Here is a 57,671-nt window from a genome sequence, read left to right on the forward strand (position 1 = left end):
CTGCTGGTTCTGCTAATCGGGGGTACCTCCCTCTATCAAATGTACAATATGCAGAAAAACACAGGGAATATTGTTGAAAAAGCAATACCGGCGCTTAATCAGGTGCATGATATCAATTATTATACAGAGCACATTATGGCGCTCAGTATGCAGCATATTCTCAATACAGACAGTGCTGAAAAGGCTAAGCTTGAAGAACAAAGGGCTCAGGCGATCCGCAAGGTTGCCGATTTGATGAAGCTTTACAGAGAATCGCTTGACAGTGACACAGGACTGGAGCAGCTGTCAGCCCTCAGTGACAAATGGAATGAATACATGACGATCAATAGTCAGGCTATCAAGCTTAGTGACGAGGGGAATGAGCAGCTCGCGCTGGAGGTCTCGCAAAAAGGGATTGATGCCTTTAATGCGATGCAGATTGATCTGGAGGCGCTGGTCAAGCACAGCCAGGAGGATGCCGAGCAGGATGGGAGACACTCGGAGGATGCATTTCACGCCTCGCTTACTATTATCAGTATAATCATACTGCTTGTACTGCTGATTATCGGCCTGATCAATATGGTAATCCGTAAGACGATTATTAACCCGATCAAAGCGGTAACCGCTCATCTGCAGCGGATTGCGGAGGGGGATCTGACCTCGGAGGATACCCTGATCCGCAATGAGGATGAGATAGGGCGGCTTGCCAAAACGGCCAATGACACGAACCGGACGCTGCTTGCGATCGTCAGCCAGATTCGTAACGTCTCGGGAATCATCGCCCGGCAGGGCGATGAGCTGGTCCGCACGGTGTCAGGGACCAAAGAGGGAAGCAGCCAGATTGCCGTTACAATGGAGGAGCTGGCCAATGCGGCAGGCAGCCAGGCGGAATCCGCTGTGGAAGCCTCGAAGGCGGTTGAGGATTTGAACAAGCTGATAAGCGACTTTGCCGGCAAGGGGGAAGAGCTGCGGCTGCATTCGGATCAGGTGCGCACCAAAGGCGAGCGGGGCAGAGCACTGATGGAAAGCTCGGTGGCACAGATGGGCCAGATTGCCGAAGTTGTATCCCAGTCGATGGATACAGTGGAGGAGCTTAACCGTAAGAATGAAGGGATCTTCCGGCTGGTCGGCTCCATCCGCAGCATCTCTGAACAGACTCATCTGCTGGCCATCAACGCGGCGATAGAGGCTGCCAGAGCCGGGGACAGCGGGCGCGGATTCGCGGTCGTTGCCCAGGAAGTGCGCAAGCTGTCAGAGGATGTGCAGCAGACCGTATCCGAAATCACCAGCATCACTCAAGGGATTCAGGCGGATTCCAGAGAGATGGTGGAGCAGCTGCGGGAAGGTGTACTGAAGACGGAGGAGGGCGGCAGGCAGATTCTGGAGACCGGCAGCGCCCTGGCGGATATTAACCGCTCGGTAGATGTAATGGCAGGCACCATTGATAATATGGGCGGAGATATCCGGAAAATGGCCGGTGCAAGTGAGACGATGAATGAATTCAGCCAGCATATCTCGGCACTTGCCCAGCAGTCGGCAGCAGGAGTGGAGGAGACGTCAGCCTCTGCCAATGAGCAGGTGCAGGCGACCAGTGAGGTGGCAGCCGGCATCGGCCAGCTGCGCAGCCGTCTGGTGGAGCTTGAGGAGTCGGTAACGCGTTTCCGGATTTAACCGCGAACAGCAAAAGACAAAGGGGGATTCCCGGCAGGAAAAGCTGCCGGGAATCCCCCTTTTTAAAACGAACCGGGATGTTAAACGATATTAGTATTGCCGGCTATAATCCACCAGGTTACGGGAAGGCTGGCCGTCCTTCAGGTAAGCTTGTACATTCTCGGTAAAGAGCTCTACGATCCGGTCGGCATAACGGTCCGTCGTACCGGCGCAGTGCGGTGTAATAATGACCTGCTCCATGCCCCAAAGCGGATGTTCAGAAGGGAGCGGTTCGGGGTCAAAGACATCGAGACCCGCTCGGCCAGCTGCCCGCTGTTCAGCGCGGTCATAAGGGCTTCAGTATCCGTGGTCGCCCCGCGTCCGATGTTGATATAATAAGCCCCCTGCGGGCAGGCATTAAACACATCGGCATTAAAGAGTCCCTTCGTTTCGTCGGTAAGCGGCAGGGTGTTGATCAGGAAGTCGGCAGATTCGGCTGCTTCATGCAGCCGTGCAGTGGTGTAGACCTTGTCAAACCCGTCAACCTCTGAGCCTGAGCGGCTGATTCCGATGGTTTTCATCCGGAAAGCCTTGGCGATTCTGGCGGTCTCGCTTCCGATGGAGCCCGTTCCGGCAATGACGGCGGTTTTACCGGTCAGCTCGCTTTCCTTGCCGTCCGAATGCCACTTGCGTTCCAGCTGATTGCGGATCGCTGTGTGAAAGTTTCGGGTAAACATCAGCATGAATCCGATAATAACGGCCGTGATCGGCTCGGCATGGACACCGCTGGCATTTGTCAGAAGGATGCCCCGCTCCTCCAGCCTCCGAAGCGGCAGCTTCTCCACGCCGGCAGACCAGGTCTGGACCCAGCGGAGCGGTGAACCCGGCTGCAGCACGGTATCTGCTATGCCTTTGCCCCAGCCGATTATAATTTCCGCGCGGGCAAGCTGATCAAGATCCGGGCTTTTGGCATTTCCCAGTGTAAGGGTATAACCCGGAGCGGCGGCGAGAATGGTCTCCTGCTGCTGAGAAGTAAGTGGCTGCAAACAAACAATGGATTTAGTGATGATGGTTCCCTCCCGTTATACAATTTTCGTAAAATTGGCTGATCTTGTATACAATAAGGATATCAAATCTGTCCCGAAAGGTGAAATACACATGGAAAACCGTACGTTTGGCCGTGATCCTGAGCGTCTGTTTGTTGCCGTGAAGCTGCCTGAGGAGCAGGGAAGGCTGCTGGGACAGGAAGCGGCCGCACTGTCTTCAAGGCTGAAGTTCGCCAAATGGACATATCCCGATGATTATCATATTACCCTCCAGTTTCTGGGTGACACCCCGGCTGCCCAAATTCCCGCACTGCTTGCTGCCCTGAAGGTAATTTCTGCCGGACAGAAACCGTTCAGGCTCCGTCTCGGGGAATGGGGAACCTTCGGTGCTCCGGAGTCGCCAAGAGTGCTGTGGGCCGGGATTTCCGGTGAGCTGGAGCGGCTGCAGGAGCTCCAGCGCGACGTCGTTTCGGCAACTTCGGCGCTGGGGTTTAAGGCGGAAAAAAGATCCTATTCTCCGCACCTGACTTTAGCCCGCAAATACCGGGATGAACGCGTTTTCAGTTCGGGGCTGCTGGGCGATATGCGGGACCGGACAGACAAAATAGAGAACAATTGTTCGGTAAAAGACTGGACGGTTGATGCTTTTGTGGTGTATGCTACTAGAATGCATGCCATTCCTATGTATGAAATGATCGGAAAAATGTCATTTTTCTAAGCTTAAATCGACAAGAAAGTTTTCAAAGCTTCCATTTTCGGTTACATACAATAGGAATGTGCCGTAAACTAGGAGGTAAGTGATGGAGATTTTTAAACAAAACCGCTGTATTGCGCTGCTGGTCGGCGTAATTCTAGTGTGTTTCTCAGCGATAAGCCTGTTTAGCCCCGGCGTTGTTACCGAAGGCCAGAATACACAGCAATTGGATAAATTAGCCGGAGCCGGCCATGCCGCAGCCGCAGCGCTGCAGGTACAGCAATCGTCAGCTCAGGAGAGGTCAGGCAGGATAAGCACCCCTGTCTTTTATACATCAGCAACAAGTCTTGGCCAGGTCTGGCAGGACAAGCAGCCCAAGGCGGAATGGTTCGATCCTGGTAAGCTGAAGCCCAAGCAGGCAGCCGTTAAACCAGCCGTTCAGCCCAAAGCCACTCTGATGAAGGCCCCGCCGGCAGTGCAGACAGCACTCAAACAGGCGGCAGCCAAGGGGAATCAGACTGTAAACAAAGTCAAAACGGCATCTCAGCAAAATCCCCCCCTTAAATTGTTCTTCTCCCGGACAAAGCTACTAAACCAGGAACAGCAAGCGGAAGCAACCTGGAGCTACGCCGTATCCGAAGAAGACCTGCTACTGCTGCAAAAGATTGTAATGGCAGAAGCGGAGGGTGAACCGTACCAGGGCAAGGTGGCAGTCGCCAACGTTGTTCTGAACAGGCTACGGTCAGCCAATTTTCCCGACACTATATATGAGGTTATTTATCAGAAAAGCCAGTTTAGCCCGGTAGCTAACGGGCGTCTTAAACGTGTGAAACCGAATGAAGACAGTATAAAAGCGGTCAATGCCGCTCTTTCCGGAGTGAAAGAGGTTACGGACGATACGTATTTTTTCCTGTCACTGCAGCTGGCCCAGGATCTGACCGTACATCATTCACGCACCTATGCCAAGACCATCGGCAATCATACCTTTTATAAATAAGGGTCCTGCCTGCAGACAACTAAAAAACCTCCAAATCTGCATCAGGCAGAATTGGAGGTTTTTGATCGTTCAGGGCGTAACATAAACAGCCTCTTCTGTCCGCGCCTGCGCCCGTGTGCTCCGGAGCTCGGCAGGTCCGTCTGCGGTCTTGCCCAGAAGCTGCAGCACCGTGGAGGCGCAGTTGTGGGGCTGCTGGCGTTCCAGGGCGAGCCGCCGTCTGCGCTGCTCTTCGATCCCCGCGTATTCGCGGAGCAGGAGGGAGAACCATTTGTCCACCACCTGGGAGTCGAGCACCTCGGCCAGCCCGAGCTCTACGAAATACTGGCAGTTCTTCTCTTCCTGGCCGGGGATGGCGCTGTAGAACAGCATTGGAATCCCTTTGGCCTGCCCTTCCGTGCAGGTCATCCCGCCCGGTTTCGTTATCAGCAGGTCTGAAGCGTCCATCAGCTTGTTGATTTCGCTGCTGTAGCCCAGGATTTTTACATTGGGATGATTCAGCAGCGGAGTGGAGCGCATCCGCGCTACCAGCTTGTCGTTGCTCCCCATACAAAAGATCAGCTGAATCTGATCCATTCTGGCGGTAAGGGAATCCATGACATCCTGGCCGAACATTAGGCCCCAGCCTCCGCCCATAATTAGAACAGTTGGGATATCAGCCAGTCCGAGCTCTTTACGAAGCAATGTCTTGTTGGAACGCTCCCAGAACTTCGGGTGCACCGGAATCCCGGTGACTGTGACCCGCTCAGGCGGCACTCCCCGCCCGGTAAGGATGGATTTGACCCGTGAGGTAGAGACCAGGTAGCGGTCAGCCTCAGGGTTCACCCAGCTGCCGTGCGCGTCATAATCTGTTATCAAAGTATAAAGCGGTATATCCAGCCCCTGCTGCTTCAGCCTGGAGATGACAGCGGCAGGAATCGGATGGGAGCAGATAATAAGATCGGGCTTCAGCTGCTCGACCACCTTTTTGGCATGAGTATAAAAAACCCGGTGCAGCGCTGCACGGGTCAGCCGGTTAAGTGATTTATGATATTGGGTTTTATACATCATGCCGACCAGCTTAGGCTGGCTGCTGACTGTCTTGCGGTAAGCGGAAAGGATCCAAGGCGCAACCGTAGGATTCAGGAATTTGCCCAGCTCAATGACCCGGCACTGGACGTCCGGGTTAAGCAGTCTGATTCCTTCGGCCAGAGCATAGGCTGCCCCTGTATGGCCCGTGCCGAAGCCTTCCGAAAACAGCAGTACTCTTTTCTTTCGCATAAGTTCACCTGCTACTTTCCTTTATGGGTAGAATTGCGGGTCCTCTTCTTAGATCGAATACGAGATACCTCTCTGTAATAGTTCTATTACATTATACAAGGGAATGAACCCCTTATCTCACATTATACAAATAAGACGTAATTGGAAAGTTAAAACACTGCAATAAATTAAAAATAAAGAGCGCAGCCGGGTATTGCCAAGTGAAAGGGAAAGTGATAAAGTGGGTAATGACCAAATGACCGGATTAGTAAAGTGGTCAAGATAATGCGGCAGCGATTTTTTGCAGGAAAGGGAGTGGATACAGGTGGCTGTGGTAGATCGAAGGCAGCTGGTGCTTCAGGCCGCGACGAAATGTTTTTCATTATTCGGCTATAAGGCAACGACAATGGATCAGGTCGCCAAGATTGCGAATGTCGGAAAAGGCACGATTTATACCTTTTTTACGAATAAGGAGCAGCTGTTTGATGAGATTCTGCGTGATGTCATTACTGAGATGAAGCATATCGCCGAGCGGGAGATCAGGCGGGATAAGCCGTTTTTTGATAACCTGCACAGGGTGCTGGATGCACTGCTTGAATTTCGAAGCGAACATGAGCTGTTTATCAAGCTTTCCCAGGAAAGTCGCGATTTCGGAACGCCGCAGGCCGGTGACGGGCTCGACAAGCTCGAGAACGTTGTGCTGGAATATCTGGAACGGGAGGTGGAGCAGGCCATACAGCAAGGGGAAATCAAGCCGTGTGACCCCAAGATCGTGTCCATAGTAATGTTCAGGCTGTACATTGTACTGACCGCCGAGCTGAACAAGGTGCATGTACCTTTGAGCAAGGAGCAGATCAAGGATTATTTTCACTTGTTTCTGTCAGATGGCCTGGCACAGTAAGCCATGGGCTGCCGGAGGGAACGGCGCACAGTTTGTCCGCTGTCCCTTAGTACGGTGCTGCATGTGGAGAGTGCAGCAGAAAGGCTGAACAAATTTTTTTTGCTCTTAATTGACCGAATGGGGAAAATGGTCATCTGGTGTTACTGCAACTTTCATCCAGCTAGCAAATAGCAGCCCCGCCTAAACAGAGAGAGATTTATAGCTTTGTATAAAGAGCATATGATTATAAGGAGAGAACCAGAATGAAATCTTTATCTGTCTTTTTCAAGGACCTGGGTGCGGCACTGAAGAATCCGAAGGTGCTGATTCCCATGTTTGTCGTCCTGTTCATTCCCGTGCTGTACAGCGGATTATTCCTCAAGGCTTTCTGGGACCCGTACGGTAAGATGAACGAGCTGCCGGTGGCTGTTGTCAATGAGGATAAGGGCGCCGAGTACGAGGGCTCCCAGCTTACCGCCGGCAGTGATCTGGTGGAGGAGCTTAAAAAGACCGACGGGTTCAAATGGCATTTCGTAACCCGTGCCGAGGCGGAAGCGGGTCTGGACGATAATACGTACTATATGGCTATTATCGTTCCTGAGGATTTTTCCGCGAACGCGACGACGCTGCTGGAAGCAGATCCGCAGCCGGCCAAAATTATCTATGAGCCGAATGAAGGCTATAACTTCCTTGCCGGCCAGATCGGCGGGACTGCAGTAAAGGATATCAAGACCAAGGTATCCGCCAAAATTACTGAAGCTTATACGACTTCCGTGTTCGATAAAATTACGGAAATCGCCGATGGGCTCGGCGATGCCGGAGACGGTGCAACGAAAATTGCCGACGGCGCAGCCAAACTGGATGACGGTGCGCTCAAGCTGAAGGATAATCTGCTTGTGCTGACTGAAGGCACGGGCAAGCTGGTAGAAGGTGTAGCTCCGCTGACAGAAGGCGTAACCGCCTTGAATACAGGGGCCGCAGCGCTGGAGAGCGGCAGCAGCACCCTGGCAGGCGGACTTGAGCAATTGTCCGCTGCACACAAGAAGCTGCAGGCCGGCGTTGCCCAGACTGCAGACGGCAGCAAGCAGCTCAGCGCCGGACTGAAGAAGTCAGAAGCCGGAGCCAAGGCATTACAGGCCGGCACACAGTCGGCCGTGGACGGGACAGCGAAGCTTGCGGCCGGCACGCAGTCCGTAGTGGACGGCAGCGCGAAGCTTGCGGCCGGACTGACGGACGCAAATGAAGGCAGTGCGAAGCTGGAAGCCGGTCTTCAGGCTTCCAAGGAGGGCAGCGCGAAGGTTAGCGCCGCTGCCAAGGCTGTATCAGACGGCCTGCAGCAGCTGGCCAAGTCGAACCCGCAGCTTGCTGCAAGTGCAGATGTGCAGAAGCTGCTGGCCGCAAGCGCCGCTGTAGCCGAAGGCACAGCGCAGCTCGATCAGAGCCAGCAGCAGCTGCTGGCTGGCGCAACTTCGCTGCACAGCGGCCACGGGCAGCTGGTGCAGGGCGCGAACCAGCTGCAGGCGGGAACGCAGCAGCTGGACGCGGGGGTTGCCCAGCTGCATGAAGGTGCGCAGCAGCTGAATGCAGGCAGCACGCAGCTGCTGGCCGGGCAGCAGCAGCTCGTGGCCGGCGCAGCGAAGCTGGAAACCGGCGGCGGCACATTGTCCGCCGGGATGCAGCAGTTCGGCGCGAAGCTGGACGAAGCAGCCGCAGGCGGAGCGAAGCTGGCTGACGGCGGCAAGGCGCTGGAAGCCGGCACCTCCAAGCTGCTTGCAGGCGCAGGCCAGCTGAGCAGCGGCCTGAACTCCGTAGCGGACGGCTCGAAGAAGCTCAGCGACGGTGCGGGCCAGTTGAAGGACGGCCTCGACGAGCTGAAGTCCGGTTCCGGTGAGCTCGCCTCCAAGCTTGGAGATGCCGCTTCCCAGACCAGCACAGTGAACAAGACGGACGCTCTGGTGTCCATGTTCGCACAGCCTGTGCAGATTGAAGAAGTGAAGGTCAGCGCAGTACCGAATTACGGCACAGGCTTTGCCCCTTACTTCCTGTCACTCGGATTGTTTGTAGGCGCGCTGATCTGCACACTGGTCATTCCGATGAGCAGCTCCGAAGTTCCAGGTGCCAGCCGGTTCAACCGGTTCATCAGCCGTACGCTGACCTTCTCGATGATGAGTGTGCTCCAGTCGCTGATGGCGGCAATGATTGTACTGTACGGCCTTGGCCTTGAGGTACAGAATGTGGCCTTGTTCTACGCGTTCACCTTTATTACCAGTATTTCGTTCATGTGGATGATCCAGGCGATTGTAACCTGGCTGGATCAGCCTGGACGTTTTGTAGTGATTGTGATTCTGATCTTCCAGCTGACAACCAGCGCAGGAACCTTCCCGCTGGAGCTGATTCCGGGCTGGATGAAATTCTTTAATCCGCTGCTTCCGATGACCTACAGTGTCCGCGGGTTCAAGGCAGCCATTTCCACCGGCAATTACGGTGTGATGTGGAGTGATGCGGGAGTGCTGGCCATTTATGGGATTGTATTCCTGGCCCTTACGTTTACGTACTTCATGACCCGTGAGCAGGAGAATGAAATTTCTGTAAAAGGTGAACAAGTTTTGACTGTATAATCACATTATCTGAAAATGGCTGATATGAACAAAGGGCGTCCTTGCGGGGGCGCCCTTGTGTTTTTTATATGCGGAAAAGTCCATAAAAAAGAGTACATAGTGAAAAAGAAAACCCTCTGAAGCGTTTTCATTGGATAAGGACTTATACATCGGTTATGCATAAATATGCATGATAAAGTTTTTTTACACTTTCGCTCAGTAAAGCTGTACCGTAAAAACAAATGTTAATCAAACTCATAAAAAACTTTAAATTGCGCTCATGTCAGGTCGATGATAAACTTATATAACCAATCTGGCTTGAATAAATATTAAGTATTTCTTTGTAACATTTTCCTGAGAATCAAGGTACTACTTTAGAATAGAAAGGTTGCGTATGATGAGACACACTGAACTGCCCAACAAACAAGGTCTTTATGATCCCCAGTTCGAAAAAGATGCATGCGGCATGGGCTTTGTTGCCCATATTAAAGGTAAACCTTCCCATGATATCGTAAGCAACGCTTTGACCATGCTCTTTAATATGGAGCATCGCGGCGGACAGGGAAGCGAGCCGAACTCCGGTGACGGAGCCGGCATTATGCTGCAAATTCCGCACCGTTTCTTTGCCGGTGAAGCCAGAAAGCTTGGCTTTGAGCTGCCGGAACAGGGCCAATATGGCGTGGGCATGATCTTTTTGTCTCATAACGAGGAGATCCGCACCCGTCATGAAGCTCTGTTAAGCGAGATTATTGCTGAAGAAGGCCAGACAGTGCTGGGATACCGTGATGTTCCCACCTATGATGAAATGCTGGGCAAAACCGCTAAGGCTGCCAAGCCTTATGTACGCCAGGTGTTTATCGGCCGTTCCGAAGGCCTTGCTGATGAGCTGGCCTTTGAACGCAAGCTGTTTGTAATCCGCAAGCGTGCAGAGCTCGCTATCCGCTACGGCGGTGTTGAAGAGGCTGAATCCTTTTATATGCCAAGCATGTCCTGCCGCAAGATCGTATACAAAGGCATGCTGACAACCGAGCAGGTAGGCCAGTTCTACCTGGATCTGCAGAATGAAGAGCTGGAGTCGGCAATTGCCCTCGTTCACTCCCGTTTCAGCACGAATACGTTCCCGAGCTGGGAGCGTGCCCACCCGTACCGCTTCATGATCCACAACGGTGAGATTAATACGCTGCGGGGGAATGTGAACTGGATGCATGCCCGCCAGTCCTTGTTCAAGAGTGAAGTATTCGGGGAATCCCTCGGCAAAATCAAGCCGATTGTCAATCCTGACGGTTCGGATACCGCTATGTTCGATAACACCTTTGAATTCCTCTATCTCAGCGGACGCTCCCTGCCGCATGTAGCCATGATGATGGTTCCTGAGCCTTGGAGCAACCATGAGACTATGAGCGAAGAGAAGAAGGCATTCTACGAGTATCACAGCACGCTGATGGAGCCGTGGGACGGGCCGGCCGCAATGGGCTTTACCGACGGTGTGCAAATAGGTGCGATGCTTGACCGCAACGGTCTGCGTCCTGCGCGTTATTATGTAACCAAAGACGATATGATTATTCTGTCCTCGGAAGCGGGAGTGCTTGATATTCCGGCAGAGGATGTATTATACAAAGACCGGCTGAGACCGGGACGTATGCTGCTGGTTGACACGAAGCAGGGCCGGATTATCTCGGATGAGGAAGTAAAAGCCCAAATCGCCTCCGAGCAGCCTTACCGCCAGTGGCTCGATGAGCACCTGATCGGTCTGGATCAGCTTCCTGAAGCGCCTGAGCTGCCGAATCCTAAGCATGACAATGTGCAGCAGCTGCAGCAGTCGTTCGGCTATACCTTTGAAGATCTGCGCAAGGTGCTTGAGCCTATGGCCTCCACCGGCGCCGAAGCCGTCGGCTCGATGGGCTATGATGCCCCGCTGGCTGTGCTCTCGGACCGTCCGCAGCGTCTCTACAACTACTTTAAACAAATGTTCGCTCAGGTAACCAATCCGCCGATTGATGCCATCCGTGAGGAGCTGGTTACGTCTACAGCTACCACAATCGGTCCGGAACGCAACCTGCTGAAGCCTGAACCGGAGAGCTGCCGGCAGATCTCCCTGGAGTCGCCGATCCTCTCAAATGAGGATTTCGCCAAGATCCGCCACGTCCGCCGTGCCGGCTTCAAGTCGATGTCGATTCCGATTCTGTTCCCGGCTGAGCTTGGAGCGGAAGGCATGCGCATCGCGCTTGAGCGCATGAATGAAGCGGCTGACCGTGTAATGGCCAAAGGCCACAATATCCTTATCCTGTCTGACCGCGGCGTAGACCGTGAGAATGCAGCCATTCCGGCGCTGCTGGCTGTATCCAGCCTGCATCACCATCTGATCCGCTCCGGATCGCGGACCAAAGTCAGCATTCTGCTGGAGTCCGGCGAACCGCGTGAAGTGCATCATTACGCGCTGCTGCTCGGTTACGGCGTGAGTGCAGTCAATCCTTATCTTGCTTTTGAGAGTCTGGACGATATGATCGGCCAGGGTCTGCTGCGCGGCATCTCGCATGAGAAGGCTGTTAAGAACTACATTAAGGCTGCGACTAAGAGCGTAGTTAAAATATTGTCCAAAATGGGGATCTCCACGATTCAGTCGTACCGCGGCGCACAGATTTTTGAAGCGGTCGGCCTGAGCACAGAGTTCGTGGACCGTTACTTCACCTGGACACCTTCCCGCATCGGCGGTATCGGCCTTGCGGAAGTGGCGGCTGAAGCCCTGATGCACCACAACCGCGCATTCACTGATAAGGACGGCAACGACAAGGTGCTCGATTCCGGCGGTGATTATCAATGGCGCAGTGACGGGGAAGATCATTTGTTCAACCCGCAGACCATTCATCTGCTGCAGCATTCTGTACGAAGCGGTGACTACGCGCTGTATAAGAAATATGCCGCGCTTGTTCAAGGGGAGAGCAAGAAGCACCAGACGATCCGCTCCATGCTGGAATTCAAATCCGTGAACCAGCCGGTTCCGCTGGATGAGGTTGAACCGGCAGAATCGATCATGAAACGCTTTAAGACCGGAGCAATGTCATTCGGCTCCATCAGTAAGGAAGCCCATGAGACGCTGGCGATTGCAATGAACCGCATCGGCGGAAAGAGCAACACCGGTGAGGGCGGGGAAGATCCGGCCCGCTTCATTCCTGACGCTAACGGCGATTCCCGCCGCAGTGCAATCAAACAAGTGGCATCGGGACGTTTCGGGGTAACCTCGAACTATCTGGTGAACGCCGATGAGATCCAGATCAAGATGGCACAGGGAGCGAAGCCTGGTGAAGGCGGACAGCTTCCGGGCCGCAAGGTTTATCCTTGGGTAGCGGAAGTGCGCGGCTCTACAGCAGGCGTAGGCCTGATCTCGCCGCCGCCGCATCATGACATCTACTCAATCGAGGATCTGGCAGAGCTGATCTATGATCTGAAGAACGCTAATCCGCGGGCCAGCATTAACGTGAAGCTGGTGTCTGAGGTTGGTGTCGGAACGATTGCTGCCGGCGTAGCCAAAGGCCGTGCCGACATTATCCTGATCAGCGGTTATGACGGCGGTACCGGGGCTTCCCCGATGAACTCGATCCGCCATGCCGGTCTGCCGTGGGAGCTCGGCCTTGCCGAGACTCACCAGACGCTTATGCTGAACAATCTGCGTGACCGTGTTGTACTTGAAACTGACGGCAAAATGCTCAGCGGGCGCGACCTTGCGGTAGCTGTACTGCTGGGAGCCGAAGAATACGGATTTGCAACCGCGCCGCTCGTAGCGGTAGGCTGTATCATGATGCGCGTCTGCCAGATGGACACCTGTCCGGTCGGCGTTGCTACCCAGAATCCGGATCTGCGCAAAAACTTTACCGGCGATCCGCAGCATGTCGTTAACTTCATGACCTTTGTGGCTCAGGATCTGCGCGAGATTATGGCAGAGCTTGGATTCCGGACCATTGAAGAGATGGTTGGACGTACGGATTGCCTGGATGCTGTCCATGCTGATTACCACTGGAAGAAGAAGGGTGTCGATCTGAGCGGCCTGCTGCATACGCCGGAACTGCCGGAAGGAAGCACCCGCTTCCGCAGCAAGTTCCAGAACCACGGCCTGGAAGAAACGATTGATGTATCGAAGCTGCTCGATCTGGCGGCTCCGGCACTGGAATCCGGCCAGCCGGTGGAGGTATCCCTGCCGATTACCAACGTCAACCGTGCTGTCGGCACCATCCTGGGCAGTGAGCTGACCCGTAAATACGGGGCTGCCGGGCTGCCGGATGATACGATCCGCCTGAACTTCACCGGCTCTGCCGGACAAAGTCTTGGTGCTTTCGTACCTAAGGGGATCACGATTACGGTCGAAGGCGACTCCAATGACTATGTGGGTAAGGGGCTGTCCGGCGGCAAGCTGATCATCAAGCCGTCGCCTAAGGCTACCTTTGCCGCCGAAGATAACATCATTATCGGAAACACGGCGCTCTACGGGGCAACCGGCGGAGAAGCGTACATCAACGGTATTGCCGGCGAACGTTTCGCGGTCCGCAACTCCGGTGCGAATGTAGTCGTAGAAGGCGTGGGTGACCACGGCTGTGAGTATATGACCGGCGGCCGCGTAGCCGTGCTGGGTGCAACCGGCCGCAACTTCGCGGCAGGGATGTCCGGCGGTATCGCCTATGTCTACGATCCGGAGAACAGCTTCATCAAACGCTGTAATCTGGAAATGGTCCTGCTGGAGCGGGTTGAAGAAGCTGAGGAAGCAGCTGAGCTGCACAAGCTGATCAGCCGTCATGCCGAGCTTACAGGCAGTGCTGCCGCAGGCCGGATTCTGGACTCCTGGGAAGCGTCGCTGCCTAAGTTCGTCCGCGTCATTCCGAAGGATTACAAACGGATGCTGGAGCAGATCCGCAAGGTTGAGCAGACCGGCCTGACCGGCGAAGCTGCCCTAATGGCTGCTTTTGAAGCCAATATGCGTGAGCTTGCGCGTGTTGGAGGCTAAATCATCATAGCCGTGTCTTTTTGACCGGCTTAATGGAATAATGAGAAAAGGGCTGTATTCTTCCGCTTGGCGAAGGATACGGCCCTTTCTCATATGTACCGGAATAGTTGTTGCCATCCCACTATCCTAAGCATGATAGATTGCTAATAATGGATTACCTACAATAAAGCAGGCTTGTCTGCTCAGTCCCAAATGCAGGAACATCCTCAAAGTAACCAGAGTGAGCCGCAATAGAGGGGAAAATCCCATTATTTCTGTTGAACATTGTCCTATTTAAAGATTGGCGGCGGTTAATTCGGGCTTATAGGTAGAGGGGGGCGCATGGAGCGACATTCTTCTTATAATTTTCTATATATGCAGGGTTACCGTCCTATTAAACCGTCTATTAGTTAGTTAACTCTTCCTTTTTCCCTGGTTTTCAGGAAAAAGGCAGGATGTGGTAAAATGGAAAATATATAAAATGAAATGGCTATATAGATTTAACTGGGAATTTTATGTTAAAGGAAGAGTGACGGAGGGGAATTTTGGAACTGGAGGAGCGTAGCGACCGCCTGAAAGCTTTTCGCAGAAAAGCTCGCTACGGAAGCATAGGCAGTCTGCGGATTTCAACCGTTAAGAACGGTATAAATAAAGAAATCTGCAGAAGGGCAGCGGCCGGAAGTCCAAATATTCTCTGGAGTCACGGCTAATCCTAATACAGGATATTTCTTTGTTCAATCTAAAATTATTTCATTTTATAAACGAAAGAAAGGAAGTGAAGGAATGCCACTTACGGCAGAATCAGCGAATAAGCCTGTAGCCAGCCTGATGGGGGTGACCAAAAAAATCGGCTCCAAAACACTGGTAAGTGATCTGACGCTGGATATTCCGCCCGGACAAATCTTCGGGTTCCTTGGGCCCAATGGCGCCGGGAAAACAACTACGATCCGCATGATGGTCGGTCTGATCTCGATCAGCCGCGGCGATATTCTGATCTGCGGACGCAGCATCAAGGATCATTTTGAAGAGGCTGTGGCCAATGTCGGCGCAATTGTGGAGAATCCGGAAATGTACAAGTTCCTGAGCGGGTACCAGAATCTGCGCCAGTATGCCCGGATGATTCCCGGTGTTACGAAGCAGCGGATTGATGAGGTTGTGCAGCTGGTCGGGCTTGGCCAGAGAATTAATGACAAAGTCAAAACCTACTCGCTTGGCATGCGCCAGCGGCTGGGTGTGGCCCAGGCCCTGCTGCACCGGCCGAAGCTGCTGATCCTGGATGAGCCGACGAATGGTCTTGACCCCCAGGGCATCCGGGAGCTGCGCGATTATTTGCGGCGGCTGTGCCAGGAGGAGGGTACGACCGTATTTGTCTCCAGCCACCTGCTGTCCGAGATGGAGCTGATGTGTGACAGCGTGGCCATTATCCAGAACGGCCGGCTGATTGATGTCAAGCAGCTGAAAGCAGTGGGGGACGCTGTATTGCCGGTCACGGAAACGCTGTTTGAGGTTGATGATCCTGAGGGTGCGCTGGCCGTGCTGGGACAAGGCGTGTTAAAAAACGGGGGGATCTCCGTGGAGGCCGGACGTGAGGACATTGCTGAGCTGAATGCAAAACTTGTGGCGGCAGGCTTCAAAGTATATAGCATCAGGGCGCTGTCACGGTCACTTGAAGATCAATTCCTGGAGATTACCGGAGGTGAAGGCATTGGGTGAGTTCGCAGCTCTCATACATAATGAGAACATCAAGATTTACAGCCGGGTCCGCACATGGGTTATGCTGGTTATCTTGGGACTCATGAGTGCGCTGTTTCCGGCACTGATTTATTTTACAAGCAGTTCTGACCCGGTTGGAGTGTGGGATAATTTTCAGCTGACGGTAACAATCTCCTTCTTTTTGAATACCATCTTTACGGTGGTGATCGCTTCTGATGCTGTGGCCGGTGAATTTTCCTGGGGAACCATCAAGCTGCTGCTGATCCGTCCGTGGAGCCGCTCCAAAATTCTGCTCTCGAAATACATTTCGATGATCCTGTTCAGCTTGCTCAGCACCGCTGTGCTGGTTGCTTTCGGATATGCGTCATCGCTCATTTTCTCCGGGCAGGATACCTCTGATGTAACCAATCTGATGTCCTGGACCCCGGCGGAATACTCGTTCATGGATTTGTTCTGCCGCTACATTGAGCTGTTCCTGACAGCAGCCCTTGCCTTTATGGTCTCCAGTGTCTTCCGCGCAAGCGGGCTGGCGATCGGACTGTCGCTGTTTATCATGTTCACCAAAATATTTTGTCCAGATTTTTAATCCTGAACGCTTCGAGTGGGCCAAGTATCTGATCTTTACCCATATGGACCTGCGGGGCTATTTGCTCAGCGATACAGGTCCGGGAGGGGTCAGCCTTGGCTTCTCGGTTGCAGTGCTGGCTGCGTACTATGTGCTGTTCCTGGCCGTTTCCTGGCTTGTCTTCAGTAAAAGGGATGTAGCTGCTTAAACAGGTCATCTGATGTAATAAAAGTGAGGCTAAGCGGGCACTGCCCGCTTAGCCTGCTTCGCGTTTGCCCTGCTGCTTGGACCCGCGCTTGCCTGCTTTGTCCGTGTTTTCCGCCCCGGCGGAAGCATCTGACAGCAAGGCTGCAGGTTGTTCGGCTGTAGCGATTGAGCCGTTCAGCACACTGCCTTCCATAATGCTCAGCGTGCCCGCCAGAATGTTGCCGTGCAGCTGACCAGTGCCTGTCATGGTGAGCCGCTGATCCGCTGTGACGTCACCGTACACTTTTCCGGCGATGATGATTTCTCTTGCCTTGATTGAGGACCGTACGGTTCCCTGTTCGCCGATTGTAACAGTGCCCTGACACTGGATTTCTCCGCTGAAGTTCCCCTCAATCCGCAGATTCGTATCACACTGCACCTTGCCCTCCAGATTGCCCCCGTGGCCGATCAGCGAATCCGTCGGCCTGAACGGCGCAGCCTGCTTACGTTTATTCCACATGTATACCCGCCTCTCATCCATGTTCTATGGTTTGACATAACCCAAAGGGTTGACCGCTTTATTCTGCTTGATAACCTGAAAATGTAAATGTGGCCCCGTGCTGCGCCCGGTATTGCCGAGGGTGCCGATTTGCTCGCCTTTGCCGACCTTGTCACCGGCGGAGACGGTCATGCTGTTCAGATGCATGTACCAGGTTTCGAGACCGTTTGCATGCTTGATAATAATGTATTTGCCTCTTGCGCCCATTTGATCCGATGCTGTAACCTCACCTTCCATGGCCGCATAGATGGGGTCTCCGATACTGCCGGCAATATCGATGCCCGAGTGATAGGCGGAGATTCTCTTAAAGGGATCGGAACGGTAGCCGAAGCTGGAGGTAATGATCTTGGAACGGGTAGGCCAGATAACGGCCGGTGCCAGACGTGCCTTCTCAGCGAGGGCCTGGCTGGCCTTAAGCTGGGCCTCTGTATCCCGGACCTCTTTGGCTTCTGTAATGGTGGCGGACAGGCTGGCGAGCATCTCATCCAGCAGGCTGCGGATTTCTTCGTAGTCATCCCGTGCCTCCTGTACCATTCCCAGGGGATCATCCTGATAGACAGCGATATATTCTCCGCCTACCTGCGGAGTTACCGTGCTGCTGATCGCGCCTGAGATGGCTCCGAGACGGAAGCTGATGGCCGGCAGGGAGGCAAGGGCGGCGGCAGGACTTACCTGCGGTCCTGTATTTAAGGCAGCTGTTCTGGAGCCTGCGGATGGGCCTGCTGCAGTAGCCGCAAATGCATTTCCGGAAGCGGATACCGGGGGAATCCCTGAGATAGAGGCAGAGTCCATATCTGCGTCTGAATCTGTACCGGTTGCTTCCTCAGTATCAATCAGCGACTGCAGCTCTGCTTCAAGCTCACTTACACTTTTGAGCTTGTCTTTGATTACCTCGGCTTCTTCGGACAGCTCCGTTACCTGGCTGCGGAGCTGCTGCAGCGTCTGATCCTTGTCGGCCACCTTCATCTCCATCCGGAGATTGGCCAGCGACAAGGAGGCGGCCTCCGCCTCCAGCTCGGCAATGGAACGCGAGGCATGAAAATGCATCGAGGTGACCAGACTGGAAATGGAAAGGGCAGCCGCAGCCGGCAGGGCCAGGGCCAGAGGCTTGGACAGCTGCAGTTGTCTGACCGGACGTCCGGCTTCGCGGACAACGAGCAGGGTAATCCGGTTATCCTTATGCTGGGGTTTCATAGCTTCTCCTTTCTGCGGCTGCGCAGCCGCCTTGTACTTGGCTGTGAATCCGTAAATCCTGCAATCCTGGGGCTCATCCGATTTGTCCTATTACTCTATGTATTCAGCCCTTTGGATGAACATGACAACGGTTTGCCTGAATAAAGAGGAAGAGTTCCGGCAAAACCTGTACTAGAATCAGCCTGTCCAGAGCAGCGGATCAGAGGTTGCCGGCTGGTGTTTATTGAGATTGCGGAGGTGACGGCTTGACCATTATTGCACTCTTACTGGCTCTCTTTATACTGCAGATTGCAGCCATCATGCTGTTCGAATACCGCCGTCCCCAAAGGGCTATGGCCTGGATATTTCTCAGCTTCTGCTGCCCTCCGGCAGGTCTTGCGTTCTATTATTTTCTCGGGCGTGATTACTGGCAGAGCCGCAGAATAGGCAGGCGCTGTACGCCGGCGCGCCGTAGTGAAATCCGCACACATGTCTGCAGTAAAATCAGGATAATTAAAAAAACGGAGGAATGCGGAAATCCCAAATTTGCCGGCCGGGGCAGCCTGCTTCGTCTGCTCTCCGGGCTGTCCGATATGAAGATTACCGGACGTAACCGATGCCGGATCCTGCCCAACGCCGGAGCTGCCTATGAGGCTATGCTGGAGGCGATGGAAAGTGCGCGGGAGCATATCCACCTGGAATTTTATATTTTCCGCGATGATGAGATTGGCGAACGGTTTCAGGATGTCATGGTCCGCAAGGCCCGCCAGGGGGTGAAGGTCCGTCTTTTATGCGATGGCCTGGGCAGTCATGCGCTGGGTAAGAGGTTCATCCGGACGCTGAAAAATGCCGGTGTAGAGGTTCATTTCTTCCTGCCGCCGCTGGTGTCGCTGCTGGAACGGCGGTTCAATTACCGGAATCACCGCAAAATTATGGTTGTCGACGGGCTGGTAGGGTTTACGGGCGGAATGAATGTCGGAGATGACTATTTGGGCAAAGACCCCAAAATGGGCAACTGGCGCGACACGCATTTAAGGCTGGAGGGAGATGCGGTATATGATCTGCAGTATGTGTTCCTGAAGGACTGGAAGCTGGCCGCAGGAGACTGGCTCAGCCATCCGCGTTTTTTTCCGGAGCATCATTGCAGCGGGGAGGAAGCTGTGCTGATCGTGGCCAGCGGGCCGGACGGCGCGGTGGATGGGTCCCAGGAGATGTTTTTTGGCGCTCTTACGGCGGCCAGAAAGCGTATCTGGATCACCTCGCCCTACTTCATACCAGATCCGCCGATTTGCCGGGCACTGAAAAATGCGGTGCTGAGCGGAGTGGATGTGCGGATCATCATTCCGGCCAAGCCGGACAACAAGCTTGTCTATGCTGCCTCCTTATCCTATCTGGAAAATCTTCAGGATGCCGGGGTGAAATTTTACCGATATACTGCGGGCTTCATGCATGCCAAGGTCATGATTGTGGATGATCTGCTGGCGACGGCCGGCAGTGCCAATCTGGATATGCGCAGCTTTTATTCCAATTTCGAGCTTACTGCGGTACTGCTGGCCCCGGATATGGTTGTCCGGCTTGCCGCCGCTTTTGAAAAAGACCAGAAGCACAGCGAGTTTATTGACCCTGACAAATTCATGAAGCGGGACAGAAATGTCAAGTTGATTCAAGGTCTTTGTCAGCTGTTATCTCCGCTTTTATGACCAAAAATAGGACTAAACCTTAACTTTTCTAAGGCGCGAATATGTTCCATACCTTATTTGGCCGTCTTTTGTGATATAATATAAGTACGAGAAGAAATATAAGAAAGTATAGCTCAACCTTATGCTTTCAGTTATTCTTTGGACACTTATTTATAGGGGGAGTTCTATGACTGTGAGCCAGCAAATCTTTACGAATGAGGATCAGAAAAAGCCTCAGAAAGCATCCTTGAAGACCGCCAGACTGCGGTTCGCCCAACGGGTGGTTATGATGGTGCTGGGTGCATCGATGATGTCGGTGGCCCTGGAAATTTTTCTGGTTCCCAATGAGTTGATTGACGGCGGAATAACCGGTATTTCCATTATGCTATCCCATATTTTTCATATTCCTCTCGGTATTTTGCTGACCCTGCTCAACCTGCCGTTCCTGATAATCGGCTACAAGCAGATCGGCAAGACCTTTGCCTTATCCACTTTATTTGCAGTCGTTGTCATGTCGATCGGTACTCAGCTGCTGCATCCGGTCAATCCGATAACCGTTGAGCCGCTGCTGGCAGCCGTGTTCGGCGGGGTTATACTGGGCGTCGGGGTCGGGCTCGTTGTCAGATACGGGGGATCGCTTGACGGTACGGAGATAGTGGCCATTCTGGTTGCGAAGAAGCTGCCATTCTCTGTCGGAGAAGTAGTCATGTTCTTCAACTTCTTTATCCTTTCCGGAGCGGGCTTTGTGTTCGGCTGGAATAATGCGATGTTTTCCCTGATTGCCTATTATATTGCCTTCAAGATGATTGATGTAACACTCGAAGGTCTGGACCAGTCGAAATCGGTCTGGATTATCAGCGACAAGTTCCGTGATATCGGGGAAGCGCTGACGGAGCGTCTCGGGCGTGGTGTGACGTATCTGGATGGCGAAGGCGGTTTTTCCGGTGAAAATAAAAAGGTGATTTTTGTAGTTATTACTCGTCTGGAAGAAGCAAAGCTCAAATCCATTGTAGAAGACTGGGATTCTGATGCATTTATTGCAATTGGCAATATCCACGATGTAAAAGGCGGCCGCTTCAAAAAGAAATCAATCCACTAGCGTGATCCGGGGGAACGGGTACGCTGTCCGAAGGAAGGTATATTTACGAAAGTCAGAGTAATCAATCCGGTGCCCGCAGCTCTTTGTACCGAATTCTCATATAGAACAATACCTTCCGTCCACAAGCTGGACGCCTGATAAGCCCGCAGCCATTATAGGCATTGCGGGCTTATTGCTGTCTGTATGCTGTTCTGCGGCTCTGCCGACCCTGCCTGATCTGCGGCTTCAAGGCAGCTTCGCAGCAATCTCGCCTACAGGCTGTGGCGCTACCTTGGCAATAAGATCACCCGTGCGGTTCAGCCGTTCTTCAATGTTCAGCAGATGATAATCAAGCGGCGATACGTTGCGGGCAACCTCTTCCCACAGCAGCGGAGTGGACACGGTTGCTCCCGGGCGTGCCCTGGGAGTATATGGGGCAGCCAGCGTTTTGCCGCCGTAGTGCTGGAGATAATCAAAATAAATCCGGTCACCGCGGTGCTTTTTCAGGCGTTCCAGCGTGAACAGGTCGGGACGCTTCTCAGTCACATAACGCCCGATGAAGTGTCCGGTCTTGCGCAGCTCTTCAAAGGTAATACCCTGCTGCACCGGAACAATGATCTGAACCCCTGTAGCCCCTGAAGTTTTGGGAACTGAAGCAAGCCCCAGTGATTTGAGCACATCGCCGACGAGAGCAGCAGCCTCCATAATACGCGGCTCCACTTCAAGGGAAGGATCGAGGTCAATCATCCACTCACAGGGCAGGCTGCTTCCGGCGTAATGCAGCGAAGGATGAAACTCCAGCGCGGCCAGATTCCCCAGCCATAACAGCTCCGGCAAGCCATGCAGAACAATATATTCGATCCCGTCCTGCACAGCTGTTTTTACAAATTCAGGCCGCGGCTGCGGGGCGTTTTTCTGGTAAAAGGACATCCCGGGCACGCCGTGGGGGTACCTTATCACCGTCAGCAGCCGGTTTCTGCAGTAGCTGAGCAGGTAAGGCGAAAGGGCGGCCAGCTTTTGCAGATAAATCCGCTTCGTTATACCCATCTCCGGCCAAAGCGGCTTCTCCGGATTCGTAACGGTAAGCTCCTGTCCGTCAATGGTAATCGTGCCTTTAAGGGTTGCCGGCATACAGATTCACCTCCTGTAAAATAGTGCTCAGCCTCTCTGCTCAAGGCGCAGGACTCAGCCGGCAAATCTACCTGTGCCTGGATGACCGGCTGGCGCAGCGTTCCGGATGGGTTCCACTCCAGAAAATGCAGCTTGAACACCAGGCTCGGACTGATCCATACCGCATCCTTGCTGCGCTCCGGCATGGCTGCAAAAGGCGATGCAGGTATAGTCAGGTTATGGGCCTGGGCGGTCAGATTACGCCAGTCCATGGCGGTCATTCTGCCGGCCCCGGCATGGCCGATGTAATGCAGCCTGCCTTCATTGTCATAAAGACCGAGCAGCAGGGCATTAACGATCCCGTCCCGGAACGTGACTCCTCCGGCTACAGCGGTTACGTCGAGGATGTTCTTACGCTTTTGCCACCGTTTGTCTTTGCCGCCCAGAGCATAGGTGCTGTCCAGGTCTTTGCAGACAATCCCCTCTAATCCTCCGCTGCTGGCAGCAGCAAACAGCTTAGCCGGATCAGTGTAGCTTGGCACATTCTGCACATGGGGATGGGGCAGCAGCATATCCTGCAGCATCTGCTGCCGCATGGACAAGGGCTGATCCAGCAGCCACTTGCCGCTGCAGTACAGCATGTCGAAGACCATATAGAGTACCGGAACCTGAGGCAGCACGGCGCGGACTGCGGCTTCGCTTCTCACGCCGTCACGGCGCATCACTTCATGAAAGGACGGTTTGCCGCCGGCCAGCGCGATAATTTCACCGTCCAGGATGAAGCTGTCTGCCCGGCAATAGCGGTCCTGCACAGTTAACTCGGGGTATTGCATTGTGCGCCGGTTGCCCCGGCGGTTAACAAGCTCTATACGGCTGCCGTCATAATAGGACAGCATGCGGACCCCGTCCCATTTAATCTGGGCAATCCACTGGCTGCCGGAGGGAAGCTGCGCAGCAAGTACCGGTTCGAACGGTGTAACAGGCTTCAATTCCATCAAACCGCCTCCTTGGGTGCCTGACCGTCCGCGTCAGGATACGGTCTCTTTGCTTTTTGAGCTGCGCCGTTTGGTCTTGGGGGCAATAACCGGAATGGGTCCGGTTGCTTCGCTGAGGACAGGAGTACCGGCTGCCGCTTCGGTGCCGCTGGCTTTGGCTGCTCTTTTCCGGGTGCCGGTGCCCGTCTTTGACTTGCCTGCAGCCGCTGCCGGAGCGGTCCCAGGATCGCTCGGGATATGCTGAACTGCCTCGATGCTGGCCTGCAGTGCGGCCATCAGGTCAATAACATTGCTCTCCTGGCGGGCTGGTGCAATGTGGAACTCCTCGCCGGAGATTTTGTGCGAGATCAGATCCAGCATCCGCTGGCGGTAATCATCGGTATACTTGCCCGGCTCAAAAGGAGTGGACAGCTGGGAGATCAGCAGCTTGGCCATTTCCAGCTCCTTGTCGCTGACAATGCCTGCTTCCGGCAGGCCCGGAACCTGGGTTACAGGCCGAACCTCATCCGGATAAAAAATCGTCTCAATGGCCAGGCAGTTCTCCAGCACCCGGATGGCTGCCAGGCTGCTTTTGGACCGGATGGAAATTTTGGCGATCCCGATTTTGCCGCTCTGGCGCATGGCCTCCATCAGCAGACGGTAGGCGTTGGTGCCGGCCTGATCGGGTGACAGGTAGTAGGTTTTTTGAAAATAAATCGGGTCAATCTCCGTCAAATCCACGAAATCCAGAATGGTGATGCTCTTGCTGCTCTCCTCGGTCAGCTGCTCCAGTTCTTCTTTGTCGAACAGGACAAACTTACCCTTTTCATATTCATAGCCCTTGCCGATCTCCTCCCACCCGACTTCCTTTTCGCATACAGGGCATTTACGGACATAGGACAACGGGCTTCCGCATTCCTTATGGATGTAACGGAGTGAAATGTCTTTATCCTCGGTTGCCGAGAACATTTTGACCGGGACGTGAACAAGGCCGAAGCTGATGGCCCCTTTCCAGACGGTATGCATGGATATCGCCTCCTGAGTTATAAGTGCTGTATAAGTGCTGTATGAGCTGAACCCCATCATGTAGTTACTGTTTAGTATGGTGTGCGGGCGCAGTTTCTACCCTGATGCATTTTTTGCGAGTCTTGGGAAAAAATAAAGCCGGGCTTGTAAAAGCTGGCCTAATGGCAGGCATATCTGTCATGTATGGAGAAAAGCGGAGGGATAAGAACCATGGGCAAGGGGCGCAAGGAATGGCTTGATGAATTATCCGAGCAGGATATTCCTGCCGAGGTTGTGGACTGGGCCGGGATTGTTGCCGATCCGGATGATACGGATTACGGTCCGGAGGCCGGATATCTCGATGCCGATGACACCATCGGCGAGCCTGAAGCGGATGAAGTGCAGGAAAATCCATTTTTTTGAGACGGTACTAATAAAAATAAAGCGTATGCTTGCGAAGGAGACTTGAATCATGGACGTAAAACGTGCGATGGATATCTATACATCCAAGGATATGATCCCCGTTCATCTGGACGGCGAATCGGTCTGGATCGAACGTGTGGATGAGGAAAATGGAATGGCAACCGTACAGGTAGGCTCACGGCCAACCAATACACATACAGTCGGTGTAGACCGGCTGGAGGAGCAGAGGAAATAACCGCAAATGATGCGGCTGTGTCGTTAACGGTTCTTCGGAAGATAATAAAGTGTTCTAACAACGCCAGAGCAGCGATGTCCTGTCACGGATAATAGCTGCTCTGTTTGTGTTGTGCTATATAACGGGCAGGGCCTTTGCAGAAGGAATGCATCTGCTGGCTGCGTTTATGAAGTGAAGCAGAGGCCGCCCATCCGGCCCAAGCTGCCGTACAGCTGACACAAGGGTTGACGGTGGCAAAAGTCTGACCCTATATTGGGGAGGTGAATTTGATGAAAAGAGATGATGAACGTGCGTCCTATTTTACTTGGCGTCTGTTCGGCGCTATTTTTTGCGGTAACTTTTGTCCTTAACCGGCGGATGGAGCTGTCGGGAGGCAGCTGGGCCTGGAGCGCCTCACTGCGTTATCTGTTTACACTTCCGTTTTTGGTGGCTATCGTTGCGGGGCGGGGCAGGCTGAAGCCGCTGCTGGCAGCGATGAAGGAGCGCCCGGGGGCCTGGCTGCTCTGGGGAACGGTCGGCTTTGGCCTGTTCTACGCACCAATCTGCTTCGCGGCTGCTTATGCGCCGGGCTGGCTGACCGCCGAACCTGGCAGATTACCATTATCTCCGGTTCCCTTCTGGCCCCGTTCTTCGGACAATGGGTTGCCGGCTCCGGAGGTTCAAGCGTCTATGAACGGGGCAGGATTCCGCTGCGCGGCCTCGGACTGTCCCTGATCATTTTGGCTGGTGTAGCGCTGCTCCAGGCCGATCATGCCCGTAAGCTTGAAGCGTCACAGGTACTGCTGGGCATAGTCCCGGTTCTGATCGCGTCCTTCGCGTATCCGCTTGGAAACCGCAAAACAATGGAGCTGTGCGGGGAGCGGCTCGACGTGTTCCAGCGTATTCTCGGCATGACACTGGCCAGCCTGCCGTTCTGGCTTATTATATCGCTTATCGGTCTGGCAGATGTGGGGCTGCCCTCAGGCCCGCAGGCCCTACAGTCTGTGATTGTCGCTTTTTCCTCAGGTGTCATTGCTACCGTCCTGTTTTTCCGGGCTACGGATATGGTCCGCAGCAGCATGAGCGGACTGGCTTCGGTGGAAGCCACCCAGTCGCTGGAGGTGCTGTTTGCGCTGATCGGGGAAATCCTGATTCTGTCTGCACCGCTGCCTTCTCTGCTGTCCTGGACTGGAATTGCGGTCATTATCGCCGGAATGGTGCTGCACAGCCTGTTTTCCGGACATAACCCGAAGAAAAAACAGGCAGAGAGAAGCAGACAGCCGCATTCAGCCTATACGGCCGGCAGCCGGGAATAGAGGGGGTTGTTGCGGGACAAGTAGCATACCGATATAATTAAAAGTATTGTTATGCTATGTCGGTTGATGTCTTTAAAAGGATACTATATAAGGTGGAGTTGCAGCTTGGACAATCATGTTGAAACGGTATTTACTTACCGTTCACACAGCCTTCAGGATACGGAGCTGCTTGCAGCTGCGATAGCCGGTGCGGCATCGGCGGGCATGGTGATCGGCCTCGATGGTGACCTGGGTGCCGGCAAGACGGCATTTTCGCAGGCTTTTGCGCGCCATCTGGGTGTAGAGGGGATTGTGAACAGTCCTACATTTACTATTATCAAAGAATACAACGGACGCCTGCCGCTGTACCATATGGATGTGTACCGGATCTCCCCGCAGGAAGCGGACGAGCTGGGGCTCGATGAATATTTCTACGGGCAGGGAGTCTGCCTGGTGGAATGGAGCAGCATCATTACAGATTTGATGCCGCAGCGGCATCTGCATCTATACATGGAAACGGCCGGACCGGAGGAACGCCTGATTACTGTGAAGGCAGCCGGTGAGCCATACGGGGAACTGTGCCGCGAGCTGATCCAGAAGTGGGGTAACGAATGATGATGAAGGAAAATAACGGGCCGCGGAAGCGGCTTTTGGCGCTGGATACTTCGACGGCCATACTGGGCGTAGCTGTTACGGAGGAAGGCAGGGTGCTGCATGAGATTAATGCATCCGGGGAGCGGAACCATTCCGTACATCTCCTCCCGATAATCGAGCAGGCAATGCAGGCCAGCGGTACCGATGCGTCCATGCTAAAGGGGATTGCCGTGGGCGTCGGCCCGGGATCTTACACCGGAACGCGCATTGCGGTGTCTGCGGCCAAGACACTGGCCTGGGCCTGGAAGGTGCCGGTTGCAGGCGTTTCCAGCCTGCATGCGCTGGCCTGGGGCGGTTATGCTGCCGCGCTGGAGAAGCAGGCGGAAGGCCCGGCTGCTGAAGCGGGACAAGGCGGATATGGACCCGACTGGATCATTCCGCTGATCGATGCCCGCCGCGGGCAAGCCTACACCGGGCTGTTTACAGCTGATGGCCAGGCTGCTCCGCAGCGGCTTGAACCGGATGCGATCCGGCTGATGGCTGACTGGGTAACGCATCTTGCCGGGCGGCTGAAGCAGGCGGAGGCAGAGGGCATGAAGCCGCGCATTCTGTGGTTCGTAGGTGAAACCGCTCAGCATGCAAGCCATGCCAGCCTTGAACCGCTGCTTGGCGAGGCGGAAATACAGCCGGTGCCATACGAGCTGGAAGGGCGCTGGGCCGGCTTTCTCGGCGAGGCTGCACTGCTGGCGGGCAGTGATGATGTTCACGGGTTAATCCCGAACTATACCCAGCTTTCCGAAGCGGAAGCCAATCTGCGCCGGAGCAGTGAAGGGAGCACAAGCCAAGTATGACGGAGCCTATGATAGTGGGGGATCAGGGAAGCGAGCTTGTTTTTCGCCTGATGAAGCTTGAGGATATTCCGGAAATTCTCGTAATCGAGCGGGAAGCCTTCACCATGCCGTGGACCGAGGAAGCGTTCCGCAATGAGCTGACGCATAATCATTTCGCCAAGTATATGGTGATGGAACTGCAGGAGCGCATTATCGGATATGCCGGGATGTGGGCGATTGTTGATGAGGCGCACGTAACAAACATTGCGCTCCTGGAAGCTTACCGGGGACGTAAATGGGGCGAGCGGCTGCTCGATGAGCTGATGAGAACAGCAGGGTTCCTGGGCATGAAATCAATTACACTTGAGGTCAGGGTATCGAACGAGGTGGCCCAGAATCTGTACCGCAAAAAAGGCTTCCGTCCGGCCGGAACCCGCAAAGGGTATTATTCGGACAACCGCGAGGATGCGCTCATCATGTGGGCGGATCTGCCGGCTTACGGGGAGCAGGGAATGATGGAAGGAAGAGTGGATCTGAAATGAATACAGAAACGGGTGCAGCTGCGCCTGTACTTATATTGGCTATCGAGACGAGCTGTGATGAAACCTCGGTAGCTGTTGTCAAGGACGGCTGTGAGGTGCTGGCGAACATCATCTCCAGCCAGATCGAAACCCACCGCGCTTTTGGCGGTGTAGTACCGGAGGTTGCCTCCCGCAAGCATGTGGAGGTCATTACCCTGGTGATTGAGGAGGCCATGACAGCTGCAGGTGTACAGCCGGACGAGCTTACGGCTATTGCAGTTACGCAGGGACCCGGGCTGGTCGGTGCGCTGCTGGTCGGTGTCGTGGCGCCAAGAGCCTGGCGCTGGCCTGGGGCAAGCCGCTGATCGGCACCCATCATATCGCCGGTCATATTTATGCCAACCGGCTGGTCAAGGAGCTGCAGTATCCGTGTATGACGCTGGTTGTATCCGGCGGGCACACGGAGCTTGTGAATATGGAGCGCGAAGGGGAGTTCCGGATTATCGGACGCACCCGTGACGACGCGGTGGGTGAAGCTTACGACAAGGTCGCGCGCGCTCTCGGCTTCCCGTATCCGGGCGGTCCGCATGTCGACCGGCTTGCTCATGAAGCGGAAGAGGCAGTAGCCCTGCCGCGGGTATGGCTGGAGCCCGATTCATACGATTTCAGCTTCAGCGGCCTGAAGTCGGCTGTGCTGAATGTGGTCAACCAGAGTAAGATGAAGGGGCTGGCTCCGGATGTGGCCGGTATTGCCCGGGGCTTCCAGGAGTCCGTGGTGGAGGTTCTGGTGGAGAAGGCCGTGCGTGCGGTCAAAGCCAATGAAGCCAGGCAGCTGCTGCTCTGCGGCGGGGTTGCCGCTAACAAAGGGCTGCGCGAAGCACTGGTGTCACGCTGTGAGAAAGAGGGCATCGAGCTGATTATTCCTCCGGCGGTATACTGCACGGATAATGCGGCGATGATCGGGGCGGCAGCCTATGTGAAATGGCGGCATGACGGCAGCACGCCGCTCGATATGGTTGCCGATCCCGGCTTGTCGCTGGAGCAGTGGTCAGTTTCTGCCTATTGACATTCCTCAAACGGGAAGAGTATAATCAACCCAATTCAAATAACGAAACGCAATGAAAAGAAGCAGTAAGGTATTTCCGGGTTAAGAGAACTGCGGGTAGGTGCGACGCAGCCGAAGGAGACCTGAACTCGTCTTGGAGCGGAGCGGTGGAAGCGGGATGTTTTTCTGGAGGAAATTCCGGAAGAATATTAAACGGCATGCTAGTGTGCCGGGCCTTTCGTACACCGTCTACGGCTAACCTCCGTGAAAGGGTGGTCAGCAATGGCAGGATGATTGAAGTCATCCGGATGCTTTTGCCTGATTAATGGAGTGGATATTCTCCGGACGGCCTAATACGGCTGAACCGGGATATCAACAAGAGTGGTACCGCGAAGGTGAACAGCCTGTCGTCTCTTGAATGAGACGGCAGGCTTTTTTGTATGCTTATAAGGATTAAATGCGATGAACGGGAGCAGTAGATGAAGAAGGTGTGCAGAGAGCTGCGGGTTGGTGCGACGCAGTCACCTGAGAAGCATTGAATCTCGCCCGGGAGCGGAGCGGCGGAAGTGAAATATGTACGCTGCAACGGCAGTCCCCGTTACCGGACACTCATACTTGCCTGACCATGCCTGCATGGACCAGAGCGGGTCTGGGGTGAGCTGGACGCAGCTTGCGGTTTGCCTTGAAGGTAAGCCGGATGCGTCAAGAAGAGTGGTACCGCGGAGGGGTAACCCGCCGTCTCTTTATAGAGACGGCGGGTTTTTTGTTTTATCAGAAAGCTATTTGGGGTCCCCGCAAAGTATCTGAGTCAGCCTCCGTGTTAAAGTTCCACTTTGTGGGGGGATTTTGTGTTGTTTTGCAGTTAGCCGGGCTATGGCCCGGAATTTATCTGCAGTTGGATCGGGTGCTGCCGGCAGCAGTGGGCGGGAATAGAAGCAGGGTGCAAGTCGACGTGCGCCCTGCACAAGCGGAAGAACAGCTTAAACTAAACTTACATTTCAGGAGGGTTCATAATGATTATTCCGGTAAAAAAACGTATTCAGATTTTTGACACGACGCTGCGGGACGGCGAGCAGGCACCGGGGGCCAGCCTGACCCCTGAGCAGAAGATTGTTCTGGCCCACAAGCTTGCCGGGCTGGGAGTAGATGTGCTGGAACCGGGATTTCCGGTCTCCAGTCCGGGGGATTTCGCCGCTGTGGAGACTATTTCACGGAAGGTGCAGGGTGTAGAGATCTGCGGCTTCGCCCGCGCGGTCCGCGGGGATATTGATGCGGCTGTCCGGGCAACCCGGGATGCGGCGCGGCGGCGGATTCACCTGTTCATCTCCTCGTCCGATATTCATCTGCGACATCAGCTGCGCAAGAGCCGGCCTGAGGTTGTTGCAGCCGCCCGTGAAATGACGGCCTATGCCCGCCAGTTCTGCGATGTGGTGGAATTCACCGCGATGGATGCGGCCCGGACGGGAATCGATGACCTGATTGAAATGGTAGAGGCAGTTATTGAGGAGGGGGCCAGCATCATTAATCTGCCGGATACAGTCGGCTATGCCTTGCCGCACGAATACGGAGAGATGTTCCGGAGGGTGCGCCTGGGGGCCAGGGGCGGAAAGAACGTAAGTTACAGCGCCCATTGTCATAACGATCTGGGGCTTGCCGTTGCGAACAGCCTGGCTGCCATTGAAGGCGGGGCAACGCAAATCGAGGTTACGGTGAACGGTGTCGGTGAGCGTACCGGAAACTGTGCTCTGGAGGAGCTGGTCATGGCGCTGGAGACAAGAGGGGATGTGCTTGGCGCGGAGACGGGAATTGTGCTGGATAAGCTGTATGATACCTCGCGGCTGATCAGCGGGGCGATGCATTTCCCGATTGCCTTCAACAAGCCGGTCGTAGGACGCAATGCCTTCCAGCATGAATCCGGCATCCATCAGGACGGCCTGCTGAAGGACCGCAGCACCTATGAGATTATGGATCCTGAACGGCTGGGCATTCCGCGCAGCATGATTATTCTCGGCAAACACTCCGGCCGGCATGCGCTGAAGGACCGTGCCGCCAAGTACGGTGTTGCCCTGGATGCGGCGGAGCTGGATGCGCTCTACGAATCCTTCAAAGAGAAGGCAGACCGCCAGAAAGCAGTCAGCGATGACGAGCTGCTGCGCATGGTCAGCAGTGCGACCGGACAGCAGGCGCAGTTCTATGAGCTTGGCGATGTCCAGGTGCTTGCCGGCAGTGCGCCGCGCCGGGTGGCTGCAGTGACCGTGCGTAATCTGCAGAGCGGTGCGGAGGAAGCCTATACCAGCACAGGCAGCGGCCCGCTGGAAGCAGTGATTGCAGCGATCAGTCTGGGGATTGCCGAGAGCATCGGATTTGACGGTCTTGAGCTGCATTCACTGGGCAGCGGAGAGCAGGCCCAGGCTGAAGCGGCGGTCATGGTGGAATGGAACGGCGCCAAATTCAGAGGCACGGCTATTCATCAGGATATCGTAATGGCGGCAGGAATAGCCTATGTAGCCGCCTGCAATGCGGCGCTGCTCTCTGCCCGTGCGGAAACCGGCCGGGAGACGGCGGTGTAACCGGCAGTACAGACGGCTTTGGACAGTTTGCGGGTTCAGCCGACAAAGGGGCGGTGTCAACCATGCTACAGACCGCGAACGGGGATAATCGTCCAATCGGAAGCAGAGCGCAGGCAGAAGCAGCTTTGCAGACAATTAAGCTGTTTTTTTGCGGCAGATTATGTTGTCTGAAAAAGTAGAATTTTAGCGAATGCAGGATTTGTCAAGCTGTGGACAACGTTATCCACATATTCCGCCCTGGTTGTGTAAAAACCGTGTAAAATCAGCAATAACGCCTGTTTCGTGCAACCCGGGATTGGGGAGTTTTCCAATGTGAGGTTTATGTGGAAACTGTGGATAATGTGGACAATTCGGTGGATAAAAAGTACTTGACAGGTGAAATGCTGATTTAATGCATAAAAAAAGCCCCGAGGGGCTTTTTTTATTTGAGGTTATACACGAAAACTGTGGATGAGCATGTGGATAACTGTTTATGAACAAATCGGGAACAGTTTAAAAAAATTTATTTAACCTGTTTACATTATTCGTCAGCCAGCTGCTCCCATTCGTCGAACCGTCCGCTAAGCTGCTCCTTCTTCTCCTTCAGGTCGCTTTCATGCTGCTGGAGCGCCATATAATCCTGATAAACCTCCGGCTTCGTCATTTCATTCTCAATGCCGGCAATCTCCTCTTCCAGCCGGGCAATGGCTTCTTCCAGCTCGGAAATCCGCCGCAGACGGTTACGCTCCTCCCGTTTGGCCGCTTTGTCGGCTTCAAAAGAGGAGGCACTGCCCTTGTCGGCAGATGCGGCTTCAGCATCGGCAATCCGTGCGGCTTTGGCTGCAAGCAGTCCGGCTTCCTCCAGTGCAATGGCTTCCAGCTCTTTTTTCTTTTCGATGTAGTCGTCATAGTTGCCCAGATACTGGTCAATGCCGCCGGGATGCAGCTCCAGGACACGTTCAGCCATTTTATTCAGGAAATAACGGTCATGGGATATGAACAGCAGGGTGCCTTCAAAATCAATCAAGGCCGCCTCCAGCACCTCGCGGCTGACCAGATCCAGATGGTTGGTAGGCTCATCGAGAATAAGCATATTTGCGCCGCGCAGCATCAGCTTGGAAAGCGCCACCCGGGCTTTCTCCCCGCCGCTCAGCGCGGCTATTTTCTTGAGGACATCCTCGCCGCTGAACAGGAAGTTGCCGAGGATGGTGCGGATGCGCGCCTCCTCGAGCATCGGATATTCACTCCAGAGCTCTTCAAGCACGGTATTGCGCGGGTTGAGGCGTGTCTGCTCCTGATCGTAGTAGGCGATTTTGACCTTGGCTCCCCAGTTGACGGTTCCGGCGGACGGCTGGCGGGTGCCGGTCAGGCATTGCAGCAGCGTCGATTTGCCGATCCCGTTCGGCCCGATGAGGGCAGCCGTCTCCCCGCGCCGCAGCTCAAAGGAGGCACTGCGGAACAGCGGCGAAGATGCTTCGCTAAAGGATACGGCAACGTCCCGTACCTGCAGCACTTCCTTGCCGGACATGAAATCAGGCTCGAAGGAGAAGCTGGCCTTTTTGAGATCGCCAAGCGGCTTGTCAATGCGCTCCATCTTCTCCAGTGCCTTGCGCCGGCTCTGTGCACGCTTGGTGGTCGAGGCGCGCACGATGTTGCGCTGCACGAAATCCTCCATCCGGGAGATTTCCTCCTGCTGCTTCTCATACTGCTTCATGCGGATTTCATATTCCGCTGCCTTCAGCTCCATATAGCGGCTGTAATTGCCCGTATAACGGCGGGATTGATGGCGTTCTATTTCAACGATTGTTGTAACCAGCCGGTCGAGGAAATACCGGTCATGGGAAACGACCAGAATGCCGCCGGCATAACCGCGCAGGTAATCCTCCAGCCAGGTCAGCGTCTCAATGTCCAGATGGTTCGTAGGCTCATCCAGCATGAGCAGGTCTGGAGCCTGCAGAAGAATACGGGCGAGTGCCAGCCGTGTCTTCTGTCCGCCGCTGAGTGTGGAGATGGGAGTATCCGGCGCGAAATCCCCGAAGCCCATCCCGTGCAAAACGCTGCGGATCCGGGTGTTCATTTCATAGCCCCCGTGGTCCTTGAACCAGTCCGAGCGCTTGGAGTAACGCTCCAGCAGATCCTCATAACGCTTCGGATCATCGGCCAGCTTCGGGTCTGCGATGTCCGCTTCCATCTGCCGGAGCTCTGCTTCCGCTTCAATTAAGGGAGCAAACACAGCCAGCATTTCCTCCTGGATGGTTTTGTCCGACTGCAGGCCGCTGTTCTGGGCCAGGTAGCCTACGGTTGTCTCTTTGGATTTATGAATTTGCCCGCTGTCATAGGACATCTCGCCTGCGAGAATCTGCAGAAAGGTGGATTTGCCGGCGCCGTTGACGCCAACGAGTCCGACTCGTTCCTTCTCATTCACCTGCAGGCTGATGCCGTCCAGCACGCTTTGAATACCATATGATTTCGAAATTCCTGTCGCTTGAAGAAGCATACTGATTGAACCCTCCGCCCTTGCATATTCGCCCGGGCGCTCTGACCCGGCTGTATATCTTGCTTATACTACAGTTTACATGAAAAGCTTCTGCCGCGCGAGGGGGACGGTTTTCCGGATTCGTCTAACAGCGGAAATGATACAACCTTGGCGAACCGGGGAGAAGAGTGGTAAACTGAGTTTACAAACGATGATAAGCTAGGCAAAAACAAACGGGAGGCGGCTGCACATGACAGGCCAAAGTGCCCTGACCGCTGAAAGGAAGCGGGAGCTGCGTGCAGCGGCTGCCGCCGCCCGCAGCAAGCTGCCGGAGAGCCAGAGAAACGCACTGTCTTCTCTGGTCTGCAGGCATGCGGCGGAAAGGCTGGCGGGAGAAGAAGCGAAGACATTGCTTGCGTATGTCCCTTTCCGTTCGGAGCTGGATACGCGCCCGCTGATTGCCGGCGCCTGGGCGGAGGGCTGCACGTTACTGCTGCCCCGTGTGATACAAGCCACAGGAATGATGAGCCTGCATCCGGTACACTCATGGAAGGAGCTCGTACCGGGAGCCTTCGGCATACTGGAGCCGGCTGCTGATTCTGCTGACAGGCAGGATCGCCTGCCCAGGCCGGATGTGATCTTCGTCCCGGGGCTGGCTTTTGACCGGCGGGGCGGAAGGCTGGGCTACGGACGCGGATATTACGACCGCCTGCGGGCCACCCTGGATACCGAAGCTACCCTGCAAGAGAAAGATCCATTATGGATTGGTCTGGCTTTCGGCTGCCAGGTGGTTGAGGAAGTGCCCATGGACGACCATGATGCTTACATGGACTTGTTAATTACGGAAGACGGCGTCATGGATTGCCGGAGGGAGAGACAGCATGGAATTTAGTCATTTTAACGAGCAGGGCCGGGCGCGTATGGTGGATGTCAGCGACAAGGACATCACCAAGCGGTCAGCGGCTGCAAGAAGCAAGGTAACAATGGATCCCGGGACGCTCGAGGCCATCAAGTCAGGAAGCGTCGGCAAAGGAGATGTTTTGGCAGTTGCACAGGTAGCCGGCATTATGGCTGCGAAGCAGACCTCGGACTGGATTCCGATGTGCCATCCCCTCTCTCTTACCGGTGTTGACATCCGCTTCTCGGACAACAGCAAAGATGAACTTTATATAGAAGCAACCGTGAAGACGACCGGAAAGACCGGAGTGGAGATGGAGGCGCTGACGGCCGTTTCGGCGGCGGCTCTGACCGTCTATGACATGTGCAAGGCGCTGCAGAAGGATATGGTCATCGGACCTACGATGCTTGTCTCCAAGAGCGGCGGGAAGAACGGGAATTACGAGCTGGAAGCTTAGTTACTGCAAGAGAGAAGTGCGGCAAGGCTGCACATTGCGGCCTTCCTTACATAGAAAAGAGAGGGAGGAACAACCTATGGCGTGGAAAACAGCAATCCTGACGGCAAGCGATAAAGGATCCAGGGGCGAACGGGAAGATACCAGCGCCCAGGTTATCCGCGAGCTGGTAGAAGAGGAGCTTGGCGGTGAGATCATCGAGGTCAGAATTGTACCTGATGAGCAGGATGAGATTATTGCTGCGCTGATCGAGCTTACCGATTATTTCAAGGCGGATCTTGTACTTACTACCGGCGGAACCGAGCTGGCGATCCGCGACGTTACTCCGGAAGCTACCCGCCGGGTCATTGAGCGTGAGGTGCCCGGAATGTCGGAGGCGATGAGAAGCACAGTGATGCAGAAGAACCGTGCGGTCATGCTCTTCCGCGGTATTTGCGGAATCCGCGGACGGACGCTGATTGTCAATCTGCCGGGAACGCCCAAGGGAGTGCATGAGAACCTGGCGGCGATCATGGATCAGCTGCCGGAGGCCCTGCTTATGGTAACCGGACAATACCGCCAGTAACAGACGGATGCCCCGCCCTGCCGCCTCAGCGCTAAAGCTGTTGGATGTGTGACAAAAGTTATGGTATTATTAAGCTGCTGCTTAATCTATCATGAACGGACAAAGGGCGAGGAGGAAAAGCGAATGCTGAATGGTATTGGTGCTCCCGGAATTATTCTACTGGTGATCCTGGCGCTGCTGCTTTTTGGTCCGAATAAGCTTCCGGAGCTTGGCCGGGCGGTCGGACGCACCTTCCGTGAATTCAAGGACGGGGCACGTGAAATTATTAATGAGCCGGAACCGGCTCGGCGCAGTGAAGCTCCTGCACCGCCGGCCCCGCAGACATTAGCTGCAGACCTTCCGCAGGAACGGAAGCTGCCGGAATAACAGGTGTAACTACGCGGGGGCGTTTCTCTCAGTCTGCTTCAGACCGGGTGGCGCCTCTTTTTTTGTAAACAGAAGAGCTGCAGAGGCTTTGAACCTGCAGTCATATCACAGGCCATCTTTGGCGGGGAATCTTACATACGGATCTGGGTGGTGTCAGTCATGTCTCTGGAATCGGAAGAAATGTCGGTGGTTGATCATCTCACTGAGCTGCGCAGACGGATTATCTATGTGCTGATAGTGTTCACAGCCGGTCTGATCGGCGGATTATTTGTGGCTAGACCCGTGTATCTGTATCTGATTGATGCCGATCAGGCGCAGGGCTTTGTGCTGCATGCTTTTTCCTTTTGGGATGGCATCGGGATGTATATGAAGATTGCCATGGCCGTCTCGCTGGCCGTTTCGCTGCCGTTTATTGTCTACCAGCTGTGGGCGTTTATCAGTCCGGGGCTGCGGCCGGAGGAGCAGAGCGCGGCGCTAAGGTATGTTCCTTACGTGGCTGTTTTGTTCATACTGGGCTTATTATTTGCCTATTACATTGTTTTTCCGATGGCGTTGTCGTTTACAATCACCATTACCCGCAGCATGGGGCTGGAGGAGACTTACGGGATTACCGAGTACTTCAGCTTTATGTTCAGTCTGTGCATTCCGCTGGCGCTGCTGTTTGAGCTGCCGCTGATCGTCATGTTTCTGACCAAGCTGCGGGTGCTTAATCCGCTGCGCCTGCGCCGGATGCGGCGTTATGCTTATTTCGCGCTTGTCTTTATTGCGGTGGTCATCACACCTCCGGATTTCATCTCGGATTTCCTGGTGACCATTCCGCTGCTTATCCTGTATGAATTCAGTGTGTTTCTTTCAGCGCTGGTCTACCGCAGACAACTCGCAGAGGATGCTGCGCGGGAGGCGCGCTATGTGAAGCAGCAGGGACGTTGACAGCTAGATGCCTGGTTTTGGAGCCGTGGAGGCATATTTTGCCTCCCGGTGGATAGAATGTATGTGAGTGTGCGCAAGGACAACCCGTTCAGCCATATTTTTCCGCATTCAGGATCTGATTTTACGTAAAAGGACTTGAAATCCGTCTTCAAGTTGAGTATCATAAAAATTGTTGTTAGCACTGAAGAAGGTTGAGTGCTAACGCTGCCGGATATTACGGAAACGGCAGGCAGCAGGTGTGCCGAACCGGTATTGTCCCGGGCAGATTCTTGTATTCCAATTTTGTTTTCAAGCTAAACCACATAATTTCAAAGGAGGCTATTTTTCATGATCAGACCATTAGGTGAACGCGTATTGGTAGAAGCAAGCGAGCAGCAGGAAACCACTTCTTTCGGTATCGTGCTTCCGGACTCTTCCAAAGAGAAACCGCAGGAAGGCAAAATTATCGCAGTAGGTAGCGGAGCTCTGAAAGACGGAGTGCGTGTACCGCTGGAAGTTAAAGAAGGCGACCGCGTGATCTTCTCGAAATATGCCGGAACCGAAATCAAATACGAAGGCAAAGAATATTTGATTATGAAAGAAAGCGACATTCACGCGATTCTTGACTAAGAAGATCCTTTATAAGGATAGCGGTAAATATACTTAAGCTTCAGAAGATTTTAAACACTTACAACAATTTCTAGGAGGTTAACACTAATGGCAAAAGAAATTAAATTCAGTGAAGACGCCCGCCGCTCGATGCTCCGCGGGGTTGATGCTCTGGCTAACGCAGTAAAAGTTACACTGGGTCCTAAAGGCCGTAACGTGGTACTTGAGAAGAAATTCGGCAGCCCGCTGATCACTAATGACGGTGTTACCATTGCCAAAGAAATCGAACTGGAAGATGCTTTCGAGAACATGGGCGCACAGCTCGTTAAAGAAGTAGCTACCAAGACTAACGATGTAGCCGGTGACGGTACTACAACTGCAACAGTTCTGGCTCAGGCCATGATCCGCGAAGGTCTGAAGAACGTAACTGCAGGCGCTAACCCGATGGTTATCCGCAAAGGGATCGACAAAGCGGTTAAAGCGGCTGTTGCTGAACTTCAGAACATCGCTAAGCCAATCGAAGATTCCCAGGCTATCGCTCAAGTAGCAGCTATCTCCGCTGCTGATGACGAAGTAGGCCAGCTGATTGCTGAAGCTATGGAAAAAGTGGGCAAAGACGGCGTTATCACCGTTGAAGAATCCCGCGGCTTCCTGACTGAGCTTGAAGTGGTTGAAGGTATGCAGTTCGACCGCGGCTACATTTCCCCGTACATGATTACTGATACGGACAAAATGGAAGCTGTTCTGGACAACCCGTACATCCTGATCACTGATAAGAAGATCAGCAGCACACAGGAAATCCTGCCGCTGCTTGAGAAGATCGTACAGCAGGCCCGTCCGCTCGTGATCATCGCTGAAGATATCGAAGGCGAAGCACAGGCTATGCTGATCGTGAACAAACTGCGCGGAACCTTCAACGCTGTAGCTGTTAAAGCTCCTGGCTTCGGCGACCGCCGTGAAGCTATGCTGCAGGATATCGCTGCCCTGACAGGTGGCCAAGTGATCACTGAGAAGCTCGGTCTTGACCTGAAGAGCACTTCCATTGATCAGCTGGGTAACGCACGTCAAGTGCGCGTAACCAAAGAAAACACTACAATCGTAGACGGCAGCGGCGACAAAGCGGATATCAATGCCCGCGTAAGCCAGATCCGTGCCCAACTGGAAGAAACCACTTCCGAGTTCGACAAAGAGAAGCTGCAGGAGCGTCTGGCTAAACTGGCTGGCGGCGTAGCCGTAGTCAAAGTCGGCGCAGCAACTGAAACTGAACTGAAAGAGCGCAAGCTGCGCATCGAAGACGCCCTGAACGCAACCCGCGCTGCGGTTGAAGAAGGTATCGTATCCGGTGGTGGTACAGCTCTTGTGAACGTATATAATGCAGTAGCAGCAGTAGATGTATCCGGCGACGAAAAAACCGGCGTAAACATCGTTCTGCGCGCTCTGGAAGAGCCGATCCGTACAATCGCTGCAAATGCCGGCGAAGAAGGTTCCGTTATCGTGGACCGTCTGAAGAAAGAAAAAGTTGGCGTAGGCTACAACGCAGCTACCGGCGAATGGGTGAACATGTTCGAAGCCGGAATCGTTGACCCTGCGAAGGTAACACGCTCCGCGCTGCAGAACGCTGCATCCGTAGCGGCTATGTTCCTGACCACCGAAGCTGTCATCGCTGACAAGCCAGAGCCTGAAAAAGGCGGCGGCATGCCAGACATGGGCGGCATGGGCGGAATGGGCGGCATGATGTAAGACGATTTACCGTAAACCTTGAGAGGCCTGTTTACAGGCTTCTCAAGGTTTTTTTGTTTGTCCGGCTTTATTTTATTGATACTGGATTACCCAAACCAATCTAGCACCGAAAGAATAGAGTATAGCAGTTGATCCTGCGGCAGCCGCGTTTTAGTTATGGGCGCAGCCTGGGGATGGACAGGTTCACCCGGTTATAAACAGCCCTGATAACCAGCAAAACCAGACCACAATAAACGGGGTGATATGGATGGATTTGAATGCATTGACTGGCCTGTTTGCCAACAATAACGGTTCAGTCGTGCTAAATGTCCTTTTATCAGTTGCTTTAATTTGGGCTATCCGGCAGATGGCAGGCAAAGAGAAGGTCATTCAGAATTACCAGAAACGTGATGAGGAGAACGAGAAGCAGCTGAATGAATACAACCGTTCCCTGGTCAAGCTTTTAATTGAAAGAGAGGCCCTGGAACGAGCGAGAGCCGATAAATCTAATGGTGAGGAGGTCGTCAACAAGTGAAGCTCCTCGATATTTTTAAGAAAAACGAAGTCAAGCCCAGCTCTGTAAAGCGAGAAATTGAGAACCTGGGCAGAATCCGGGAGGCCTATGAAATGAATGATCTTGAAAGCCTGTTAGATCTGCACCGTAACGGCCTGGGCAAGAGAGGAGATGATTTACATGGCCATCGTTGATTTGATTATTATTACTCTGGAAGTAGCTGTTTTTATTGTGTTTGCCGCTTATGTGCTGCGGTACCGTACATTTTTTATCGGAAAAGGCCCGAACCGGACGTATAACCTCTATCTCCGGAGTGTATGGATGACGTATTTCATGGTTTCACTGCTGTGCCTTAACCTGTTGTGGGGGCGGCTGAACATTGTTTTTGGTTATAATGTGGACAGCCTATCCAATACAATCAGAGAGCTGGTGATGATTCTGACGCTGATCCTGCTTCTGTTTGCCGGACTGACGCACAAGGATCTGTGGGACATTAACGAGCAGGATAAATAGGCGCGATCACCCTGCAGCGGCTCTCCCGGGAAGAGGAGGTCCGCTGCTTTTCTGTTGAATCAGCACATGGGCGGTACATATCCGGGAGTTATTATTTACTAAACGCAGAGGCTTCTTATTAACCAAAGCTTGCTTTTGTTCGCGGGTATCTATAAGATACCATTACCGTACATTCATATAAAATTTGCTTTATTAATTCCGTTAAGTTACTAGCGTTTCAAGAAGCTGGCTACTAGACAATCTAAAGGAGACCGTACTTTGCATAAACCATCCGCTATTCTTAAGCGATTGAAAGAAGAAACAGCCCCGATGCATCGGAACATTGAAAACAATGAATATGCCAAATCCATAATGAATAATAGCCTGACTATGGGTAAATATGAATTATATCTTATGAAATTCTATGGATTCGTGAAGCCGGTGGAGGAGCGGCTAAGGGAGAGGTTAGAGGCCGGTGAAGGTGTGCTCGCGGAGTCAGCGGGTAATAAGCGCTTTTGGCTGGAGCGGGATCTGTCCGCACTGGGACTAAGCGAGGAGAGGATAGCTGGACTGCCGCTGTGCACCCGGCTGCCTGATTTGTCTACGCATGTGAAAGCGCTGGGCTGCCTGTATGTCCTGGAAGGTTCAACGCTCGGCGGGCAGATGATCATCCGTATGCTTTCAGGTTATCTGCCGATTGATCCGGCTGTTAACGGCAACTATTTTAACAGTTACGGTGAGCAAACCCGCGAGCGCTGGAAAGCGTTCTGTAATGAACTGGAGAGCGCGGGAGACAGTGTCGAAGCTGAGGCAGAGATGATTGAGGCAGCCAAGGATACCTTCTATTATCTTGATCAATGGTTTGCTGAGCCGGGAGAGTCATAGGCAGATTATAAGCACTAATGGATGCACCACATAAGGAGTGATTGGATGACTGAAGCGGGTAAAACAAACAACAAAGAACTGCTGAATCGCACCCTTCTTGCAGCTGAAGGGGAGATTCTTAATGAACCGCTCGATTTAACGAACTGTGAGAAGGAACCCATTCATATTCCGGGCAGTATTCAGCCGCATGGGGTACTGCTGGCTATAGCATCAGATACACTTACTATTATTCAGAGCAGTACCAATACCGGAGAGCTGCTGGGAATAGAGCATACTAATATTGTGGGGAAAAGTCTGAAGGAGCTCATTCCGGAGCAGGAGCTGGACAATATGATTCAAACCTACCGGAACCGTTCCGTTTCGCCTGTACTAAACTATATGCAGGTTAACGTGTATACTCCCAATGGAAAAAGCCCCTTTTTTGCCATAATGCATGATAGTGAGGACACGCTGATCGTTGAGCTGGAGCCTGGCTATGACGAAGCGGACACGGAGCAGAATGATTTTCAATGGATTCAAAGTTTTTTTAACATTTTGAAGCAAACAAAGAGCAGAGTGGAGGCTAGCCAGGTAACGGCCGAACAGCTGAGGCTCATTCTGGGATACGACAGGGTCATGATATATGAGTTTGACAGCAGCTGGAATGGAAAAGTCATTGCGGAGGCGAAAAAAAAGGGGCTGGAGCCGTACCTGGGCCATCATTATCCTGCTTCCGATATTCCAAGGCAGGCAAGGGAGCTGTATTTGCGGAACTGGCTGAGGCTGATTGTCGATGTCGGCTACAAGCCTGTACCTATTCTTCCTGTGCTTAATCCCCGGACTGACCTGCCGCTCAATCTCAGCCTGTCTACGCTGCGCAGTGTGTCGCCGATGCATATTGAGTACCTTCAGAATATGGGTGTTCAGGCTACGATGACCATTTCGCTGATTCATGACGGACAGCTCTGGGGACTGGTTACATGCCATCATAATTCTGTAAAATATGTTCCGCACAGAATCCGCAATCTGTGTAACTTCCTGGGTGTATTTTTCTCCAGCGAGCTGTATCAGCGTCTGCAGCTTGACAATTATCAGGAGGAAGTGGAGCTAAAGACCCGAATCAACCGGCTGTCCGGTATATTCATAGGTAGCACAACGGCTTCGAGTGTCATGGAGCAGCTGGCAAAAGAAGAAACGGCATTGCTGGATGTCATGAAGGCTGGCGGTGCCGCTGTATGTTATCAGGGTGAATTGGCTCTTTTTGGAGCTGTACCCGGCCGCAGTGAGGTGGAGGATCTGGCCTGCTGGCTGTCAAAGCAATCTAAAGACAACATGTATCACACTTCGAACCTCAGCCGGGAGTATAGGCCTGCTGAAGTATACAAGCATCTTGCTTCAGGTGTCATGTATACAGCCTTGTCTTCGGAACAGACTGACTATATCATCTGGTTCCGTCCGGAGGTGGTTCAGGTCGTTGAGTGGGCTGGAGATCCGGCAAAAGCGGTCATCCAAGAGAACGACGGCCTGCGGCTGTCCCCCCGTAAATCGTTTGAAAAATGGAGACAGGTGTTAGAATCAACTTCATTGCCCTGGCGTGAGCTTGAAATCCGCGTCATACCGGACTTTAACAGTGTACTGCTCAAAAGGACCGAACAGCAGCTGCATGAGGCTGAAGAGAAAGCGATGCTCAACAAGCGCATTATCAAAGAAAACGAAAAAAGATACTTACAGCTTATGGATATATCCTCTGCAGCCTTCTTTACGGTGACCGGCTGCAAAATTGTATACTGCAATGACCGGGCGGCGGGGATGTTCCGCGCAGACTCTAACACTGAAATCATAGACAAGCCGCTTGATGAGCTGTTTAAACATGAGAATGAAGGAACAAGGCTGCTCTCGGAGCTGGCGCGTCTTGAGCATTCCGCGGAGCAGATGTCAACGATGAACGAGACGCTCACCGCATTAGACGGGACGGAGCTGAATGTTGAATTAACAGCTGTGCAGGTCCAATTTGATGAGACTGTCTCCTATTGGATCATCGTCAGAGACCGGGCAGAGGGCAAAAGCCGTGAAGAAGGTTTTACGGATTTAGCGGACCAGCTGCAGAACTATATGAACATGGACCCGCTGACCGAAATTTCCAACCGGCAATTTTTCGAGAAATCCTTGTATCATGAGTGGGAACAGTGTGTGAAGATTGAGCGGTCCATTTGCCTGATGATGCTGGATATCGACAATTTCAAACTGTACAATACCATCCAGGGCTTTCAGGGAGGCGATCTGTGCCTGCAGTGGGTCGCAGATGTGCTCAGTGCACTAAGTACGGAGTACAGCGCCTTTATTGCCCGGTATAGCGGGGGGACCTTCGCTTTGTATTTGACAGGAATTCCCCGGGATGTAACGGTCGAACTGGCCGAGAATATCCGGCAAGCCGTATTGGCTGTTCAAATACCGGCTGACCTGCAGCCGGCCGGCAATTCGCTTACCGTCAGCATCGGTGTCTCCTGCATGATACCGACGCTGCAGCGAAGCCATGCCAAGCTGATCCGCCAGGCGGAAAAAGCGTTGGCGCAAGCCAAAAAAGCAGGGAAAAATCAGGTGGTTTATCTGTAAGCCCTGCCAGACAGGCCCTGTTAACCGTATATGGTTAGCGGGGTTTTCATGGTTATAACAAATCTGAACAACAGGAGGCAGACCGGATGGATGAATTACAGCAGGCCGGGCAGCGGCTGGAGCTCGCCACCTTTGCCGGCGGCTGCTTCTGGTGTATGGTCAAGCCGTTTGACGAGCTGCCGGGAATCATCTCGGTAGTGTCGGGCTATACAGGCGGGCATACCGAGAATCCGACTTATGCCGAGGTCGGGACAGAGACGACAGGCCATATCGAGGCGGTGCAGATTACCTTTGATCCGGAGCTGTTTCCGTACCGGCGTCTGCTGGATATTTATTGGCAGCTGATTGATCCGACAGACCGCGGCGGCCAGTTCATGGACCGCGGGCATTCCTACAGGACCGCCATCTTTGTCCACAGTGAGGAGCAGCGGGCAGCGGCGGAGGCTTCGAAGGCTGCACTTCAGGCAGAAAAACGGTTCAAAGGACCGGTTGTAACAGAGATTCTGCCTGCGGCACCGTTCTACCCGGCTGAAGCTGAGCATCAGGATTACTATAAGACGCATCCGCTGGATTACAAGCTGTATCTCAAGGGCTCGGGCCGTGATGATTACCTGGAGCGGCACTGGCAGAGGGGCGAAGACCGGGAACGGCTGCGTGCCCGGCTGACGGCCCTGCAATATGGGGTTGTCCGGAACAAGGGTACAGAGCCTGCATATGACAACGCCTATTGGGATGAATACCGTGAAGGCATTTATATTGATGTGCTGAATGGAGATCCGCTGTTCAGCTCGCTGGATAAATTCGATTCCGGCACCGGCTGGCCGTCCTTTGCCGCACCGCTTGAGCCGGGGCTGATCCGCCGTGAGGCAGACTTAAGCGGCGGGACAGCGCGGACTGTGCTGCGGAGCAGGTTAAGCGGAGCCTATCTCGGCCAGCTGCTGTATGACGGCCCGGAGCCTGCGAAGCTGCATTACCGGGTCAATTCAGCTGCGCTGCGCTTTGTCCCCAGGGAAGAGCTTGCGGCGCACGGGCTGGAGCGATACCTGGGGCTGTTTGCTTCAGGGGATGCCGCCCGGGGATAATCACCCGCCTGAAGCTGCCAGACACCAGCACATCCTATTCTCAAGGAAACCTGATTCTCTACTAAGAGATCAGGTTTCTTTTTGCTTTCTCTCAAAAGTTAAATAGATTGTCAGGCTGTGCTTTAAAATATGACAAATGCTGCGGTTTTTCCGGTAGACTTGCCAAATAAGGTATAATAGGAGATAAGCATTATTTTTTAATGCGTATACTGAAGGAGTGACTCAATGTATTCTAATCAGCAAAATGCAGGAGAGCGCCTTAAAATGATAGCCGAGCAGCTTGCAGAAGAAGTTACCTTGCGTCAATATGAACGCCAGCCTGAATTAAGGCAGCGCTTTGGTCCTTCCGGAATAGCCCGGACCAGGCAGGATTCCTTATACCATCTTCGTTATCTTGCACAAAGCGTGTCGCTGGAAAGCCCGCTCTTGTTCATTAACTATATTATTTGGCTTAAAGTACTGCTCATGCAGTATAAGATTACGGCTGAGGATCTGCGGATCAATCTGGAACTGATGAAGGATGCAATCACCGTCAAGGTAGAGCCGCCGGACAGAGAGCTGATCCTGAGCTACCTGGATATGGGTATGTATCATATGCGCGGGGAAGAGAGTGTGCCTTCGTTTCTGCAGCCGGATCAGCCCTATTTCCGGGAGGCGGAGCAATACCTCAGGCTTCTGCTGGACGGAGAACGGCGCCAGGCTGCGGAATTTATAATGAAGCTGTATGATGACGGCATGGCAGTCCAGGATCTTTACCTGCATATCTTCCAGCAGAGCCAATACGAAATCGGACGGCTCTGGCAGCTGGGGCAAATTACGGTCGCCCAGGAGCATTACTGTACAGCCTGCACCCAGAGCATTATCTCGCAGCTGTACCCCCGCTGGATTCAGGCGCAGAACGGCCGCAAGAGGCTGGTTGCAGTCGGTGTTGGTGAAGAGCTGCATGAAATCGGTCTGCGGATGCTGACAGACTTTTTTGAAATGAAGGGCTGGAATACCTTCTACCTGGGCTCCAACATGCCTGCTGAAAGCCTGATACGTTACCTGAAGGAGCAGCCTGCCGATCTGCTGGCTGTTTCGGTTACAATGACCTTTCATGTGTCTGAGGTCGTCCGCCTGATTCAAATGATCCGTAGTCATGCTGAGCTTGACGACCTCAAAATCATGGTCGGCGGAATGCCGTTTAATATAGACAGGGATTTGTGGAAAAAGGTCGGCGCAGACGGTTACGCCCCCGATGCCGGGAGCGCGCTCGACATCGCAGCACAGCTTGTTCCGGGTACCTGGAGCCAGAAGAACTGATACAGAAGGCGAGGTACTAAAATGAACGGCAGTGAGCAGCAAATCGGTGTTCTGAGGGACACGATTGAAAATCTGTCAGAACAGTTAATTGCAGGCAAGCATAGGGAAGAGCAGGCTTTGGCCGAGTTTTCCGCCATGAATAACGAACTCATTACGATGCACCGGCTGCTGGCCAAAAATAATGCAGAGCTTAAAGCGCTCAAGGAGGAAGCGGAAGCAGCCAACAGGGCCAAAAGCCTGTTTGTGGCTACTGTCAGCCATGAAATCCGTACACCGATGAACGGAATTCTCGGCTTAACCGAGCTGCTGGAGGCAGAGGACGTTACGGAAGAACAGCAGAATCACCTGCAGGTGATCCGGGAGTCGGCACAATATCTGCTTCAGATGATCCGGAATCTGCTGGATTACTCCAAAATTGAAGCCGGGAAAATGGAAATCAGCAGAGTACCCTTCAGCATACGGAAGCTGGTTGAGCATGCGTTACGGCTGCTCTCTCCTGCAGCGGCAAAGCGGGAAAATAGCTTATCCTATCAAATTTTGGACGGGGTTACGGATCAGCTGGAGGGAGATTCCCCCAAAATCATGCAGGTGCTGATTAATCTGCTAGGCAATGCGGTGAAGTTTACGCAGAACGGTAAAGTAGAAGTTACAGTGAGTCTGGTCTCTGAGGAAGCAGCACGCCAGCGTTTATGCTTTGAAGTAAGGGACGAGGGTGTTGGCATATCACCTGAGGATGTGGGCTCCCTGTTCCGGCCGTATTCACAGGTAGGCCAAGACGCGGAGCTGTCTGCCGAGGGAACGGGACTTGGGCTGTCCATCTGCAAGTCCATGGTAGAGCTGATGGACGGAATCATTATGGCGGAGAGTGTGCCAGGAGCCGGCTCGGTTTTCCGGTTTGAGCTTCCGCTGGACAAACCGACCGTCCTTCCGGAGCCGACTCCGGCTGGCGGGGCAGACTTGCCGGTGAGCGGCTTCAGCATACTGCCGGTGCTGGTCGCCGAGGATAACGGACTGAACAGTGCAGTGCTGCTGCGGCAGCTGCAGAAGCTGGGGGTGACGGATGTCCACCTGGTCGGCAACGGCAAAGAGGCAGTGGACGCCTGGCAGCGGCAGGAATACGGGCTGATTCTGATGGACAGCAGGCTTCCGACCATGAACGGTGAGGAGGCGGTCCGGACCATCCGCCGGCTGGAGGCTTCCGGGTCGAGGGTGCGGGTTCCGATCATCGGCGTGACCGGGGATGAAGGCGAGGAGAGCCGCGCGCAATTTATTGAGGCAGGACTCGATGACTGGACGGTTAAGCCGCTGAATCTGCAGACGCTGAGCAAGCTGCTGGTTAAATGGTACAGCATGAAGCCTTATATTCCCGTCCTGCAGGAGGAGACCCTGTCCGGCATCCGGGAGATGGACGAGGAAGACGAGCCTGAGCTGCTGCGTATGCTGATCGGGATTTTCAAGAAAGATACTCCGCAGCGGGTGGCTGCCCTGGAGGATGCAGCGTCCAGACGCGATCTGGCGGAAATGTCGGCAGCGGCCCACAGCCTGAAATCAGGCAGCCTGAGCATCGGGGTGCAGTATTTCGCCCATCTGTGTGCGGCGGTGGAACGCCATGCCGGAGCAGGGGAATTCGAGCTCGCTGTACGGCAGCTGCCGAAGCTTGCGCCTGCATATGAAGAAGCCTGCAGGGAGCTGGATAAGCTGCTGTAGAGCATGCGGCTGCAGGGAGCAGAAGGTACCGGTTACCGGGAACTTCTGCTCTTTTTGCTGGCGGCGATCATATCCGGGCTGCGGAAGAATAGGATATAATAGGGCATTTTCATGGCCAGGAGCATCGATGAACGCATGCCGCAAGGATCAGAATCAGATGGAAGCCGGTACCTCTTGCTAGGTATGGGCTTTTTCTAATACGCAGAAGCAGGTGACGCCCGTGCCGGAAAAAAACAGTACCGCAGTAGTTGTTCAGGGCCATTCGCTGACAATTGCGGAAGTCGTCAGAGTTGCACGTTATCACCATCCTGTGGAGCTTGGAGAGGAGAGCTGCCGCAAGGTGGAGCAGACCCGAAGGTATGTGGAGAAGCTGCTGCTGGAGAAACAGGTGGTGTATGGCCTGACCACAGGCTTTGGCAAGTTCAGCGACACGTACATCTCCCCGGAGGATACGCAGCTGCTGCAGCTTAATCTAATCCGCAGCCACAGCTGCGGAACCGGAGCGCCGCTTACGGAGGAGACGGTCCGGGCCATCCTGCTGCTGCGGATTAACGCCTTGTCCCTCGGCTATTCCGGGATCCGCCCGGAGGTTATCCGGCTGATGGCTGATATGCTGAACCGGGGCGTCATCCCGGTCATTCCGGAAAAAGGCTCGCTTGGCGCCAGCGGTGACCTGGCCCCGCTGTCGCATATGGCGCTGGTTCTGATCGGCGAGGGCGAAGCGTATGTTCAGGGCACACGCCTGCCGGGGGCAGAGGCGCTGGCGCAGGCCGGGCTTGCGCCTATCGTGCTCGAGGCCAAGGAGGGGCTGGCCCTGATTAACGGGACGCAGGTCATGACGGCGGTCGGCGCACTGGCCTGCTGGGATGCCATGAACCTGGCCGACTGGGCGGACTGCACGGCAGCGCTGGCCTGTGAGGCGCTGCTGGCAGTGCGGGACGCCTTTGACCCGGCGGCCCATGCTGTCCGGCCGCATAAAGGGCAGCAGCAGTCAGCCGGCAACATCCGGCACCTGACGGCTGGCAGCACGCTGATGACCAATCAGGGCGAGAAGCGGGTGCAGGATGCCTATTCCCTGCGCTGTGCGCCGCAGGTACACGGGGCGAGCCGGGATGCGCTGGCGTATATCGCCGGGAAGCTGACCACCGAGATGAACTCGGCCACGGATAATCCGCTCATCTTTACCGAACTTGCGCGGGTCATTTCCGGCGGGAATTTCCACGGCCAGCCTGTCGCGCTGCCGATGGACCATCTGGCCGTCTGTGCGGCGGAGCTGGCCAGCATTGCCGAGCGGAGGATCGAGCGGCTGGTTAATCCGCAGCTGAATGAAGGGCTGCCCCCGTTCCTGACGGAGAACGGTGGACTGCAGTCCGGCTTCATGATCGCCCAGTACACAGCCGCTGCGCTTGTGTCGGAGAACAAAGCACTAGCCCATCCGGCCAGTGTGGACTCCATTCCCTCCTCGGGCAATCAGGAGGATCATGTCAGTATGGGCACTATCGCTGCCCGTAAGGCAAGCCAAATTGTTGATAATGCCTATACCGTGCTGGCAATTGAGCTGCTGTGCGCGGCCCAGGCCCTTGATTACCGCGGTCCGCAGCAGCTTGGACGGGGTACGAAGTGGCTGTATGACCGCTGCCGGGAGCTGGCGGCCCCGGTGAAGGAGGACCGTGTGCTATCCGGCGATTTTGCTACGGTTGCGCAGTGGATGAAACAGCCCGGTGTGCTGGCCGGACTGTTTGCCAAGGTGACCTTTGACTCCTGTGTGGAGTAAATCCGGGGAACACCGAAGGAATAAGGAACGGAGGGAGAGCAGCCGTATGAGCCGTAATGAGGAGAGAATCTGCCGCGCCCCCAGAGGAAGCACGCTGCATACCAAAGGCTGGACGCAGGAAGCAGCACTGCGGATGCTGATGAACAATCTCGACCCCGACGTGGCGGAGCATCCGCAGCAGCTGATTGTCTATGGCGGCACCGGTAAAGCAGCCCGCAGCTGGGAGGCTTACGACGCGATTGTCCGGTCGCTGAAGACGCTGGAGAACGACGAGACCCTGCTGATCCAGTCCGGCAAGCCGGTGGCGGTATTCCGCACCCATCCGGATGCCCCGCGCGTCCTGCTGGCGAACGCCAATCTGGTTCCGGCATGGGCAACCTGGGAGAGCTTTCACGAGCTGGACCGCAAGGGCCTGATCATGTACGGGCAGATGACCGCCGGCAGCTGGATCTATATCGGCACGCAGGGTATCGTGCAGGGCACCTATGAGACCTTCGCCGAATGCGCCAGACAGCATTTCGGCGGCACACTAAGGGGGACGATCACGCTTAGCAGCGGCCTCGGGGGCATGGGCGGCGCCCAGCCGCTTGCCGTGACCATGAACGGCGGTGTGTTCATCGGTATCGAAGTAGACCGGACACGGATCGCGAAGCGGATTCAGTCCGGGTACTGTGATGCTGTAGCAGAGACGCTGGAAGAAGCGCTGGCTATGGCTGAGGCGGCCCGCAGCGCAGGCGCTCCGCTCTCCATCGGCCTGCTGGGCAATGCGGCGGAGCTGCTGCCGGAAATAGCGGCCGGCGGCTTTGTGCCGCATGTGCTGACCGATCAGACGTCAGCGCATGATCCGCTGAACGGCTATGTGCCGGCCGGCTTCACTGCCGAAACTGCAAGGCAGCTGCGCGGCAGCGACCCGCAGGCGTACATTGCCCTTGCCCGCGGCAGCATTGCCCGGCATGTTGAGGCGATGCTTGAGCTGCAGGGCAAAGGGGCTGTCACCTTTGACTACGGCAACAATATCCGGCAGGCGGCATACGATCAGGGCGTCAGCCGGGCTTTTGATTTTCCCGGATTTGTTCCCGCCTATATTCGTCCGCAGTTCTGCGAAGGGAAAGGGCCGTTCCGCTGGGCAGCCTTGTCGGGTGATCCGGAGGACATCTATAAAACGGATGCTGCGATTCTCCGGGCTTTTCCCGGAAATGAAGGCCTTCAGCGCTGGATTACTTTAGCCGGGCAAAAAATAGCCTTCCAGGGCCTGCCTGCCCGGATCTGCTGGCTCGGCTACGGCGAGCGGGCCGCGTTCGGCAGGATCCTTAACGATATGGTTGCTTCCGGGGAGCTGTCCGCTCCGGTGGTCATCGGCCGGGATCATCTGGACGCCGGCTCCGTGGCCTCACCTAACCGGGAGACGGAGCGCATGCTGGACGGCAGCGATGCCGTCTCCGACTGGCCGCTGCTGAATGCGCTGGTCAATACGGCCGCAGGAGCCGGCTGGGTGTCGATCCATCACGGGGGCGGAGTGGGGATGGGCTATTCGCAGCATGCCGGGATGGTGGTTGTCGCAGACGGCACGAAGGAGGCAGAGGCGCGTCTTGAGCGGGTGCTGACGGCAGATCCGGGTATGGGCGTGGTCCGGCATGCAGATGCCGGCTATCCGCTGGCCGCCGAAACCGCCAGAGCCCATGGCATCCGCATGCCCATGCTGGAGCCGGGGGAGGAGCAGCGGAATGATCCACATTGATGGGGCAGCGCAGATTGCCACGCTGGGCGGGGCAGGCATGAAGCCCAAGATTGGCAGGGAGATGGCAGAGCTCGGTCTGATTGAGGACGGGGGGATAGTCATTGAGGACGGGAGGTTTGTCTTCGTGGGCAGCAGCGGGGAGGCCAGGCGGTATGTGGAGCTGCACTCCGGGGGAAAGCCGGTCACGGTGCTGTCTGCTGCCGGGAAGACGGTGACCCCGGGCCTCATTGATCCGCATACCCATCTGGTGTTCGCCGGCTCGCGGGAATTCGAGCTCACGCTCCGGCTTCAAGGGGCTAAATATCTGGATATCCTGCAGGCCGGAGGCGGAATCCTCTCTACAACGGAGCGTACCCGCGAAGCCTCTGAGGAGCAGCTGATGGCCGAAGCGGAGCGGCGGCTGGACCGGTTTCTGGCCCACGGGGTGACGACGGTTGAAGCAAAGAGCGGCTACGGGCTGCGGCTGGCCGATGAGCTCAAGCAGCTTAGAGTGGCCCGTAGACTGAATGCGGTGCACCCGGTAGAGCTGGTGTCCACCTTTATGGGAGCGCATGCGGTTCCGCCGGAGTATAAAGGGAATGCGGATGCTTTTGTCCGGACGGTGATCGAGGAGATGATTCCGGCTGTGGCCCGGGCAGGGCTGGCGGAATACTGCGATGTGTTCTGCGAGGAAGGGGTCTTCACCGTGGAGCAGTCCCGTGAAATCCTGATGGCGGGCAAACGCTGGGGGCTGAAACCGAAGCTGCACGCTGACGAGCTTGTATCCGGAGGAGGAGCGGAGCTGGCCGCTGAGCTGGGTGCTGTCTCCGCCGACCATCTGCTGCATGCTTCAGCCGAAGGCATCCGCCGGATGGCCCTTAAGGGAGTAATCGCCGTGCTGCTGCCGGGCACCGCCTTTTTCCTGATGGCTCCGCCGGCCGATGCGCGTTCGATGATTGACGCCGGTGTGCCGGTCGCCTTGTCAACGGACCGCAATCCGGGCTCCTCGCCGACGGAATCGCTGCCTTTTATTATGAATCTGGCCTGCTTAACGATGAAAATGACCCCGGCTGAGGTGCTGACGGCCTGTACCCTTAATGCGGCTCATGCGATTGACCGTGCTGCGGATATCGGCAACATTGAGGCCGGCAAGCAGGCCGATCTGGTCATTTTCGATGCGCCCAATTATCAATACCTGCAATATCACTACGCGGTAAATTTAACGGATACGGTGCTCAAAAAAGGCAGGATTGTTATCCGTGACGGAAAGAGGGTGACGGCATGAGCGGGATGCAGGTGAAGGAACTGCGGATCAATGCGGCCAGGCTGCAAAAGAATATCGAAGCGCTGGCCCGGTTCGGGTTGAATGAAGCTACGGGAGGCCTGGACCGGACGACGTTCACCGCGGCTGAACTCGCTGCCCGCGAATGGCTGGAGGATCAGCTGTTCCGGCTGCAGCTGGAGGTTAGGGTGGATGAGGCGGCCAATATCTGGGGGCGGCGCAGCGGATCAGAGGATGCGCTTCCTGTCATTGCTTTTGGCTCCCATATTGATACCGTGCCGAACGGAGGCAAATATGACGGTGCGCTTGGTGTGCTGCTGGCACTGGAGGTGATGCAGGTGCTGGCGGATCACAACGCCGTTACCCGGCATCCGCTGGAGCTTGTGTCCTTCAGCGCCGAAGAGCCGAATCCCTTTGGGCTGTCCACCTTCGGCAGCCGTGCAGTTACCGGCAAGCTCAGCCGGGACGATCTCACAGATGTGCGCAACGGGCAGGGGCAGCTGCTGACTGAGGCGCTGCGGCTTGCCGGAGGGAACCCCGGACGTTTTGAACGGGCCCGGCGCAGTCCGGAGGAGCTGGCAGCATTCCTTGAAGTTCATATCGAGCAGGGTAAACGGCTGCTGGACCGGGCTGTCCCGGTCGGAATTGTGACCGCTATAACCGGTATTTACCGGGAGGAGGTAACGGTCTCGGGAGAAGCCAATCATGCGGGAACCACTCTGATGGAGGACCGGAAGGATGCGCTGATGGGCGCGTCCGAAATCATGCTTGCCTTTGAGCAGCTCTGCCGCGAGCATCCGGCGGATGAAGTGGTGGGCACCGTCGGCCGGATCAGCAATGAGCCGAACGCCGCGAACATTATCCCGGGGCAGACTGTTTTTCATCTGGAAGTCAGAGCAGCGCAGCAGGAGCAGAAGCGCTGGGTAATGGAAGCCTGGGGTGTGCAGGCTGCATCTATTGCAAAGCGCCGGGGGCTGTCGCTGGAGCGGCGGCTTATCCTGGATCAGCCGTCCCAGCCGATGGCCCCGCTGCTGATCCGGCTGCTTGCCGCCCAGGCCGGCAGGCTTGGCATCAAGACCTATCCGCTGGGCAGCATGGCCGGTCATGATGCCGCGCACATGGCGTCTCTGACCAGCGCCGGCATGCTGTTTGTGCCCAGTCTGGGCGGAAAAAGCCACTGTCCTGAAGAAGAAAGCCGGATAGAGGATATTGAACAGGCCGGAAATGTGCTGCTGCAGTCCATTCTGGCGCTGGATGTTGAACTGAGCCCATAACAGGCAGGGGGGAGCCGCTTGCGGACGTTATATTCGGCAGATGCTGTATACACGAAGAACCAGTTCCGGCCTGAACTTGCTGTACTGGTCGAGAATGGCCTGATAGCAGAGGTAGGCAGCCGGGAGGTGCTGCTGCAGCGGTATCCGGATATCCGGCACATCCGCTGGGATGGAAAAGCGATTGTTCCCGGCACGATCAACGCTCACAACCACTCTTTTCAGAGCCTGCTGCGCGGGATTGCTATAGATAAGCCGTTCCTGGAATGGCGGGATCAGGCGTTGTACCGCTATTCCCCGCTGCTGGATGAGCATGCGGTTTATACCGGCGCCCTGCTGGCCTTCGGTGAGATGCTGCGCTATGGAGTAACCACAGTCTGTGATTTCTTCTATGTCCACGGCGGAGGTACAGCGTATGATGAAGCCGTCATCCGGGCGGCGAAGGATCTGGGTATCCGCCTGGTATTCGCCCGGACGATGTATGATTGGGCCGGTGCTCCGGTGGCCTACCGCGAAACGGTTCCTGAAGCGGTGGAACGGACGAGGCAGCTGGCTGTGAAATACCAGGGCAATCCGCTGGTTACGGTTCATCCGGCTCCGCACAGCCCGCATGCGGCTTCCCCGGAGATGATCCGCGCCGGACACCGGCTGGCGCAGGAGCTGGATACGCCGTTTCACATCCATGTTGCCGAGGAGATGTTCGAGGTTGAGGAGATGCTGCAGGCCTACGGGCTTCGCCCGGTGCATTACCTGGATTCGCTGGGGGTGCTGGATGAGAGAATAATCGCTGTTCATCTGGTCTGGCTGGAGGATTCGGAGATTGAGCTGATCGGCCGGAGAAAAGGAGCTTTGGCCTACTGCCCGTCCAGCAATATGTTTCTGGCGGACGGGGTGACCCGCATTCCCGACCTGCTGAGGGCCGGTGTCAAGGTTGCGCTCGGTACAGACGGCGGCTGCAGCAACAACCGGATCAGCGTGTTTGAGGAAATGCGCATGTGCTCGCTGCTTCAGAAGGTTAGCCGCCTGGACGGTACCTGCATTACCGCCGGTCAGGTCTTTGAGATGGGCACTTCACGCGGGGGTGAAATACTGCGGCTGCCGCCGGTTCCCTGGAAACCGGCCAGTATGCGGATTTTGTTGTTCTTGATATCCATGACCTGTCACTAGCCCCGCGTCAGGAGCTGTTCGCCAACATGGTCTACGCCATGCAGCCGGGGGCGATTACAACGGTTGTTGTAGGCGGCAGGGTTGTGATAGACGGCGGAAAGCTGCTGACTGTACCGGAAGCTGCTATAGGCAGACGGGTGGATGAGCTGTTTGAAAAATGGGGCAGACGGGGATGAAATGGTTAATGAGCAGGTGCAGCGCCTGTCATTAACAGGGCTGCGGCTCTCCGGCGGAGCTGCTGCCCTGCCTGCCTTCCCGTTTCAAAAGTTCCGGTCTGCGGCTATAATCTAACTAGATCAGTTGTCCGCCCCGGGCGGAAGAAGGAGCTGCCATGTACATAAGATTACTAAATCCGGACGATGCGGAAGAATACCGCGGTCTGCGGCTGCAGGCGCTGCAGCTTCATCCGGAAGCCTTCCTCAGCACCTATGAAGCAGAGAAGGAAATGCCGCTGGAGGTTACCCGCAGCAGGCTCGAGCCTGCCGAGGACAAGTTCACCCTGGGCGGGTTCACCGATCAGGGGGAGCTGGCCGGCGTAGTTACTTTTATCCGGGAGAGCAGGGAGAAGCTCCGCCATAAAGGCAGTGTCTTCGCCATGTATGTGACTCCTGCGGCCCGCAAGCAGAAGCTGGGCCATTCCCTGATGAGTGAGCTGATCATGCGTGCAAGGCAAATTCAGGGACTTATGACGGTGAATCTGACCGTATTTTCGGACAACCAGCCGGCAAAGCGGCTGTATGCTGCACTCGGCTTCACATGCTACGGCACTGAGCGCAATGCGGTAAAGCTGGACGGGCGGTATCTGGATGAAGACCTGATGACACTGGAGCTGGGTTCAGGGGAGCAGGGGCATGAGCAGGATAGGCACATAAATGCCGGCCCGGTCATAAACTAAGCTGCCCGCCGCATAAATTGGGTCTATGAAATTCTGTCCTGACAAGAGGAGGAAATAACTTGGAGACTGCGCTGCTAGGCAGCTTTTTATCTGCAATGGCAACGGTGCTTGGTGCGGTACCCATTCTGTTCGTGCGGAGATTGTCCGAGCGCTGGAAGGATATACTGGTCGCTTTTACCGCGGGGATTATGGTATCTGCTTCGACCTTCGGCCTGATGCCGCAGGCGATTGAAGAATCGGGGATTACAGCCCTGACGCTTGGTCTGATCACCGGTGTGCTGCTGCTTGACCTTATTGAAAAAAATATTCCGCATATCGATGTCGAAAACAAACCCGGCTTTGCCAATATGGATTCCAAGGCACTGCTCGTCATGATTGCACTGTTTATCCATAATATTCCCGAAGGCCTTAGCACAGGCTTCAGCTATGCCAGCGAGGAGGCCAGTCTCGGTCCTATGGTGGCGATCGCGATCGGGGCGCAGAACATGCCGGAAGGTCTGATTCTCGCTGTCTTCATGATGAACTCCAAGTCTACCCGGTGGAAGGCGCTGGGAGTTGCCACGCTGACCGGACTTATGGAGATGGTGTCGGCAGTTGTCGGTTATTTCACAGCAAGCTCGCTGCAGCATGCGGTAGGCTACGGGCTGGCTTTTGCCGCAGGTGCGATGCTCTTCATCGTCTATAAGGAGCTGATTCCGGAGAGCCACGGCCACGGCTATGAGCGGCCATCGACCTATTCCTTTATTTTCGGGCTGCTGGCGATGGTTTATATTACGCAATTTTTCGGCTGATCCGGCCGGCAGAGCATCTGCATTGCATTTGCATCAGACCCGCAGAGCCGCTATACTGTACGCATTCGAAGGCTTAAGGTAGGGAGTGGACAGGATGGACAGACTTATACAGCAGGCTTCGTTATCTTTTGTTCTATTGATTCTTTCATATCTCAGTATGTATTACGCGTTACCCAAACGGACCTCTTTTGCGCGCTATAGTGTACTGGTACTGCTGTTGGCGAGCGGTGCTCCGCTTGCAATCCTGCTGGTGCAGGAGAGCCTCCGGGAGGCTGCCGACGCGAATATCGGGCTGGGTATGGCTTTCTTGCTGACCTGGGCGATTACGGGACTGGTGTTTCTGGTGTCACTGGTCTTCTGGATTCTCCGTTTACGGAAAAGAAAGTAGCCGAATTTAGAAAGGTTACCGGATTAACCCGGCTGTAGCTTAAAAAGAAGGCACTAATATCAGGTAAAAGCTCAAAACAGGCTATCCCCGCTGCGCAATGCAGCTTATGGGATAGCCTGTTTGCTGAGCCGGCTTGTCATACTCCGCTAATCTAAGCCCAGCGGCGGGCGATAGTGATGCTCGCCCCGCTAAGCCTAGCGGTGGGCTGTATAGACACTCGCTTTACTGGCCTGGCGGACGGCATCCGCTTCG

General features: G+C 54.8%; 49 protein-coding genes, 3 pseudogenes and 1 other annotated feature (2 of these 53 cut by a window edge). Of the genes and pseudogenes, 43 read left to right on the forward strand and 9 right to left on the reverse strand.

From position 1 onward, the window contains the following. Positions 1–1,650, forward strand: partial view of a methyl-accepting chemotaxis protein gene (locus AWJ19_RS00750; RefSeq protein ID WP_068720704.1) — the 3' portion only. The gene continues 126 nt to the left of window position 1, outside the view; 1,650 of the gene's 1,776 nt are visible here — the last part of the coding sequence; the start codon falls outside the window, past its left edge; it ends in the stop codon at positions 1,648–1,650. Positions 1,651–1,823: 173 nt separating this feature from the next. Here AWJ19_RS00750 and AWJ19_RS00755 read toward each other — a convergent pair whose 3' ends face one another. After that, positions 1,824–2,675 carry a D-2-hydroxyacid dehydrogenase gene (locus AWJ19_RS00755; protein WP_241781547.1) on the reverse strand — a complete coding sequence of 284 codons (852 nt, stop codon included), beginning with the start codon at positions 2,673–2,675 and terminating at the stop codon, positions 1,824–1,826. A gap of 112 nt (positions 2,676–2,787) precedes the next feature. On the opposite strand from AWJ19_RS00755, the gene thpR reads away from it, so the two are divergent. Both thpR and AWJ19_RS00765 read left to right on the forward strand, forming a co-directional pair. After that, on the forward strand, positions 2,788–3,393 hold the full coding sequence (gene thpR / locus AWJ19_RS00760; protein WP_068720802.1) for an RNA 2',3'-cyclic phosphodiesterase: 606 nt from the start codon (positions 2,788–2,790) through the stop codon (positions 3,391–3,393). 82 nt (positions 3,394–3,475) lie between these two features. Then, a complete protein-coding gene (locus tag AWJ19_RS00765) occupies positions 3,476–4,366 on the forward strand; it encodes a cell wall hydrolase (protein WP_068720706.1) in 891 nt (296 codons plus the stop codon). A gap of 69 nt (positions 4,367–4,435) precedes the next feature. Here the strand turns inward: AWJ19_RS00765 and AWJ19_RS00770 are convergent, their stop codons facing one another. Further along, positions 4,436–5,623, reverse strand: coding sequence for a glycosyltransferase (locus tag AWJ19_RS00770; RefSeq protein ID WP_068720709.1), 1,188 nt, complete (start codon positions 5,621–5,623; stop codon positions 4,436–4,438). A 304-nt stretch (positions 5,624–5,927) separates the two neighbouring features. Here AWJ19_RS00770 and AWJ19_RS00775 point away from each other — a divergent pair, with 304 nt between their 5' ends. From AWJ19_RS00775 to AWJ19_RS00795, 5 genes and pseudogenes are all read left to right on the forward strand, one after another. Then, entirely contained in the window at positions 5,928–6,503 is a 576-nt protein-coding gene (locus AWJ19_RS00775) for a TetR/AcrR family transcriptional regulator (protein WP_068720711.1), read from the forward strand. Between the two features lie 242 nt (positions 6,504–6,745). After that, positions 6,746–9,100, forward strand: a complete 2,355-nt coding sequence (locus AWJ19_RS00780) for a YhgE/Pip domain-containing protein (RefSeq protein WP_068720713.1) — start codon at positions 6,746–6,748, stop codon at positions 9,098–9,100. A gap of 376 nt (positions 9,101–9,476) precedes the next feature. Further along, complete coding sequence (gene gltB, locus AWJ19_RS00785; RefSeq protein WP_068720803.1) at positions 9,477–14,072, forward strand: glutamate synthase large subunit; 4,596 nt, start codon at positions 9,477–9,479, stop codon at positions 14,070–14,072. Positions 14,073–14,834: 762 nt separating this feature from the next. Beyond that, positions 14,835–15,764, forward strand: a complete 930-nt coding sequence (locus AWJ19_RS00790; protein WP_068720715.1) for an ABC transporter ATP-binding protein — start codon at positions 14,835–14,837, stop codon at positions 15,762–15,764. Then, positions 15,757–16,537 (forward strand): annotated as a pseudogene (locus AWJ19_RS00795) (ABC transporter permease subunit). The gene AWJ19_RS00790 and the pseudogene AWJ19_RS00795 overlap by 8 nt, the downstream one beginning before the upstream one ends. Positions 16,538–16,585: 48 nt before the next feature. On the opposite strand, the gene AWJ19_RS00800 reads toward AWJ19_RS00795, so the two are convergent. Beyond that, positions 16,586–17,035 carry a polymer-forming cytoskeletal protein gene (locus tag AWJ19_RS00800; protein ID WP_068720717.1) on the reverse strand — a complete coding sequence of 150 codons (450 nt, stop codon included), beginning with the start codon at positions 17,033–17,035 and terminating at the stop codon, positions 16,586–16,588. A gap of 24 nt (positions 17,036–17,059) precedes the next feature. Beyond that, positions 17,060–18,268 carry a peptidoglycan DD-metalloendopeptidase family protein gene (locus AWJ19_RS37150; RefSeq protein ID WP_068720719.1) on the reverse strand — a complete coding sequence of 403 codons (1,209 nt, stop codon included), beginning with the start codon at positions 18,266–18,268 and terminating at the stop codon, positions 17,060–17,062. Positions 18,269–18,513: 245 nt separating this feature from the next. Here AWJ19_RS37150 and cls point away from each other — a divergent pair, with 245 nt between their 5' ends. Together cls and AWJ19_RS00815 are read left to right on the forward strand one after the other, a co-directional pair. Continuing rightward, on the forward strand, positions 18,514–19,947 hold the full coding sequence (gene cls, locus AWJ19_RS00810) for a cardiolipin synthase (protein ID WP_198536441.1): 1,434 nt from the start codon (positions 18,514–18,516) through the stop codon (positions 19,945–19,947). Between the two features lie 166 nt (positions 19,948–20,113). After that, positions 20,114–21,025, forward strand: a complete 912-nt coding sequence (locus AWJ19_RS00815) for a YitT family protein (RefSeq protein WP_068720721.1) — start codon at positions 20,114–20,116, stop codon at positions 21,023–21,025. A gap of 225 nt (positions 21,026–21,250) precedes the next feature. Here the strand turns inward: AWJ19_RS00815 and ligD are convergent, their stop codons facing one another. From ligD to AWJ19_RS00830, 3 genes are read right to left on the reverse strand one after another with little or no spacing between them, the layout of a single operon-like run. Continuing rightward, complete coding sequence (ligD, locus tag AWJ19_RS00820) at positions 21,251–22,135, reverse strand: non-homologous end-joining DNA ligase (protein WP_068720722.1); 885 nt, start codon at positions 22,133–22,135, stop codon at positions 21,251–21,253. Continuing rightward, positions 22,042–23,109, reverse strand: a complete 1,068-nt coding sequence (locus AWJ19_RS00825; protein WP_068720724.1) for a DNA ligase — start codon at positions 23,107–23,109, stop codon at positions 22,042–22,044. Before AWJ19_RS00825 ends, ligD begins: the two co-directional genes overlap by 94 nt. Before the next feature lie 33 nt (positions 23,110–23,142). Beyond that, the gene (locus AWJ19_RS00830) at positions 23,143–24,114 is read right to left on the reverse strand and encodes a Ku protein (protein WP_068720726.1); all 972 of its coding nucleotides are present in this window, start codon (positions 24,112–24,114) and stop codon (positions 23,143–23,145) included. A gap of 210 nt (positions 24,115–24,324) precedes the next feature. Here AWJ19_RS00830 and AWJ19_RS00835 point away from each other — a divergent pair, with 210 nt between their 5' ends. From AWJ19_RS00835 to AWJ19_RS00875, 8 genes and pseudogenes are all read left to right on the forward strand, one after another. Further along, positions 24,325–24,516 carry a hypothetical protein gene (locus AWJ19_RS00835; protein WP_068720728.1) on the forward strand — a complete coding sequence of 64 codons (192 nt, stop codon included), beginning with the start codon at positions 24,325–24,327 and terminating at the stop codon, positions 24,514–24,516. Between the two features lie 49 nt (positions 24,517–24,565). Beyond that, the gene (locus AWJ19_RS00840) at positions 24,566–24,751 is read left to right on the forward strand and encodes an H-type small acid-soluble spore protein (RefSeq protein ID WP_068720730.1); all 186 of its coding nucleotides are present in this window, start codon (positions 24,566–24,568) and stop codon (positions 24,749–24,751) included. Positions 24,752–25,039: 288 nt separating this feature from the next. After that, a pseudogene (locus tag AWJ19_RS00845) lies at positions 25,040–26,046 on the forward strand (multidrug resistance efflux transporter family protein). Between the two features lie 105 nt (positions 26,047–26,151). Further along, positions 26,152–26,640, forward strand: a complete 489-nt coding sequence (tsaE, locus tag AWJ19_RS00850; RefSeq protein WP_068720732.1) for a tRNA (adenosine(37)-N6)-threonylcarbamoyltransferase complex ATPase subunit type 1 TsaE — start codon at positions 26,152–26,154, stop codon at positions 26,638–26,640. Beyond that, the gene (gene tsaB / locus AWJ19_RS00855; protein WP_068720806.1) at positions 26,640–27,470 is read left to right on the forward strand and encodes a tRNA (adenosine(37)-N6)-threonylcarbamoyltransferase complex dimerization subunit type 1 TsaB; all 831 of its coding nucleotides are present in this window, start codon (positions 26,640–26,642) and stop codon (positions 27,468–27,470) included. Before tsaE ends, tsaB begins: the two co-directional genes overlap by 1 nt. After that, on the forward strand, positions 27,467–27,991 hold the full coding sequence (gene rimI, locus AWJ19_RS00860; protein ID WP_241781548.1) for a ribosomal protein S18-alanine N-acetyltransferase: 525 nt from the start codon (positions 27,467–27,469) through the stop codon (positions 27,989–27,991). Before tsaB ends, rimI begins: the two co-directional genes overlap by 4 nt. Continuing rightward, positions 27,988–29,036: pseudogene (gene tsaD, locus AWJ19_RS00865) on the forward strand (tRNA (adenosine(37)-N6)-threonylcarbamoyltransferase complex transferase subunit TsaD). Before rimI ends, tsaD begins: the two are co-directional and overlap by 4 nt. Positions 29,037–29,468: 432 nt before the next feature. Continuing rightward, positions 29,469–29,761 (forward strand) — a binding site (T-box leader). Positions 29,762–30,028: 267 nt separating this feature from the next. Further along, positions 30,029–31,585, forward strand: a complete 1,557-nt coding sequence (locus AWJ19_RS00875; protein WP_068720735.1) for a 2-isopropylmalate synthase — start codon at positions 30,029–30,031, stop codon at positions 31,583–31,585. Between the two features lie 520 nt (positions 31,586–32,105). Here the strand turns inward: AWJ19_RS00875 and AWJ19_RS00880 are convergent. Continuing rightward, a complete protein-coding gene (locus tag AWJ19_RS00880) occupies positions 32,106–34,061 on the reverse strand; it encodes an ABC-F family ATP-binding cassette domain-containing protein (protein ID WP_068720737.1) in 1,956 nt (651 codons plus the stop codon). 229 nt (positions 34,062–34,290) lie between these two features. Between AWJ19_RS00880 and AWJ19_RS00885 the strand changes: the two genes are divergently transcribed. The 25 genes from AWJ19_RS00885 (at position 34,291) to AWJ19_RS00990 (ending at position 57,419) form a co-directional block, all read left to right on the forward strand. Next, entirely contained in the window at positions 34,291–34,932 is a 642-nt protein-coding gene (locus AWJ19_RS00885) for a 5-formyltetrahydrofolate cyclo-ligase (protein ID WP_068720739.1), read from the forward strand. Then, a complete protein-coding gene (gene moaC, locus AWJ19_RS00890; protein WP_068720741.1) occupies positions 34,922–35,395 on the forward strand; it encodes a cyclic pyranopterin monophosphate synthase MoaC in 474 nt (157 codons plus the stop codon). The genes AWJ19_RS00885 and moaC overlap by 11 nt, the downstream gene beginning before the upstream one ends. A 76-nt stretch (positions 35,396–35,471) precedes the next feature. After that, complete coding sequence (locus AWJ19_RS00895; RefSeq protein ID WP_039870183.1) at positions 35,472–35,957, forward strand: MogA/MoaB family molybdenum cofactor biosynthesis protein; 486 nt, start codon at positions 35,472–35,474, stop codon at positions 35,955–35,957. Between the two features lie 126 nt (positions 35,958–36,083). Further along, complete coding sequence (tatA, locus tag AWJ19_RS00900; RefSeq protein ID WP_068720810.1) at positions 36,084–36,323, forward strand: twin-arginine translocase TatA/TatE family subunit; 240 nt, start codon at positions 36,084–36,086, stop codon at positions 36,321–36,323. A 159-nt stretch (positions 36,324–36,482) separates the two neighbouring features. Then, positions 36,483–37,253, forward strand: a complete 771-nt coding sequence (gene tatC, locus AWJ19_RS00905) for a twin-arginine translocase subunit TatC (protein WP_068720743.1) — start codon at positions 36,483–36,485, stop codon at positions 37,251–37,253. A gap of 327 nt (positions 37,254–37,580) precedes the next feature. After that, positions 37,581–37,862, forward strand: a complete 282-nt coding sequence (gene groES, locus AWJ19_RS00910; RefSeq protein WP_068720745.1) for a co-chaperone GroES — start codon at positions 37,581–37,583, stop codon at positions 37,860–37,862. 87 nt (positions 37,863–37,949) lie between these two features. Then, positions 37,950–39,581 (forward strand): chaperonin GroEL, encoded by a 1,632-nt coding sequence (groL, locus tag AWJ19_RS00915; protein WP_068720747.1) that lies wholly within the window; start codon positions 37,950–37,952, stop codon positions 39,579–39,581. A 247-nt stretch (positions 39,582–39,828) separates the two neighbouring features. Beyond that, on the forward strand, positions 39,829–40,095 hold the full coding sequence (locus AWJ19_RS00920) for a hypothetical protein (RefSeq protein WP_068720749.1): 267 nt from the start codon (positions 39,829–39,831) through the stop codon (positions 40,093–40,095). Further along, the gene (locus AWJ19_RS35015; RefSeq protein ID WP_157889913.1) at positions 40,092–40,268 is read left to right on the forward strand and encodes a hypothetical protein; all 177 of its coding nucleotides are present in this window, start codon (positions 40,092–40,094) and stop codon (positions 40,266–40,268) included. The genes AWJ19_RS00920 and AWJ19_RS35015 overlap by 4 nt, the downstream gene beginning before the upstream one ends. Then, positions 40,255–40,587: a hypothetical protein gene (locus AWJ19_RS00925; RefSeq protein WP_068720751.1), complete on the forward strand. Its 333-nt coding sequence runs from the start codon at positions 40,255–40,257 to the stop codon at positions 40,585–40,587. The genes AWJ19_RS35015 and AWJ19_RS00925 overlap by 14 nt, the downstream gene beginning before the upstream one ends. Before the next feature lie 258 nt (positions 40,588–40,845). Then, complete coding sequence (locus AWJ19_RS00930; RefSeq protein ID WP_082707634.1) at positions 40,846–41,451, forward strand: biliverdin-producing heme oxygenase; 606 nt, start codon at positions 40,846–40,848, stop codon at positions 41,449–41,451. 45 nt (positions 41,452–41,496) lie between these two features. After that, positions 41,497–44,043, forward strand: coding sequence for a diguanylate cyclase (locus AWJ19_RS00935; RefSeq protein WP_068720752.1), 2,547 nt, complete (start codon positions 41,497–41,499; stop codon positions 44,041–44,043). 86 nt (positions 44,044–44,129) lie between these two features. Continuing rightward, positions 44,130–45,125 (forward strand): peptide-methionine (S)-S-oxide reductase MsrA, encoded by a 996-nt coding sequence (gene msrA / locus AWJ19_RS00940; RefSeq protein ID WP_068720754.1) that lies wholly within the window; start codon positions 44,130–44,132, stop codon positions 45,123–45,125. A gap of 264 nt (positions 45,126–45,389) precedes the next feature. After that, the gene (locus tag AWJ19_RS00945; RefSeq protein ID WP_241781549.1) at positions 45,390–46,427 is read left to right on the forward strand and encodes a cobalamin-dependent protein; all 1,038 of its coding nucleotides are present in this window, start codon (positions 45,390–45,392) and stop codon (positions 46,425–46,427) included. Positions 46,428–46,448: 21 nt separating this feature from the next. Next, positions 46,449–48,134 carry an ATP-binding protein gene (locus AWJ19_RS00950; protein WP_068720758.1) on the forward strand — a complete coding sequence of 562 codons (1,686 nt, stop codon included), beginning with the start codon at positions 46,449–46,451 and terminating at the stop codon, positions 48,132–48,134. A 220-nt stretch (positions 48,135–48,354) separates the two neighbouring features. After that, positions 48,355–49,908, forward strand: coding sequence for a histidine ammonia-lyase (hutH, locus tag AWJ19_RS00955; protein ID WP_068720760.1), 1,554 nt, complete (start codon positions 48,355–48,357; stop codon positions 49,906–49,908). 46 nt (positions 49,909–49,954) lie between these two features. Further along, positions 49,955–51,646 carry a urocanate hydratase gene (gene hutU / locus AWJ19_RS00960; RefSeq protein ID WP_082707635.1) on the forward strand — a complete coding sequence of 564 codons (1,692 nt, stop codon included), beginning with the start codon at positions 49,955–49,957 and terminating at the stop codon, positions 51,644–51,646. Continuing rightward, complete coding sequence (gene hutI, locus AWJ19_RS00965; RefSeq protein ID WP_068720762.1) at positions 51,633–52,910, forward strand: imidazolonepropionase; 1,278 nt, start codon at positions 51,633–51,635, stop codon at positions 52,908–52,910. The genes hutU and hutI overlap by 14 nt, the downstream gene beginning before the upstream one ends. Then, positions 52,907–54,181 carry a Zn-dependent hydrolase gene (locus AWJ19_RS00970; protein ID WP_241781550.1) on the forward strand — a complete coding sequence of 425 codons (1,275 nt, stop codon included), beginning with the start codon at positions 52,907–52,909 and terminating at the stop codon, positions 54,179–54,181. The genes hutI and AWJ19_RS00970 overlap by 4 nt, the downstream gene beginning before the upstream one ends. Positions 54,182–54,199: 18 nt before the next feature. Beyond that, complete coding sequence (locus tag AWJ19_RS00975; RefSeq protein ID WP_277815773.1) at positions 54,200–55,345, forward strand: amidohydrolase family protein; 1,146 nt, start codon at positions 54,200–54,202, stop codon at positions 55,343–55,345. A gap of 26 nt (positions 55,346–55,371) precedes the next feature. Next, on the forward strand, positions 55,372–55,521 hold the full coding sequence (locus AWJ19_RS36180) for a hypothetical protein (RefSeq protein ID WP_241781558.1): 150 nt from the start codon (positions 55,372–55,374) through the stop codon (positions 55,519–55,521). Next, entirely contained in the window at positions 55,496–55,636 is a 141-nt protein-coding gene (locus AWJ19_RS35020; protein ID WP_157889914.1) for a hypothetical protein, read from the forward strand. The genes AWJ19_RS36180 and AWJ19_RS35020 overlap by 26 nt, the downstream gene beginning before the upstream one ends. A gap of 40 nt (positions 55,637–55,676) precedes the next feature. Continuing rightward, positions 55,677–56,240, forward strand: coding sequence for a GNAT family N-acetyltransferase (locus AWJ19_RS00980; protein ID WP_068720764.1), 564 nt, complete (start codon positions 55,677–55,679; stop codon positions 56,238–56,240). A gap of 59 nt (positions 56,241–56,299) precedes the next feature. Beyond that, positions 56,300–57,031 carry a ZIP family metal transporter gene (locus tag AWJ19_RS00985; RefSeq protein ID WP_068720766.1) on the forward strand — a complete coding sequence of 244 codons (732 nt, stop codon included), beginning with the start codon at positions 56,300–56,302 and terminating at the stop codon, positions 57,029–57,031. Between the two features lie 94 nt (positions 57,032–57,125). Beyond that, positions 57,126–57,419, forward strand: coding sequence for a hypothetical protein (locus tag AWJ19_RS00990; RefSeq protein ID WP_068720768.1), 294 nt, complete (start codon positions 57,126–57,128; stop codon positions 57,417–57,419). 194 nt (positions 57,420–57,613) lie between these two features. Here the strand turns inward: AWJ19_RS00990 and AWJ19_RS00995 are convergent, their stop codons facing one another. Then, positions 57,614–57,671, reverse strand: partial view of an aldo/keto reductase gene (locus AWJ19_RS00995; protein WP_068720770.1) — the final stretch only. Its footprint extends 851 nt past the window's final position; only the last 58 of its 909 coding nucleotides appear in the window; the start codon falls outside the window, past its right edge; it ends in the stop codon at positions 57,614–57,616.

Origin of the sequence: Paenibacillus sp. DMB5, from assembly GCF_001517085.1 — a bacterium.
GTDB lineage: Bacteria > Bacillota > Bacilli > Paenibacillales > Paenibacillaceae > Paenibacillus_AQ.

Excerpts from the sequence above, each read along its gene's own strand:
- thpR (WP_068720802.1), top strand. The coding sequence starts at position 2,788 with ATGGAAAACCGTACGTTTGGCCGTGATCCTGAGCGTCTGTTTGTTGCC.
- AWJ19_RS00765 (WP_068720706.1), top strand. The coding sequence starts at position 3,476 with ATGGAGATTTTTAAACAAAACCGCTGTATTGCGCTGCTGGTCGGCGTA.
- AWJ19_RS00770 (WP_068720709.1), bottom strand. The coding sequence starts at position 5,623 with ATGCGAAAGAAAAGAGTACTGCTGTTTTCGGAAGGCTTCGGCACGGGC.
- AWJ19_RS00780 (WP_068720713.1), top strand. The coding sequence starts at position 6,746 with ATGAAATCTTTATCTGTCTTTTTCAAGGACCTGGGTGCGGCACTGAAG.
- gltB (WP_068720803.1), top strand. The coding sequence starts at position 9,477 with ATGAGACACACTGAACTGCCCAACAAACAAGGTCTTTATGATCCCCAG.
- AWJ19_RS00790 (WP_068720715.1), top strand. The coding sequence starts at position 14,835 with ATGCCACTTACGGCAGAATCAGCGAATAAGCCTGTAGCCAGCCTGATG.
- AWJ19_RS00800 (WP_068720717.1), bottom strand. The coding sequence starts at position 17,035 with ATGTGGAATAAACGTAAGCAGGCTGCGCCGTTCAGGCCGACGGATTCG.
- AWJ19_RS37150 (WP_068720719.1), bottom strand. The coding sequence starts at position 18,268 with ATGAAACCCCAGCATAAGGATAACCGGATTACCCTGCTCGTTGTCCGC.
- AWJ19_RS00815 (WP_068720721.1), top strand. The coding sequence starts at position 20,114 with ATGACTGTGAGCCAGCAAATCTTTACGAATGAGGATCAGAAAAAGCCT.
- ligD (WP_068720722.1), bottom strand. The coding sequence starts at position 22,135 with ATGCCGGCAACCCTTAAAGGCACGATTACCATTGACGGACAGGAGCTT.
- AWJ19_RS00825 (WP_068720724.1), bottom strand. The coding sequence starts at position 23,109 with ATGGAATTGAAGCCTGTTACACCGTTCGAACCGGTACTTGCTGCGCAG.
- AWJ19_RS00830 (WP_068720726.1), bottom strand. The coding sequence starts at position 24,114 with ATGCATACCGTCTGGAAAGGGGCCATCAGCTTCGGCCTTGTTCACGTC.
- AWJ19_RS00835 (WP_068720728.1), top strand. The coding sequence starts at position 24,325 with ATGGGCAAGGGGCGCAAGGAATGGCTTGATGAATTATCCGAGCAGGAT.
- AWJ19_RS00840 (WP_068720730.1), top strand. The coding sequence starts at position 24,566 with ATGGACGTAAAACGTGCGATGGATATCTATACATCCAAGGATATGATC.
- tsaB (WP_068720806.1), top strand. The coding sequence starts at position 26,640 with ATGATGAAGGAAAATAACGGGCCGCGGAAGCGGCTTTTGGCGCTGGAT.
- rimI (WP_241781548.1), top strand. The coding sequence starts at position 27,467 with ATGACGGAGCCTATGATAGTGGGGGATCAGGGAAGCGAGCTTGTTTTT.
- AWJ19_RS00875 (WP_068720735.1), top strand. The coding sequence starts at position 30,029 with ATGATTATTCCGGTAAAAAAACGTATTCAGATTTTTGACACGACGCTG.
- AWJ19_RS00880 (WP_068720737.1), bottom strand. The coding sequence starts at position 34,061 with ATGCTTCTTCAAGCGACAGGAATTTCGAAATCATATGGTATTCAAAGC.
- AWJ19_RS00885 (WP_068720739.1), top strand. The coding sequence starts at position 34,291 with ATGACAGGCCAAAGTGCCCTGACCGCTGAAAGGAAGCGGGAGCTGCGT.
- moaC (WP_068720741.1), top strand. The coding sequence starts at position 34,922 with ATGGAATTTAGTCATTTTAACGAGCAGGGCCGGGCGCGTATGGTGGAT.
- AWJ19_RS00895 (WP_039870183.1), top strand. The coding sequence starts at position 35,472 with ATGGCGTGGAAAACAGCAATCCTGACGGCAAGCGATAAAGGATCCAGG.
- tatC (WP_068720743.1), top strand. The coding sequence starts at position 36,483 with ATGTCTCTGGAATCGGAAGAAATGTCGGTGGTTGATCATCTCACTGAG.
- groES (WP_068720745.1), top strand. The coding sequence starts at position 37,581 with ATGATCAGACCATTAGGTGAACGCGTATTGGTAGAAGCAAGCGAGCAG.
- groL (WP_068720747.1), top strand. The coding sequence starts at position 37,950 with ATGGCAAAAGAAATTAAATTCAGTGAAGACGCCCGCCGCTCGATGCTC.
- AWJ19_RS00920 (WP_068720749.1), top strand. The coding sequence starts at position 39,829 with ATGGATTTGAATGCATTGACTGGCCTGTTTGCCAACAATAACGGTTCA.
- AWJ19_RS00925 (WP_068720751.1), top strand. The coding sequence starts at position 40,255 with ATGGCCATCGTTGATTTGATTATTATTACTCTGGAAGTAGCTGTTTTT.
- AWJ19_RS00935 (WP_068720752.1), top strand. The coding sequence starts at position 41,497 with ATGACTGAAGCGGGTAAAACAAACAACAAAGAACTGCTGAATCGCACC.
- msrA (WP_068720754.1), top strand. The coding sequence starts at position 44,130 with ATGGATGAATTACAGCAGGCCGGGCAGCGGCTGGAGCTCGCCACCTTT.
- AWJ19_RS00945 (WP_241781549.1), top strand. The coding sequence starts at position 45,390 with ATGATAGCCGAGCAGCTTGCAGAAGAAGTTACCTTGCGTCAATATGAA.
- AWJ19_RS00950 (WP_068720758.1), top strand. The coding sequence starts at position 46,449 with ATGAACGGCAGTGAGCAGCAAATCGGTGTTCTGAGGGACACGATTGAA.
- hutU (WP_082707635.1), top strand. The coding sequence starts at position 49,955 with ATGAGCCGTAATGAGGAGAGAATCTGCCGCGCCCCCAGAGGAAGCACG.
- hutI (WP_068720762.1), top strand. The coding sequence starts at position 51,633 with ATGATCCACATTGATGGGGCAGCGCAGATTGCCACGCTGGGCGGGGCA.
- AWJ19_RS00970 (WP_241781550.1), top strand. The coding sequence starts at position 52,907 with ATGAGCGGGATGCAGGTGAAGGAACTGCGGATCAATGCGGCCAGGCTG.
- AWJ19_RS36180 (WP_241781558.1), top strand. The coding sequence starts at position 55,372 with ATGGTCTACGCCATGCAGCCGGGGGCGATTACAACGGTTGTTGTAGGC.
- AWJ19_RS00980 (WP_068720764.1), top strand. The coding sequence starts at position 55,677 with ATGTACATAAGATTACTAAATCCGGACGATGCGGAAGAATACCGCGGT.
- AWJ19_RS00990 (WP_068720768.1), top strand. The coding sequence starts at position 57,126 with ATGGACAGACTTATACAGCAGGCTTCGTTATCTTTTGTTCTATTGATT.